We start from the raw sequence: 54,858 nt of genomic DNA on the forward strand, positions 1-54,858 counted from the left end.
TTTCAACTTTTCGGCAAGCGTGTGGCCAAGACGCGCGGGAGACGGCGACACTGTAATCCCTGCGGATTTCATCGCGTCGGTCTTGGAGCCGGCATCGCCCTTGCCACCGGAGATGATCGCGCCGGCATGGCCCATGCGGCGGCCGGGAGGTGCGGTCACGCCGGCGATGAAACCGACCATCGGCTTCTTGCGGCCGCGCTTGGCCTCGTCCTTGAGGAACTGGGCGGCGTCTTCCTCGGCGGAGCCGCCGATCTCGCCGATCATGATGATCGATTCGGTCTTGGGGTCGGCCAGCAGCATTTCCAGGACGTCGATGAACTCGGTGCCCTTGACCGGGTCGCCGCCAATGCCGACCGCAGTGGTCTGGCCGAGGCCTTCCTGGGAGGTCTGGAACACGGCTTCATAGGTCAGCGTACCCGAGCGGGAGACGATGCCGACCGAGCCGGTCTTGAAGATGTTGGCCGGCATGATGCCGATCTTGCATTCGCCGGCGGTCATGACGCCCGGGCAGTTCGGCCCGATCAGGCGCGACTTGGAGCCGGCCAGCGAGCGCTTCACCCGGACCATGTCAATGACCGGGATGCCCTCGGTGATGCAGACGATCAGCGGGATCTCGGCGTCGATGGCTTCGCAGATCGCGTCCGCGGCACCCGGCGGCGGCACGTAGATCACCGAGGCGTCGGCGCCTGTCTTCTCGCGCGCCTCGCGCACGGTGTCGAACACCGGCAGGCCCAGATGGGTCGCGCCGCCTTTGCCCGGCGAGGTGCCGCCGACCATCTTGGTGCCATAGGCAATCGCGGCCTCCGAGTGGAAGGTACCGTTCTTGCCGGTAAAGCCCTGGCAGATGACCTTGGTGTTCTTGTCGATCAGGATGGACATGAGGTGTGCTTTCGCGAAACTAACGAGTGAGAGGTCAGTGGATGCGGCGGTAGACGCCGGTGAGCACGTCAGCCCAGCCTTCCGCGTCCGGCGAGAACTGGATCTTCAACGAGTAGGAATTGTCGTCGATGATCTCGTAGACGTGGCGCGCATTGCCGCGGAGCGAGCCGCGCACCAGCGTCAGGGTCTTACCGACCCACCCGCCGGAGGCGGGCGAGGGCGGCGTGTAGCCGAGTGAATCGTACCAGAACAGCTTGTAGGTCCGGTCGTCGCGGTCCCAGGTGAAGAGGCCGTGAGTGGCGAAGCTCTGCTTGCCCTCACGCATCTGCACCGAGTCCTGGATCAGATAGAAGCCATTGAGATCCATGCGCGCCACGATGCGCGAGGTCGCCGGCCCGCCTTCCATCCAGCGCGACGGAAAGACCACCTCTTCGCCGTTCCATTCACCGGCGAACGCGGCGAGACGCGCATGCTCTGCAAGTGGGGCTGATGCGGAGAGATGGTCCTGGGTCATGGCCTTAGCCTCCCTTGACGGCCTTCACGATCTTCTGCGCGGCGTCGTCGAGATTGTCGGCCGGCACCACGTTCAGGCCGGATTCACGGATGATCTTCTTGCCGAGCTCGACATTGGTGCCTTCGAGGCGAACCACCAGCGGCACGCTGAGGCCGACCTCGCGCACGGCGGCGGTGACGCCCTCGGCGATCACGTCGCACTTCATGATACCACCGAAGATGTTGACCAGGATGCCCTTCACGTTGGGATCCGCGGTGATGATCTTGAACGCGGCCGCCACCTTCTCCTTGCTGGCGCTGCCGCCGACGTCGAGGAAGTTCGCCGGCGCCATGCCGTAGAGCTTGATGATGTCCATCGTCGCCATGGCGAGACCGGCGCCGTTGACCATGCAGCCGATATTGCCGTCGAGGGTGACGTAGTTGAGGTCGTACTTAGACGCCTCGATTTCCTTGGCGTCTTCCTCGGTCTCGTCGCGCAGCGCGAGCACATCGGGATGACGGAACAGCGAATTGTCGTCGAACGACACCTTGGCGTCGAGCACGCGGAGCTGGCCCTGCTTGGTCACGACGAGCGGGTTGATCTCCAGCATCGACATGTCCTTGGCGACGAAGGCCGCATAGAGCTGCGCGGTGAGCTTCTCGGCCTGCTTGGCGAGATCACCGGAAAGCTTCAGCGCGTTGGCAACGGTGCGGCCGTGATGGCCCATGATGCCGGTCGCGGGATCGACCGAGAAGGTCACGATCTTCTCAGGGCTATTGTGCGCGACGTCCTCGATGTTGACGCCGCCCTCGGTCGAGACCACGAACGAGACGCGGGAGGTCTCGCGGTCGACCAGGATCGAGAGATAGAATTCCTTCTCGATGTCGGAGCCGTCCTCGATGTAGAGGCGGTTGACCTGCTTGCCGGCGGCGCCGGTCTGGATCGTGACGAGGGTGGCGCCGAGCATCTGCTTGGCGAATTCGGTGACCTCGGCGGCCGACTTGGCGATGCGGACGCCGCCCTTGTCGCCGGCCGAGGCTTCCTTGAACTTGCCCTTGCCGCGGCCGCCGGCATGGATCTGGCTCTTCACCACCCAGACCGGGCCCGGAAGGGCCTTGGCGGCGGCTTCCGCGTCAGCGGCCTTCAGGACCGGAACGCCCTTCGAGATCGCTACGCCGAACTCGCTCAGCAGCGCTTTGGCCTGATATTCATGGATATTCATATGGTCGCTCCCTGAACCCGCGGGCGGAGACCCCTAGGGGCCCACCTCAGTCTTGTGGCTGGCATACCATATACCACAGGAACTGCAACCCGGATTCTATGACATCGAAATCGCGGAACCGGAACCCGCCAGCCTTCACCAAGAGTTGCAGCCGGGGCCCGGAAATGAAACCGCCGAAGACCGGGTTTCGATCTTCGGCGGGATTGGTTGGCCCTTAGCGGCCGAGAAGATCGGGTGCGATCTTCTTGCAGGCATCGACGAGGCCCTGCACCGCGCCGACTGACTTGTCGAAGGCCTCGCGGTCCTTGCCTGTGAGCTCGATTTCGACGACGCGCTCGACGCCCTTGGCGCCGATCACGACGGGGACGCCGACATACATGTCCTTCACGCCGTATTCGCCGTTCAGGTACGCCGCCGAGGCCAGCACGCGCTTCTTGTCGCGCAGATAGCTCTCGGCCATCGCGATTGCGGAGGCCGCCGGCGCGTAGAAGGCCGAGCCGGTCTTGAGCAAATTGACGATCTCGGCGCCGCCGTTGCGGGTGCGGTCGACGATCTCGTCGAGGCGCGCCTGCGAGGTCCAGCCCATCTTGACGAGGTCGGGCAGCGGGATGCCGGCGACGGTGGAGTACTTCACCAGCGGCACCATGGTGTCGCCATGACCGCCGAGCACGAAGGCGGTGACGTCTTCAACGGAGACGTTGAACTCGTCGGCCAGGAAGTAGCGGAAGCGCGACGAGTCGAGCACGCCGGCCATGCCGACGACCTTCTTGTGCGGCAGGCCCGAGGCCTTCTGCAGCGCCCAGACCATGGCGTCGAGCGGGTTGGTGATGCAGATGACGAACGCGTCGGGGGCGTACTTCTTGATGCCGGCACCGACCTGCTCCATGACCTTGAGGTTGATGGAGAGGAGGTCGTCGCGGCTCATGCCGGGCTTGCGCGGCACGCCGGCGGTGACGATGCAGACCTTGGCGTTATCAAGCGCTTCGTAGGAGTTGGCGCCGGTGTAGTGCGCGTCAAAACCGTCGACCGGCGAGGACTGCGCGATGTCCAGCGCCTTGCCCTGTGGCACGCCCTCGGCGATGTCGAACATCACGACGTCACCCAGTTCTTTCAGGCCGATGAGGTGAGCCAGCGTTCCGCCGATCTGGCCGGAGCCAATCAAAGCAATCTTGTCGCGCGCCATGTGAACCTGTCCTTTAGACACGTGAGGAGGAAAAACTGAATGGGTGGTTATCCCTTTCGCTTCCGCCGTTCAAGTCGCCGGATGCCCAATTGTCGGGCTTGCCGAGATTGCAGCCAGCATACCCCGTCCGTCATTCCGGGATGCGCCGACAGGCGCAGGCCCGGAATCCATTGGGCGGCAGAGTTGGTGGCACGATGGATTCTCGGGTGCGCGATTGCGCACCATAGCTCGCGACTTCGTCGCGCCCCGGAATGACATCGGCTGGAGGCGGCGGCGAGGATAGGACTTAAGTCTCCACCAGGCCCTTGGTCGAGCCGCTGGCGGCGGAATCCTTGCGGCCGTGAGGCAGCGCCAGATAGGATTCCGAGCTCATCTCGATCAGGCGCGACGCGGTCCGCTTGAACTCGTTGGCCTCATTGCCCTCATCGGCGAGGTAGAGCGAGATCGGGTTGGCATCGGCCGAGGCCATCAGCTTCACGGCATTGTCATAGAGCGTGTCGATCAGCGTGATGAAGCGCTTGGCCGCGTTGCGCTGGGAAAAGTCCATCACTGGAATATGGTCGACCAGGATGGTGTGATAGTCGTGCGCCAGTCTGAGGTAGTCGGATGCGCCCAGCGGCTTCTCGCAGAGATCGGCGAAGGCAAAGCGCGCCACGCCATGGGCCGAGCACGGCACGTGCAGGATGCGGCCCTTGATCGAAATGTCGCGCGACTTGCATTTGGCGTTGCCGGTCATCTTCGACCAGGCGCGGTCGAGCGCGGCGTTGGCGTCGCCGTCCGCCGGCGTCAGCCACATCGGCACGCCCTGAAGTTTCTCGAGCCGGAAATCGGTGCGCGCGTCGAGCCGCCGCACGTCCATGTGGTCGGTGATCTGCTTGATGAAGGGCAGGAACAGCGCGCGGTTCAGGCCGCCCTTGTAGAGATCGTCGGGCGCGACGTTGGAGGTCGCGACCACGACGGTGCCGAGCTCGAACAGCTTTGCGAACAGGCGGCCGAGGATCATCGCGTCCGCAATGTCGGTGACGTGGAACTCGTCGAAGCAGAGCAGCCAGCTCTCCTCGAAGATCGCATGCGCGGTCAGCGCGATGACGTCGCCGTCGGCGGTCTCGCCACGCGCGATGCTCTGGCGATAGTCGTAGATGCGCTCATGCACGTCCGCCATGAATTCGTGGAAATGCGCGCGCCGCTTGTGCTCGACGGTCGAGTGCTGGAAGAACAGATCCATCAGCATGGTCTTGCCGCGGCCGACCTCGCCATGGACGTAGAGCCCGCGCGGCGCCTCGTCCTTGTCGCCGCCGTTGAACAGGCGGGCGAGCAGCCCCTGCTTGCGCGGCGGCTTGTAGCTCGCGAGCCTGAGGTCGAGCGCCGCATAGGCCTCGGCCACCTCGGCCTGTGCAGCGTCGGGCTCGATCGCGCCGGAGGCAATCTGGGTTTGATAGACTTCGCTGAAGGAGGAACTGGGCGTGGAGAGCATCGCTCTTTACCGCCAGAGACCGGCGGAAATTGCAACTGCGTATTGGCGCAACGGCTTATGCGTCCCGTCCTTCGCGGGCAGATGGCGCGGAGGAGAAGGACCTACCTGCAGGTCTGTTGGGTCCGCCGAACGGATCTATTGTTGCGCTCAACTGGGCTAGAATATACCTATTGAGGAACCAAGGAACCTCACCATGGCACTTAGCATCAAGGACCCCGAAACGGAGCAATTGGCCCGGAGCCTGGCGCAATTGACCGGCGAGAACATCACGACAGCAACCAGGCGCGCCATTGAGGAGCGATTACGCCGGCTGGGCGGTCAAACTCACAAAGACGCGTTACTGCAGGACATGGCCGAGATCAGGCGACGCTGGAGCGAAATGCGAGTCGTGGATGACCGCACGCCCGAGGAAATTCTCGGATATGACGAGCATGGATTGCCGCGCTGATGGTGATTGATACGTCGGCGATCGTGGCAATCGCGCTCAACGAAGACGATGCAGCAGATATTGAGCGACTGATCGTGGATGATCCGATCCGCCTGATCTCCGCGGCAACCGTACTTGAAGCAACTATGGTGATCGAGACGCGACTGGGCGATGCGGGTGGCCGCGAGTTCGACCTTTGGCTCGTCAAGATCGGCGCCGAGATCGTGTCGGTCGATGCCGGACAAGCCGATGCAGCACGGCGCGCGTGGCGGCGCTACGGGAAGGGGCGTCACGCCGCGTCTCTCAACTACGGTGACTGCTTTTCGTACGCGCTGGCCATCACCCGCAGCGAACCATTGCTGTTCAAAGGCGAGGACTTTGCGAAGACCGACATCAACCGATCGGGCGTGGCGCCGCTGCGATAGCGCGCCGAGGTGAAGACCTTACTCGCACAGCTCGTAGGCGTCCTCGACCACATACGGGCCGCCGCCGGTCGACGCGCGCGACGAGAACAGCACGAACCGCTCGGCCGTGAACGCCTTGCTCGGGAAGTAGCCGCGCAGCGACAGATAGTCGGCGACGTCGCGGTCGGTGGCGTCATGCAGCCGGGCCAGCGTGACATGCGGAATGAATTTGCGCCCCTCCGGATCGAGGCCGATCCGCTGCATCAGGCGCTCGAGTTCGGCCTGCAATTCCATCAGCGGCTTGCTCGGCGTGATGGTGGCAACCACCGCGCGCGGCTTGCGGCCGCCGAAGCTTTGCAAGCCCTGCACTTTCACTTCGAAAGGCTTGCGGTCGACGCGAAACAGCATCGATGCGATCTCGTTGGCGGAGACGCCGTCGATGTCGCCGATGAAGCGCAGGGTGACGTGATAATCTTCGGGATCGATCCAGCGGGCGCCTGGAAGGCCACCTCGCAAATTGGAAAGCGTCTGGCAGACCTCGGCCGGGATTTCCAGACCAGTGAACAAACGCGGCATCGTTTCGCACTCCCGATGCTTGGGCATGATCCGAGGGTAAGGATCATATCCAAATTTTAGAGCCGGCGACGAATCATCTGTACTTCAATTCCTATCGCAGTTGTGTGACTCTGCGAAGAGTGCCCGAGGCTACACCGGGAAAACCCTGGTTGTCAGGGTTGGCGCTGCCTGCTTTTCAGCGGCGTTGCTCGCCGATCGTGCGCAGGAATGCCTCTACCGTGGGCAGCATGTTGTCGACGATGATGTCGACGCCTTCGGCAGTCGGGTGAATGCCGTCGGCCTGGTTGAGCTTGGCGTCGGCCGCGACACCGTCGAGGAAGAACGGATAGAGCGGCACGTCGAACTGTTTCGCCAGATCCGGATAAATCGAATTGAAGCGCGCGCCATAATCCGCGCCCAAATTCGGCGGCGCCTGCATCCCACACAGCAACACGGCGATCTTGCGCGCCTTGAGACGCCCGACGATGTCGGTCAGCGCCGCGCGCGTCAAGCCGGGGTCGATGCCGCGCAGCGCGTCATTGGCGCCGAGCTCGACGATGACGCCCTCGGTTCCGTCGGGCACCGACCAGTCGAGCCGGTCGCGGCCCCCCGACGAGGTGTCGCCGGACACGCCTGCGTTGGTCATGTCCACGGCTATACCTTTGGCTTGCAAGGCTTTTTGCAGCCTGGCCGGAAACGCGTCCTGGGCCGGAAGGCCGAGACCGGCACTCAAGGAATCGCCCAAAACAACAAGCTTGATCGGCTTGGTCGCTTCTGCCCAAGCCGGGTTCACGACCGTCATCAAAGCGAGCATCAACACGGCTATGTGCATGAAGAATCCGTAACGCCTCTCGACCGCGCGTGCGGAGTTGCCATATGACCGGACCATGGACAGTCGCATCGAATCCTCTTCGCTCGCCGGCACCGCGCCGGACACCATCGCCATCTCCAACGTCAATCTCTCATTGGGATCGGGGGCGGCACGCGTTCACATCCTCAAGGATATCAGCCTGCGCGTCGGCTCGGGGGAGACGATCGGCCTGATCGGCCCGTCAGGCTCGGGCAAATCCACGCTGCTGATGGTGATGGCGGGGCTGGAGCGTCCTGATAGCGGAGAGGTGGTGGTCAACGGCACGCCTTTCAATGCCCTCGACGAGGACGCGCTGGCCCGCTTCCGCGGCCGCCAGGTCGGCATCGTCTTCCAGTCCTTCCATCTGATCCCGACCATGACGGCGCTGGAGAACGTCGCCGTGCCGCTCGAGCTCGCCGGCAATCCCGATGCCAACAAGCGCGCAGCCGAGGAGCTGCAATCGGTCGGGCTCGGTGATCGCCTGCATCATTATCCAACGCAGCTCTCCGGCGGCGAGCAGCAACGCGTGGCGCTTGCGCGCGCGCTGGCACCCGATCCCGCCATCCTCGTCGCCGACGAGCCGACCGGCAATCTCGACGAGACCACGGGAAAGCAGATCATAGATCTGCTCTTCACCAAGCATGCCGAGCGCGGTATGACGCTGGTGCTGGTCACGCACGATTCCTCGCTCGCGCATCGCTGCGATCGCGTGATCCGCCTGCGCTCGGGCCGCATCGACACGCAGACGACCAAAGCATGAGCATTGCTGTCGAACCGTTTGCGAAGCCGAACGGCGTCGCACTGTCGCTGCGCTACGCGCTGCGCGAATTGCGCGGGGGCCTGCGCGGCTTCTACGTCTTCATCGCCTGCATCGCGCTCGGCGTGATGGCGATCGCCGGCGTCGGCTCGGTGTCGGCGAGCCTGAGCGACGGCCTCGCGCGCGAGGGGCGCACGCTGCTCGGCGGCGACGTCTCCTTTGTGCTGTTCCAGCGCGAAGCCAAGCCCGAGGAAGTTGCCTTCCTGCGCTCGCGCGGCACAGTCTCCGTGGCCTCCACCCTGCGCGGCATGGCGCGCTCGGCCGAGGGCAGGCTGGCGCTGGTCGAGATGAAGGCGGTCGACGACACCTACCCGATGCTCGGCCAACTCACGCTGGCGCCGCAACTGCCGCTGACCGATCTGCTCACGGAGCGCGACGGCGCGTTCGGCGCCGCCGCCGATCCGACGCTTCTTGCGCGTCTCTCCCTCAAGATCGGCGACCGCGTCACCATCGGCTCCGCGACCTTCCAGATCCGCAGCAGCGTCGAGGCCGAGCCCGATAAGCTCGCCGGCGGCATCGGTTTCGGCCCGCGCTTCCTGGTCAGCGAGGCCGCCCTGCGCGCCACCGGCCTGATCCAGCCCGGCAGCCTGGTGCGCTGGGTCTACCGGGTGAAGCTGCCGGATAGCGCCAACAGCGACCGTGCCACCGATGCCTTCATTGTGGACGCGCGCAACGCGGCGCCGCAGGCCGGCTGGGAAGTCCGCAGCCGCTCCAACGCCTCGCCGCAGCTCGAGCGCAATATCGGCCGCTTCACGCAATTCCTGACCCTGGTCGGGCTCGCTGCGCTTTTGGTGGGCGGCGTCGGCGTCGCCAACGCGGTGAAGAGCCATATCGACCGCCGGCTCGAGGTGATCGCGGCCCTCAAGGCCGTTGGCGCCACGGGGCGCGACGTGTTCGGCATCTATCTCGCGCAGGTCGTCCTGCTCGCCGGGATCGGTTCGGTGATTGGCCTGGCGCTCGGCGCGGCGATGCCGTTTGCCATCGTCGGCCTGTTCGGCAAGCTGTTGCCGCTGCCGGTGGTGCCGGCCGTGCATGCCGGCGAGCTCGCGCTGTCCTTTGTCTACGGCCTTTTGACCGCGCTCGCCTTCGGCCTGTGGCCGCTTGGACGCGTGCACGACGTGCCGGTCGCCGCGCTATTCCGCGACACCATCGCTGCCGAATGGCATCGGCCGCGGTGGAGCTACCTCGTTTTCATGGGCGTCGTCGTCGCGCTGCTGGTTGCGGTCGTGATCGGCCTGTCCTTCGACAAGCGCATCGCGGCGGTGTTCGTGGCCTCCTCCGTCGTCGTGTTCGCAGTGCTGCGCGGTGTCGCCGCCGTGCTGATGGCCATCGCGCGACGGCTGCCGCGCACGCGCTTCACCATGCTGCGGCTTGCGATCGCCAACATCCACCGGCCGGGCGCACTGACGCCCTCGGTCGTGCTCTCGCTCGGTCTCGGCCTCGCCGTGCTCGTCACCATCACCCAGATCGACGGCAATCTGCGCCGGCAGTTTTTGGCGGCGCTCCCGGACCATGCCCCGTCCTTCTACTTCATCGACATTCCGAGCACCCAGGCCGCACCGTTCGACGATTATCTGCGCCAGATCGCCCCTGGCGCGAAGGTCGAGGACGTGCCGATGCTGCGCGGGCGCATCGTCGGTGCGCGCGGCGTCCGCGCCGAGGACCTCAAGCCCACCACCGATTCCGAATGGGTGCTGCAGAGTGACCGTGGCCTGACCTACACCGGCGAGCTGCCGAAGGGCTCCAAGGTGGTCGAGGGCGAATGGTGGGGCAACGACTATTCCGGCCCGCCGCTGGTCTCGATGGAGAAGAAGATCGCCGACGGCCTCGGCCTCAAGCTCGGCGACGAGGTCGTGGTCAACGTGCTCGGCCGCGACATCCCGGCGAAAATCGGCAATCTCCGCACCATCGACTGGCAGGGGCTCGGCATCAATTTCGTGCTGGTGTTCTCGCCGAACGCCTTCAAGGGCGCGCCGCATACCCACATCGCGACGCTGACCGAAGCCGGCGGCGATGCGACCGGCGACGGCAAGATCATCAAGCAGGTGGCGGATGCCTATCCGATGGTGACGAGCGTGCGCGTGCGCGAGGTGATGGAGACGGTCGGCGCGGTCGTGACCAACCTCGCGCTCGCGATCCGCGGCGCCAGCGCCGTGACCCTGATCTCGGCGATCCTGGTGCTGGGCGGCGCGCTCGCCGCCGGTCACCGCCATCGGGTCTATGACGCGGTGATCCTGAAGACGCTGGGCGCCACGCGGCTGCGGCTGCTCGGCGCTTATGCGCTCGAATATCTCCTGATCGGGCTCGCCACCGCCGTATTCGGCGTGATTGCCGGCAGCATCGCGGCCTGGATGATCGTAACCCGGCTGATGACGCTGACCTTCGTCTGGCAGGCCGGCAGCGCGGCCGGCGTGGTGGCCGCCGCCCTGATCGTCACCGTCGGGCTCGGGCTCGCCGGCACGCTGCTGGCGTTGAACAAAAAGCCTGCCACGGTGTTGCGCAATTTGTGACAAAAGGTAGCGGGAGGCTGCGCCGGACCGGAATCGCGCGATTCCCCGCGCTTAACCACGTCTGCTCGTCAGGATTGCGCGCCAAGGGCGACATTCGGCCGCGCGTGGACGGTTGCACCGAATGTGTTAGTTTCCCACATATCGGATGGGTTCGGAGCCCCGATTGTTAGCCAAATTTAATGTCGGCAGACATCGGTATCCGAGATAGAGTTTGACGAACCGGCGGCATGGCGACCCTCATGCCGGACCGGGCCAACCAACGGGAATTCGACCATGTCGGACCTAGACCGCAATTACGCTTCTCCTTTCGGCAGGGCCGCCGGGCGTGTTGACGCCGCGACGGTCGATGCCGGTCTGCGCGCCTATATGCTGCGCATCTACAACTACATGAGCATTGGCCTCGCCATCACTGGCCTCGCCGCACTCGGCGTCTACATGGCTGCCGTGACCGACGTTCCGACCGCGGAAGCCGTCCGCGTCGGCAAGCTGTTCCTGACGCCGTTCGGCTACGCGATGTTCGTGAGCCCGCTGAAGTGGCTGTTCATGCTGGCGCCGCTCGCCATGGTGTTCGTGATCTCGGCTGGCATCAACCGTCTCGCCCCCTCGACCGCCCAGATCCTGTTCTGGGTGTTCTCGGCGCTGATGGGCATCTCGCTGTCCTCGATCTTCCTGGTGTACACGCACACCTCGATCGTGCGGGTGTTCTTCATCACCGCGGCGACCTTCGGCGCGCTGAGCCTCTACGGCTACACCACCAAGCGTGACATGAGCGGCATGGGCTCGTTCCTGTTCATGGGCCTGATCGGCATCATCATCGCGAGCCTGGTGAACCTGTTCCTGGCCAGCACGGCGCTGCAGTTCATCGTGTCGGTGGTCGGTGTGCTGGTGTTCGCGGGCCTCACCGCCTGGGATACGCAGCGGCTGAAGAACGACTACATCTACGGCTACGCTTCGGCCGGCGGCGACATCGCCGAGCGCGCGGCGATCTCCGGTGCGCTGTCGCTGTACCTGAACTTCATCAACCTGTTCACGCTGCTGCTGCAGCTCCTCGGCCAGCGCGACTAAGCGCCAGACCTGAGAGAACGGATCCGAACCCCGGCCGCGAGGCCGGGGTTTTTGTTTGGGGCCGAGCTGTCCCCACAAACACCGTCATTGCGAGCGAAGCGGAGCAATCCAGACTCCCCCCGCGGATGCATTTCTGGATTGCTTCGTCGCAAGGGCTCCTCGCAATGACGGAGTGCGTGGAAACGCCGTTGCCTCTTCCAGCCGCCGCGCGAACGCTCTAATGTTCCGCCATGTCCACACCCGATATCAGGCCCACGACCGAGGCCGACCTTCCCGCCATTACCGCCATCTATCAGCAGGCCGTCCGCGAGGGCACCGCGACGTTCGAGATCGAGCCGCCTGACCTCGCCGAGATGATGCGCCGCTATCGCACGCTGGTCGACGGCGGCTATCCCTATTTCGTCGCCGTCCTCGACGGCCGCGTTGCCGGCTACGCCTATGCCGGCGCCTACCGGCCCCGCCCGGCCTACCGCTTCACGGTCGAGAACTCGATCTATCTCGATCCCGCCTTCCACCGCCGCGGCATCGGCGCGCTGCTGCTGGAGCGGCTGATCATCGAATGCGAGGCGCGCGGCTTCCGCCAGATGATCGCGGTCATCGGCGATTCCGCCAATGCCGGCTCGATCGGCGTGCATACCAGAGGCGGCTTCAAGATGATCGGCACGCACCCGAATGTCGGCCTGAAGTTCGGCCGCTGGCTGGATACCGTGATGATGCAGCGCGACCTCGGCGAGGGCGCGAGCACCGTGCCGGCGAAATAACCCGGACTCGTAGGTGGGTAAAGCGAAGCGTGCCCACAATGCGCGGCGATTGAGGAGAGATGGTGGGCACGGCGCTTTGCGCCTTTGCCCACCCTACTGCAGCGTCGGTGTGGCTACACCACCGCCAGTTTCCGGTCGATCACCAGCAGCACGCGGTCGAGCTCGTGGCCGCGGCGCAGGATCAGGCCGGTCGCCGCGATCACGCTGTACATGCCCTGCTTGCGGGCCAGTCGCGGATCTTTCTCGATGCGGTAGATCGGCACTTCGGAGGCGCGGCGATAGACCGAGAACACCGCGCGGTCCTTCAGGAAGTCGATGGCATAGTCGCGCCACTCGCCGTCGGCGACCATGCGGCCGTAGAGATTGAGAATTCGGCTCAACTCGAGCCGGTTGAACGTCACCCGGCTCAGTTGGGCATTTGCAGCGGCGGGGCGCGCCACTGCACGCTGCTCGCTCGGATCGGCATCCTCCGGCGTCAAGCTCATGCAGCGCCTCCTGTCGCATCAGCACGACCCGCCTCCGCGAAGACCGTCCCCGGAGCCGCGGATCATGACAATGGCATGATTGCGCCAACTGTTCCCCGCCGCAAGAGGCTCTTGAAGGGCTCTTTTGGAGCGCTCTTGAAGGACCGTGGCTTATCTCGCGGACCGGTTGCGAATCATGACACATGCAACGGTGGAACTCCTCAGCGGCAAACCGTCACGGGATCGTTAGCAGGAATCACAGGATCGCCGCTTTTCCGCCCACCGCCCGCCGCCCTGCACTGCGAAAAGACCTCTGTGCGTTGACCCGGTCCTTTCGGTTCCGGATTCCTCAGCCCCCAGCCCCCCGGGGTCGAACAGGATCGGGTCTGTACGCGCGACAAGGAGGGCCAACGCAAGTTGGTCCTTTTTTGTTTGTGTCGGGGTGTCGCTGGCCGCAATTGCGCACCGTAGTTCGCGCTTCGCGCGCCCCGGAATGACGACAGACAAATTGTCTTGAGACGATCTTGAGCGCGCGTCGCTTCAGTGCAGTGACGTGTACGCCGCGCCCAGCATCGCGCCCGGCTTCTCGCGGTTGCCGTCCTGGACATAGACCACCGCACCATCGACGCCATCGCGCGAGGTGAGATTCTCAAGCGGCACCGTCCAGGTTTCCGGATGTCCGTTCCAGTCGCCGACCTTGAGCAGATTGCGCACCACGTTGTGGTAGGTGATCTGCTGTCCGCGATTCTCGCCGCGGCTGATCTCGATCGGCACCGATTTCGCAATCGAGCAGATCCAGACCTCGCCATGCGAGATCGCCGGCTCGTTGCCCGCGGCCACCGATACATTGATCTGCTTGCCTGCCAGCGACATCGTCACCGGCACGCTCATCACGCCAGTCCCCTTGTCAGTCTTGCCGATCGCGCTTTCGATGCCGGCCCGATCGCTGCCGATGACATGCACAGCGCCATTGACCACGACCTGCGGCGTGTAGACCTCGCGGTCACCGCGCATGCGTGAATAGGCGCGCTGCCGCGCCGAGAAACGCGAATCTGCTAGCGTGTCCTTCCAGCCCAAATAGTCCCAATAATCGATCGGCATGCTCAGCGCGATGATCGAGGGATCCTTGGCGAGGTCGCCGATGACCTTGTCGGCGGGCGGGCAGGAGGAGCAGCCCTGCGAGGTGAAGAGCTCGACCACGGCGCGGGGATCGGCCTGGGCGGGACGGATGACGGCGACGATTGCGCAGATGCCCAGTGCTCCCGACCAGAGTGCGCCGGACCATCGCGAAACCAAATGAGAAGCCATCATTCCAGTCATGTCGAACGTCACATCTCGTCTTCGTGGAGGGATATCCTATCGCCCGATGGTCACCGTAGTCTTACGGGCACGGCAGTCTTACGGGCACGGCGCACTCCGCCCGATGCGAAGTGTCCGCCGGGTGGGCCCATCTGAAGCATGCCGTAATGCACGAAGGCGGCCTTGTGATAGGCCGCCTTTGTTTAACCTTCTACTCACGTCGCAGTGAGCCACCGTTCACAAATTCGCGCTCAGGCCGCGAGCTTGCGCAGCACATAATGCAGAATGCCGCCGTTCCGGTAATAATCGAGCTCGTCCAGCGTATCGATGCGGCAAAGCAGCGAAACGCGCCGCAATGAACCGTCCCCGGACACAATCTCCGCGGTCAGCTTCTGGCGCGGCCTAAGGTCGCCGACGAGGCCACGCAGCGTGACCTTCTCGTCGCCCTTCAGGCCGAGCGACGACCAGGAGGTGCCGTCCTCGAAGGTCAGCGGCAGCACGCCCATGCCGACCAGGTTGGAGCGATGGATGCGCTCGAAGCTCTGGCAGATCACTGCGCGCACGCCGAGCAGACGCGTACCCTTCGCAGCCCAGTCGCGCGAGGAGCCGTTGCCGTATTCGGCGCCGGCGAACACCACCAGCGGCACCTGCTCCTGCTGGTACTTCATCGCGGCGTCGTAGATCGACATCTGCTCGCCGTCGGGCCAGTGCTTGGTGAGACCGCCCTCGGGGATGTTTCCATCGGCGCCCTTGAGCATGAAGTTCTTGATGCGGATGTTGGCGAAGGTGCCGCGCATCATCACCTCATGGTTGCCGCGACGCGTGCCGTACTGGTTGAAGTCGGCGGGCCGCACTTGGTGCTCGCTGAGATATTTGCCAGCGGGCGAGGTGAGCTTGATCGAACCGGCCGGCGAGATGTGGTCGGTGGTGATCTTGTCGCCGAACATGGCGAGGATGCGCGCCTCGACGATATCGGTGACCGGCTCCGGCTCCTTCTTCATGCCGTCGAAATAGGGCGGGTTCTGCACATAGGTCGAAGACATGTTCCAGCGATAGGTCTCGCTCTCGACCGTCTTGATCTTGCGCCAGTTGGCGTCGCCCTTGAACACGTCGGCATACTTCTTCTTGAAGATCGCCGCGGTCACGAACTTCTTCATGAAGGCGTTGATCTCCTTCGTCGTCGGCCAGATGTCCTTCAGATACACCGGCTTGCCGTCCTTGCCTTCGCCGAGCGGCTCGACGGCGAGGTTCTTGGTGACGCTGCCGGCGAGCGCATGCGCGACGACCAGCGGCGGCGAGGCCAGATAGTTCGCCTGCACGTCCGGCGAGACGCGGCCTTCGAAGTTGCGGTTACCGGAGAGCACCGCGGCGGCAACGATGCCGTTGTCGTTGATCGACTTCGAGATCTCATCCGGCAGCGGGCCGGAATTGCCGATGCAGGTGGTGCAGCCGAAGCCGACGAGGTTGAAGCCGACCTTGTCGAGATCGGCCTGCAGACCGGAATCGGCGAGATAGCCCGCGACCACCTGGCTGCCCGGAGCGAGCGAGGTCTTCACCCACGGCTTGGCCTTGAGGCCCTTGGCCGCAGCGTTACGCGCGAGCAGGCCGGCACCGATCAAGACGCTCGGGTTCGAGGTATTGGTGCAGGAGGTGATGGCGGCGATCACGACGTCGCCGTGGCCGATCTCGAAGTTCTTGCCTTCGACGGCGAAGCGCTTGTTGGGTTCTTCGGTCTTCTTGTACTCGGTGCCGAGCGCGAGCGAAAAGCCTTCGGCGACCGAAGGCAGCGCGATGCGGCCTTCGGGACGCTTCGGACCGGCCATCGACGGCACGACGTCAGCGAGATCGAGCGTCAGCGTTTCCGTGAACACCGGATCGGCCGACTTGGCGGTGCGGAACAGCCCTTGCGCCTTCGCATAGGCCTGCACCAGCGCGACGCGCGGTGCGGCGCGGCCAGAGGTCTTGAGGTAGTCGATCGCGGCGGCGTCGACCGGGAAGAAGCCGCAGGTCGCGCCATATTCCGGCGCCATGTTGGCGATGGTCGCCTTGTCGGCGACGGAGAGATTGTCGAGGCCGGGGCCGAAGAACTCGACGAACTTGCCGACCACGCCGAGCTTGCGCAGCATCTGCGTGACGGTCAGCACGAGGTCGGTCGCGGTGACGCCTTCCTTCATCGCGCCCTTCAGCTTGAAGCCGACGACGTTGGGCAGCAGCATCGACAGCGGCTGGCCGAGCATGCAGGCTTCAGCCTCGATGCCGCCGACGCCCCAGCCGAGCACGGCGAGACCGTTGACCATGGTGGTGTGGGAGTCAGTGCCGACGAGCGAGTCGGGATAGGCGACCTCGAAGGTGCCGGTCTTCTTGCCGACCGTCATCTTCTCCTTCTTGGTCCACACCGTCTGGGAGAGATATTCGAGATTGACCTGGTGGCAGATGCCGGTGCCGGGCGGCACGACGGAGAAGTTCGAGAACGCCTTCTGGCCCCACTTCAGGAACTCGTAGCGCTCCTGGTTCTGCTTGTATTCCTCGATGACGTTCTTGCCGAAAGCCTTGTTGTCACCGAAGAAGTTCACAATCACGGAGTGGTCGATGACGAGATCGACGGGGACCAGCGGGTTGATCTTCTCGGCATCGCCGCCGAGGCTCTGCATCGCGTTGCGCATCGCGGCGAGGTCGACCACCGCCGGCACGCCGGTAAAATCCTGCATCAGCACGCGCGCGGGACGGAACGCGATCTCATGCTCCAGCGACTTCTTGCGCAGCCACTTCGAGACCGCGACGATGTCCTCCTTCTTGACCGAGCGCCCGTCCTCGTTGCGGAGGAGATTCTCGAGCAGGACCTTCATCGAATAGGGGAGTTTCGAAATTCCCTTCAGACCATTCTTCTCGGCCGTGGGCAGACTGTAATAGACATAGGTCTTGGCGCCGACCTTGAGGGTCTTTTTGCATTTGAAGCTGTCGAGCGAGGTCATGTAGGAAATCCCAATTGTTAGTTATACCCGGCAAGGGGTATCGTAACACCGTCAGCGCAGCAGGTTAGGTCGCTTGCAGGGGCAGGTTGAGTTGCTGCATCAAGTAGTTCCGGGCTTATAGAAGCTTTCTAACCGCGCCGCCACAGCCACAATCGTACCGCAGCAATTCGCGAGCCAAAAATTCTGATGCGCTACCCCCAGTTTTCCTGAGGCCCGGCTTTGAGCGGGTTGAAACGAGGCGAGATGCGGCTCTCTGGACAGGGGCTCACCTGCGTGCGGGGCGGTCGCGAGGTATTTTCCGGGCTCGACTTCGAGGCGGCCTCCGGCGACGTCGTGGCGGTGGTGGGCCGCAACGGATCGGGCAAGACCTCGCTGCTGCGGCTGATTGCCGGCCTGCTCATTCCGGCTGGCGGCAGGATCGTACTCGACGGGGGCGACGCCGAAATGACGCTGCCGGAGCAATGCCACTATCTCGGCCATCGCGATGCCCTCAAGCCGGCGCTGAGCGTGGCGGAAAACCTGTCATTCTGGGCTGATTTTCTGGGAGGCGAGCGCTGCGGCGCCGCTGAAAGCCTCGCCACCGTCGGCCTCGACCACGCCGCCGATCTGCCCGCCGCCTTCCTGTCGGCAGGCCAGCGACGCCGGCTCTCGCTGGCCCGGCTGCTGACAGTCCGCCGCCCGGTCTGGCTGCTGGACGAGCCGACCAATGCGCTGGATGTCGCCGGCCAGGACTTGTTCGGCGGCCTGATGCGCGACCATCTGGCGCGCGGCGGCCTGATCATCGCGGCGACGCATACCGCGCTGGGTATCGCGGCGCGGGAGCTGCGGATCGGGGGAATGGTGTGAATCCGATGAACCCTCAGCTTTCCAAGTGGCCGCACCGGGCTCGTGACCTCAGTCCAGGGGGAGTCTTCGTTGTCGAGACACCCTCTCCCCAACCCTCCCCCGCAAGCGGGGGAGGGAGTGCAGTTTGCTTGGGGCGTGAGCCGGGCTCTCATGGCCGCCTCTCCGCCGGAGACCCCTCATGACCGCCCTCGCCGCCCTGATCCGCCGCGACATCCGGATCGCGCTCCGCGTTGGCGGCGGGGCGCTGATTGGCGTGCTGTTCTTCCTCACCGTGGTGGTGCTGATGCCATTTGCGGTGGGGCCGGACCTGGCGCTGTTGTCGCGGCTGGGGCCCGCCATCCTCTGGCTCGGCGCCCTGCTGGCCAGCCTGCTGACGCTGGACCGGCTGTTCATGGCTGACCATGAGGACGGCTCGCTCGATTTGATCACGATGAGCCGGACGCCGCTGGAACTGGCCTGCGCGGCCAAGGCGCTGGCGCATTGGCTGGCCGCGGGCCTGCCGCTGATTGTCGCAACCCCCGTGCTGGGCCTGTTGCTCAACCTCGACATGGCCGCGACCGGTGCCGTGGCGCTGACGCTGCTCGCCGGCACCCCGGCGCTGACATTTACCGGCATGATCGGTGCGGCACTGGCGGTGACGCTGCATCGTGGTGGCCTCTTGATGGCCGTCCTGGTGCTGCCGCTATCGATTCCCGTGCTGATCTTCGGCGTTGCGGCCTCGCAGGCCGCGATCACCGGGCCATTGTCATTCGGCGCGCCGTTCTCGATCCTCTGCGCGCTGTCGCTGGTCAGCCTCATCGTAGGCCCATTCGCGGCGGCGGCGAGCCTGAAGCATGGACTGGACTGACCTTGACCCCGATCAACTTTCGCTGCGCACTTTGATGCTGATTGCGTGAGCCCGGACCTGCGATTATCAGGATAGGATGACGCTGATCGATCTCGCCAACCCCACACGGTTCCTCGCGCTGAGTGCGCGGGTGGTGCCGTGGCTTGCGGCCGCGACCGTCATCCTGCTCGCGATCGGCCTTTATCAATCCGCTCTCGCGCCCGACGACTATCAGCAGGGCGCGACCGTGAAGATCATGTTCATCCACGTGCCCAATGCGTGGCTGTCGATGTTCGTCTGGGGCGTGATGAGCGTCGCCTCGCTCGGCACGCTGGTGTGGCGGCATCCGCTCGCCGACGTCGCCGCCAAGGCCGCGGCACCGATCGGCGCCAGCTTCACCTTCCTCGCGTTGCTCACGGGCTCGCTATGGGGCCGGCCGATGTGGGGCACCTATTGGGAATGGGATGCGCGGCTGACCTCGGTGCTGATCCTGTTCCTGATGTATCTCGGCCTGATGGCGCTGTGGCGCGCGGTTGAGGATCCCTCGCGCGCGGCACGCGCAGCGGCCGTGCTGACGCTGGTCGGTGCGATCAATCTGCCGATCATCAAATTCTCGGTCGACTGGTGGAACACGCTGCATCAACCGGCCTCGGTGATGCGCATGGGCGGCTCGACGCTCGACAAGTCGTTCCTGATCCCGCTCCTGGTGATGGCGGTCGCATTCACGCTGCTGTTCGTCACACTGCATCTGGCGGCGATGCGCAACGAGATCTTGCGCCGCCGCGTCCGCTCGCTGCAGATGATGCAGGCGAGCCAGAAAGCCGCATGACGATGTCGCTTGGTCCCTATGCGTCATTCATTGTGACCTCCTATGCTGCCGCCGCCATCGTCGTCGCGATCCTGATCGGCTGGGTCGTGCTCGATTATCGCAACCAGGCCCGACGTCTGCGCGAGCTCGATCGCAGCGGCGTCACGCGCCGCTCGGCCCGCAGTGCGGTGGATACACCATGAGCGAGCAATCGACCCCCGCGACGCCGCCGCGACGCACCTTCCTGATGGTGCTGCCGCTGCTCGCCTTCGTCGCCCTTGCCGTGCTGTTCTGGTTCCGGCTCGGCAGCGGCGATCCTTCGCGAATTCCCTCCGCGCTGATCGGCCGGCCCGCGCCGCAGACCACGCTGCCGCCACTTGAGGGATTGCAAGCCGACAGCGTGCAGGTGCCCGGGCTCGACCCCGCTGCGTTCAAGGGTAAGGTCAGCCTCGTCAACGTCTGGGCCTCCTGGTGCGTGCCCTGTCACGACGAGGCGCCGCTACTGACGGAGCTTGCCAAGGACAAGCGCTTCCAGCTCGTCGGCATCAACTACAAGGATGCACCCGACAACGCGCGGCGCTTCCTCGGCCGTTACGGCAACCCGTTCGGCCGTGTCGGCACTGACGCCAATGGTCGCGCCTCGATCGAATGGGGCGTCTATGGCGTGCCTGAGACCTTTGTCGTCGGCCGCGAAGGCACCATCGTCTACAAGCTGGTCGGCCCGATCACGCAGGAGAATTTGCGGACGGTGCTGCTGCCGGAGATGGAGAAGGCGTTGAAGGCGGGATCTTAGTACGATCTCGTGCCCCGGACACAGCGCTGCGCTTGTTCAGCGATGCGCTGCAGAGCCGGGGCCCATGCCGCCGCGACCGCGCTTCTAGAGAGAGCCTGGGTCCCGGCTCGCGCTTCGCGCGTCCGGGGCACGAGCATTACCCCTTCCGCACATCTCCCGCCTCGGCCTCGCTGGTCTCCAGCGACACCGGCTCGACGCCGTAGCGCTTGGTCAGCGGCATCTGGGCGATGGCGAAGATCATGGTGATGGGCGTGACGCCAAACACCTTGAAGTTCACCCAGAAATCCGTGCTCTGGGTGCGCCAGACGATCTCGTTCAGCACCGCCATGCCGGCGAAGAACAGCGCCCAGCGCAGCGTCAGGATGCGCCAGCCCTGCGGGGTCAGGTTGAACATCTGGTCGAACATCACGGCGATGAAGGAGCGGCCGAACAGCAGGCCGCCGCCGAGGATCGCGGCGAACAGGCCGTAGATGATGGTCGGCTTGACCTTGATGAAGGTCTCGTCGTGCAGGACCAGGGTCAGCGTGCCGAACACCAGCACGATCACGCCGGTCACGATTGCCATGATCGGGATATGGCGCGTCACCACATAGGAGGCGATCATCGCCACCACGATCGCGACCATGAAGGCGCCGGTCGCGGCGAACAAATTGAACTTCGCATTCACGAAGAAGAACACGAGCAGCGGACCGAGCTCGGTCGCAAGCTTGAACAGCGGATGCGGCTGGGTCTTATCCATTACCTGACCTTTGTTGTTGTCATGCCCCGCGAAGGCGGGGCATCCAGTACGCCGCGCCGCTGGTTGTAGACCACAGGCGGCTCGGAATACTGGATCCCCCGCTTTCGCGGGGGATGACGAAGGAAACCTACGATTCGATTCCGGCGATCGCACGGGCGAAATCGCGCGCGGTGAACGGCGCGAGATCGTCAACGCCTTCGCCGACGCCGATGAAATGCACCGGCAGCTTGAATTTCTCCGCGAGCGCCACCAGAATGCCGCCGCGCGCGGTGCCGTCGAGCTTGGTCATCACGAGGCCCGTCACCCCTGCGGTGCGATGAAAGGCCTCGACCTGCGACAGCGCGTTCTGGCCGACGGTGGCATCGAGCACGAGCAGCACCGCATGCGGCGCCGAAGCGTCGACCTTGCGGATGACGCGCACGACCTTCTCGAGCTCGTTCATCAGCTCGGCCTTGTTCTGCAAGCGGCCGGCGGTGTCGACCAGGAGCACATCGATGGCCTGCTCCTTCGCCGCCGTCAGCGCATTGAAGGCGAGACTTGCCGAATCCGAGCCCTGCGCACCCGCGATGACCGGCGTCCTGGTGCGCTCGCCCCAGACCTTGAGCTGCTCGATCGCTGCTGCGCGAAACGTGTCGCCGGCGGCCAGCATCACCTTGCGGCCTTCGGACGCGAATTTTTGCGAGAGCTTGCCGATGGTGGTGGTCTTGCCGGAGCCGTTGACGCCGACCACGAGGATCACGAACGGCTTCCTGCCCGCATCGATCTCGAGCGGCTTGGCCACCGGCGCCAGCACCTTCTCGACCTCGGTTGCGACCACGTCCTTGACCTCGTCGGCCGAGATCGCCTTGTCGTAGCGCCCGGTGCCGACCGCATCCGCGATCCGCACCGCGACCGAGGTGCCGAGGTCGGCGCGCAGCAGCACATCCTCGATGTCGTCGAGCATGGCGCGGTCGAGCTTGCGCTTGGTGACGAGATCGGCGACCGCGGTTCCGAGCGAGGACGAGGTGCGCTTCAGCCCGTTGGACAGGCGGCGCCACCAGCTCAGCTTGGAGGTCTCGGGGGTGGTATCGTTCATGGTGGCGGTGTGTTAGCCGTTCCCGCTGTTAAACGAAAGTCTTGCAATTGCTCGATGTTCCCGAATTGACCGCTGACGAGATTTTGGCGCGCGTGCTCCATCGCGACGGGCTGATGCTGGTCATCGACAAGCCGTCCGGTCTGCCGGTGCATCGCGGCCCCAAGGGCGGCGCCAATCTGGAAGCCTCCTTCAACGCGCTCTGTTTCGGCCTGCCGCGGCCGCCGGTGCTGGCCCATCGGCTGGACAAGGACACTTCCGGCTGCCTCGTGCTCGGCCGCCATCGCAAGGCGACCGCTTCGCTCGGCCTCCTGTTCAAGCATGGCAAGATCGGCAAGACCTACTGGACCGTGGTCGAGGGCGGCCCTGCCGAGGACGAAGGCACCATCGACATGCCGCTCGGCCGGCTCAATGCGGAGCGCGGCTGGTGGCAGAAGCCTGACCCGGAGGGGCAGAAGGCCGTCACGAACTGGAAGGTGATGGGCCGCGGCGAGGGCTTCACCTGGCTCGCCATGGAACCGGTGACGGGACGGACCCATCAATTGCGGGTGCATTCGGCTTCGACCGGCTGGCCGATCTTCGGCGATAACATATACGGCCGCGGCCCGCGCTTCGGCGAGCCGAAGCTGCACCTGCATTCCCGCGAGATCGTGGTGCCGATCTCCCGGAACAAGGAGCCGGTCCGCGTCGTCGCACCGGCCCCGCCCCACATGCATGAGAAGCTCCGCGCCTGCGGCTGGAACGGGGAATAACCCCTTCCCCGAGCCATGGTTTACGAAACGTTCAGTGCTCGTCTCTAGTGATAGCGGTTGCTTAGAACAAGCTTCCGTCATCCGCTCAGGACGAGCAGCACGTCATGTCCAATGCCGAACTATCGATCATCGACGAGGTTGAAGCCGCCATTCTTCTCGGTTCGGCGGAAAAGGGCCTCGAAACGGCCCGGCGCGTCACCGACCTGTTCCTGTCCTCCGCCGGAAGTTTTGACGACGAGCAGATCGCGCTGTTCGACGACGTGCTCGAGCGCCTGATCGGCACCATCGAGCTGCGCGCCATCGCCGACATGGGCGCGCGCGTTGCGCTCGCCGAAATCAGCGCCCAGCTTGCGCCGATCGCGCAGGCCCCGCCCTCCGTCATCCGCCGCCTCGCCAACAATGACGAGATCCGCATCGCCGGCCCCGTGCTGCAGGAATCCGCGCGCCTCGACGACGGCGAGCTGGTGAAGATCGCATCATCCAAGGGCGAGCCGCATCTGCTCGCGGTCGCCGGCCGCTGGTGGCTGAAGGAGATCGTCACCGACGCGCTGCTGGCGCGCCGCTATCCGAGCGTCAGCCGCCGTCTCGCCGCCAATCCCGGCGCGCGCGTTTCGGGCAACGGATTCACCGTTATTGTCGGCCAGGCCGAGTCCGATCCGGAGCTCGCCGTCAGCGTCGGCGTCCGCGTCGACCTGCCGTCGGAGCTGCGCCGCCAATTGCTGCGCTCGGCGACGGACACGGTTCGCACGCGATTGCTGTCGCGCGCGCCGCCCGATCTGTTCGATGAAATCCAGAGCGCGATCGCCGCCGTCACCGTCGGCGTCGCGCGCGAGATGTCGGGGGTCCGCGATTTCGAGGGCGCCAAGCGCGCGATCGCGAATCTCAAGGCATCCGGTCAGCTCAATGAGGCGACGCTGCTCGGCTTCGCCAGGCAGCGGCGCTACGAAGAGGCCGTGGCCGCGTTGGCAGTATTGTCAGGGTCGACGGTCGAGGTGATTCGCCCGCTGATGCAGAGCCTGCGCGAAGACGGCCTGCTGGTGCCGTGCAAGGCGGCGCAGCTGAGCTGGGAAACCACCGCCGCCGTGCTCGAAAGCCGCTTTGCGACAGGTGCAATGAAGCCAGCGGATGTTGCGAGGGCGCAGAGCAATTTTGCACGGATGTCGCCGGAGAATGCACGACGCACGCTGCGCTTCTGGCAGGTCCGGGCGTCGTAATTTTCCCTCTCCCCTTGTGGGAGAGGTTGGCTCGCCGCGCAGCGGCGAGACGGGTGAGCGGTCTCTCTCCGCGTGTGAGTCTCTCGCAACAGAGCTCGCTGAAGCAACCCCTCATCCGGCGCTTCGCGCCACCTTCTCCCACAAGGGGAGAAGGGAAGAGACAGCGGATTATGTCGTCAGCCGCTCGCCATCGCTGCCGGCAATCGTGAGCGGCACGACGCTCCCCACGCGCTTGCCCGCAATCGCCACCGGCAGATAGTGCTCGGTGCGCCCCTGGCCATCGCTCTCGATCAGCACCTCACGCGTCGCGCCGATCTCGGCTTGCAGCCGCTGCCGCAACGCTGCCTCGCCCACTGCGCGCAGCCGCTTCGCACGCGCCTTGATCGCTCCGCCGGCGACCTGCGGCATCCGCGCGGCCGGCGTGCCGGGGCGCGGTGAATACGGGAAGACGTGCAGGAACGTCAGGCCGCACTCCTCGACCAGATCAAGCGAGCGGGAAAACATCTCCTCGGTCTCGGTCGGAAAGCCCGCGATGATGTCGGCGCCGAAGACGATGTCCGGCCGCAGCCGACTCACCTGATCGCAGAAGAGGATCGCATCCTGCCGCGAATGCCGTCGCTTCATGCGCTTCAGGATCATGTCGTCGCCGGATTGCAGCGACAGGTGCAGATGCGGCATCAACCGCGCATCATCGGCGATGGCATCCAACAGATCGCGATCCGCCTCGATCGAATCGATCGAGGAGATGCGCAACCGCTTCAGCTCCGGCACGTGCCGCAGGATCTGCCTGGTCAGCAGGCCGAGCTTGGGTGCGCCCGGCAGATCGGCACCGTAGCTGGTGAGATCGACGCCGGTCAGCACGATCTCGGCATGGCCGCGCTCGACCAGCGCCCGCACCTGATCGACCACCGCGCCCATCGGCACCGAGCGCGAATTGCCGCGGCCGTAGGGAATGATGCAGAAGGTGCAGCGATGGTCGCAGCCGTTCTGCACCTGCACGAACACGCGCGGCAGGCCGCCCGCATAGCCGTCGACCAGATGCGGCGCCATCTCCTTCACCGCCATGATGTCGCTGACGGCGATCTTCTCGCTTGTGCCGAGATCGAAGGCGTCGCGCGCCTCGCGCCAGGCATCGCTGCGCATCTTGTCGTCATTGCCGACGACGCGATCGACCTCGGCCATGTCCGCGAACATGCTGCTTTGTGTCTGCGCCGCGCAGCCGGTGACGACGATGCGTGCACCGGGCCGTTCGCGCTTTAACTTGCGGATCGACTGGCGCGCCTGCGCCACCGCCTCGTTGGTGACGGCGCAGCTGTTGATGACGATGGTGTCTACGAGCCCCGCGCCCTCCGCCTCGCGGCGGATCACCTCTGCCTCGAAGGCATTGAGGCGGCAGCCGAAAGTGACGACCTCGACAGCCATTACCCGGCCGGCGCGAACAGCGCCGGATCGAAATTGCCTTCGTATTCGAAGGTCGCGGTGCCCGTCATCAGCACGTGGTCGTCGCGCTCGCGCCATTCGATGCCGAGCTTGCCGCCGGGCAGCGTCATCTCGACCTTGCGGTCGGTGCGCTTCAGGCGCGCAGCCGCAACCGCAGTCGCACAGGCCGCCGAGCCGCAAGCCCTGGTGAGACCCGCACCGCGCTCCCAGGTGCGCATCGTGATGTGCTCGCGATCGACAATGTGGGCGAGCGTGATGTTGGCACGCTCGGGGAAAATCGGATGATTCTCCAGCAGCGGACCAAAGCGCTCGAGATCATAGGCGTTGACGTCGTCGACCCAGAAGATCGCGTGCGGATTGCCCATGCTGACCACGGACGGCGAATGCAGGATCGGCTTGTCGATCGGCCCGATCTGCAATTCGATGTAGCGGGTGTCGCGAAACTCTTCCGCCAGCGGAATATCCTGCCACCCGAATTTTGGCGCGCCCATGTCGACGGTGTAGAGATCGGCTGCCGGGCCCTGCCAGGCATTGAGCAGGCCGGCCGCGGTCTCGAAGGTCGCCGTGGTCTGCCCGCTCTTCCCAAAAATCTGCCGCACCACGCAGCGCATGCCGTTGCCGCAGGCGCCGGCTTCCGAGCCGTCATTGTTGTAGATGCTGATGAAGGCTTCGGTGCCGTCGAGCCGCGGCTTCTGAAGCACCATGAGCTGGTCATAGGGCACGCCGCCGTGCGCGGAGGCCACCGCGCGGGCATCGTCCGACGTGACCTTCCCGGCGGAATCGCGCATGTCGACAACGACGATCTCGTTGCCGATGCCGTTCATCTTGGCAAAAGCGTGATTGGCCAGCGCGCTCATGAAAATTCCCGAATTTCGCCTGCCTTATATGGCGATCCTTGCCGGCTTGGCCAGTGTTTTGCCGTCGAGACCAGGACGCCCACCATGACGCCTGCCATGACGCATCTGTCATGGGACGAATTCGGCGCTCGCGTGTTAGAACGGCGCAGTTCGCGCGAACCGGGATGCGCGGCCGGGTTAAGGCCTTGGTGGGCAAGGTCTGGGGAGAATAAAATGAACACTTTTCGTCGTCTCGCTCTGGCCGCATTGATCCCGGCAGTCGCGCTGTCGCTTAGCCCGTCCGGCGCTCCGGCGCAGACCCCGAGCCCGGCGCCCGCCGCGTCGGCTAGTCCCTCGCCGGCCCCGTCAGCCGCGCCCGCCCCGGCTGCAAGTGCCTCGCCTGCGCCCGCGGCAACTCCCTCGCCGGCACCATCGCCAGCGGCCAGCGCCTCACCGTCGCCGGGCCCGGCGGCACCCCCGCCCGCCGCGTCCGTTACGCCCGCCCCGGTGCAGACCGCCGATCCCTTCGGACTGGAGACCACGCTCGAGGCCAAGAAGGTCGTGATGGTCAAGGGCACCGCCAATTGGGACTCGGCCTTCGACACGCTGGTCGACGCCTTCAAGGCGCTGAACGCGCTCTTGGACAAGCAGGGCATCAAGCACGCCGGCAATTCGATGATCGTCTACACCTCGACCGACGACACCGGCTTCACCTTCCTCGCCGAGATTCCGGTCGAGCAGGACCCGAAGAACCTGACCAAGGACATGAGCATCGGCAAATCGCCGGAGGGCAAGGCGCTGAAATTCGTCCATCGCGGCTCCTACGACAACATGGACAACACCTATGAGGCGATCACCAATCACCTCGACGACAAGAAGCTGGAGGCCAAGGACACGTTCATCGAGGAGTACCTCACCGATCCCTTGAAGACGGCCGAGGACAAGCTCGTGATCAATGTGTTCGTTCCGCTGAAGTGAGTCCGATGAAAAAGCCCGCCGCCCTTTTTACGTCCCTCGCCGCTATTTTCGCCGCCACGCTGCAGGCCGCGCCCGCGCTCGCCGACGATTTTCCGTCCGCCATCTCCGTGAGCGGCGAGGCGACCGTCTCGGCGGCACCCGATCTCGCGCACATCGATGCCGGCGTCGCCAATGATGCCAAGTCGGCGAAGGAAGCGTCCGACGCCAACAACGCCGCGATGGGCAAGGTGCTGCTGGCGCTGAAGGGCGCCGGCATCGACGAAAAGGATTACCAGACCTCGCGGCTGTCGCTGCAGCCACAATATGCGCCGAACCGCTCGAACGGCGCCTCGCCGGTGGTCAGCTTCCGCGCCTCCAACCGCGTCACCGTAAAAATCCGCGACGTGACCAAGGTCGCCGGCATCATAGACACGCTGGTCAGCGCCGGCGCAAACGATATCGGCAACATCTCGTTTGAAGTGACGCAAGCCTCGAAGCTGCTCGACGACGCCCGCGAGCGGGCGGTCGCCGACGCCCGCCGCAAGGCCGAGATCTATGCCAAGGCCACCGGCGTCACGCTGGGCGCGCCGCTCAGCGTCTCCGAAGGTGGTGCTCCCATGCCGCTGTTCAAGGGCCGCATGGCCGCAGCCCCGATGGCCGCGCCTGCTGCCGTTGCGCCGGGTGAGGAAACGCTGTCGGTGACGGTGAATGTGAGCTGGGGGATCAAGCCGAAAGAGCAATAACTCTCGTGTCCCGGACGCGCTGCAGCGTGAAACGCTGCTGCGCAGAGCCGGGACCCGGAAAAAGCGACACGATACAATACGTCGACATGTGCCCCGGCTCTGCAGCGCATCGTCGAAGAGACGCTGCGCTGCAGAGCCGGGGCACGAACTGTGTGCGTGGCGAGACCTAAATCTCCACCACCTGCCCGGGCTTCATCGCCACGAACCGCTCCTGCGGAATCTTGGCCGCATCGAGCGCTTCCACCAGCGCCTTCTCCGGCGCGTCGATCGCTTCATCGGTGAGCTGGAACGTGCCGTGATGATGCCCGAGCGCCTGTTGCGCGCCGCAATCATCGAGCGCTTTCACCGCATCTTCCGGGTTCATGTGCTGATCGCGCATGAACCAGCGCGGCTCGTAGGCGCCGATGGGAAGAATCGCCAGACGCAGCGGCCCGTGCTTCTCGGCAACCCGGCGAAAATGTCCGCCGTCGCCATAGCCGGAATCGCAGACGACGTAGATTTTCCCCGCAGGCGTCTCCAGCACAAAGCTCGCCCACAGCGCCTTGTTGCGGTCGAACATGCCGCGCGCCGACCAGTGCCGGGTCGGCACCAGAGTCACGGCGACACCGCTACCGAGCTCGACGCGCTCGTGCCAGTCGAACGCTTCCGCCTTGATCGAGGAATCGCTGCTGCGCATTGTGACGTCGTTGCCGAGCGGGGTGACCACGCGCGGCGCAAAATTTTTCGCGAGCCGCGACAGCGTCGCGATGTCGAGATGATCGTAGTGCCCGTGCGAGACCAGCACGACGTCGATCTTCGGCAGCTTCTCGAAGGCAATGCCGGGATCGTTGTGGCGTTTTGGTCCGGCCCACCCCACCGGCGACACCCGCATCGACCAGACGGGATCGACGAGGATGTTGAGGCCGCCGGTCTGGATCAGCCAGCTGGCGTGGCCGACGAAGGAGAACCGCGCCCTGTCGCCATCGACGCGCTCCGGCGGGGTGTCGGCATGGGGGCTCGGCGCCCAGTCCGGCCATTTCGCGCGCTTTTGGCCGCCGCCGAACTGCCAGCGGAACACCTCACCGAGCGATCTCGGCGGCGCGCCGTCCGGATCGAAGAAGTGCAAGCCGTCGAAATGATCGGAGACCGGGCCGTCATAGGTTTTCATGCGGGAGATCCAAAGGGGAACACCGACCAGCGCACTGGCCCCGGCAAGCAGTCCGAAGATGCGGCGGCGGGTGATCGGCACGGGGCGGGCTTCAGGGATGGTTGGGACGGTCGGACATCACCGCCTATATGGGCGGGACCGCCGAAAAAGGAACCCATCGCCGGAAACGCCCTGTTTTCAAGACCTTGCCCTGGCAAAGCCATCCCGCCACCCTAACTTTCCTTGACTTTTGGGCGTGAGCGGAGTTTAACCCCGCCACTTTCTCGGAAAGGCTTTCTTTTCGACCCGCCCACTGGTCCTAGAGACCAGAGGCCAACGCCCGACAGCGCGATGCGCCCTCGGGCGCAAAGGTGTTTGGACTTTCTTCTCCCTCGCCCCGCTCTTGCGGGGAGAGGGTCGGGGTGAGGGGCTCCCTCCGCGTGTGGCGCGCGTGGAGAGTCCCGTACCCCCTCACCCGCCGCGCAAGGGCGCGGCGACCTCTCCCTGCAGGCGGGGAGAGGTTAAACAGGACAACGGCATTGTTCGACAATCTGTCGGAACGGCTTGGCGGCATTCTCGATCGTCTGACGGGGCGCGGTGCGCTGACCGAAAAGGACGTCGACGCCGCCATGCGCGAGGTGCGCCGCGCGCTGCTCGAGGCCGACGTCGCGCTCGAGGTCGTGCGCAGCTTCACCGAACGCGTCCGCGAGCAGGCGATCGGCGCCACCGTCGTCAAGTCGGTCACGCCCGGCCAGATGGTTGTCAAGATCGTCCATGACGAGCTGATCAACATGCTCGGCGCCGAAAGCCAGACAATCGACGTCAATTCCGTGCCGCCGGTGCCGATCATGATGGTCGGTCTGCAAGGCTCGGGCAAGACGACCACCACCGCAAAGCTCGCCCGCCGCCTGGTCCAACGCGACAAGCGCAAGGTGCTGATGGCTTCGCTCGACATCTATCGCCCGGCGGCGATGGAGCAGCTGGCCGTGCTCGGTCGCGATCTCGACATTCCGACCCTGCCGATCGTTGCCGGCCAGCAGCCGGCTCAGATTGCGAAACGCGCGCTCGAAGCGGGCAAGCTCGGCGGCTACGACATCGTGCTGCTCGACACCGCCGGCCGCACCACGCTCGACGAAGAGATGATGGCGGAGGCAGCTAGCATCAAAGCGGCGGCGAACCCGCATGAAGTGCTGCTGGTCGCGGACTCCCTGACGGGCCAGGACGCCGTCAACCTCGCTCGCGCGTTCGACGAGCGCGTCGGCCTCACCGGCATCGTGCTCACGCGCGTCGACGGCGACGGCCGCGGCGGCGCTGCGCTGTCGATGCGCGCCGTCACCGGCAAGCCGATCAAGCTGATCGGCACCGGTGAAAAGACCGATGCGCTGGAAGATTTCCACCCCGATCGTATCGCCGGCCGCATCCTCGGCATGGGCGACGTGGTGTCGCTGGTCGAGCGCGCCGCCGCCAACATCGACGCGGAGAAGGCCGCGCGCACCGCCGAGCGTATGCGCAAGGGTCAGTTCGACCTCAACGACATGCGCGAGCAGCTCTCGCAGATGGCCAGCATGGGCGGCATCAGCGGCCTGATGGGCATGATGCCCGGCATCGCCAAGATGAAGAACCAGATCGCGGCCGCCGGCATCGACGACAAGATCCTGAAGCGCCAGGTCGCGGTGATCGATTCCATGACGCGCGACGAGCGCCGTCATCCCGACCTGCTCAAGGCCAGCCGCAAGAAGCGGATCGCCGCTGGCTCCGGCCAGAGCGTCGAGCAGGTCAACAAGCTGCTGAAGATGCACCGGAACATGGCCGACGTGATGAAGGCCATGGGCTCGGGCAAGCGCGGTCCGCTGGCCGGCATCGCTCAGGCCATGGGTTTTGGTGGCGGCATGAAGATGCCGTCTCCGGACGAGATGAAGGCGCTGCAGGAGAAAATGCAGGGCGGCGGCGGACAGGGTCTGCCCAGCCTGCCGAAGGATTTGCCGGCCGGTCTTCGCACCGGTCTGCCGAACGTTCCTGGACTGACCGGGCTGAGCGGCAAGCCGACGCTGCCGGGCCTCGGCGGTTTTCCGGGCAAGAAGAAATGAGGAATTCGTCGCGAGGGATCGCATCGGTCTCACGCAACGCGGAATACCAATCAACCGAACAAAACGTACTTTGCAAACCGTACTTCGAAGGAGAACTAAATGTCCGTCGTTATCCGCCTCGCCCGCGCAGGCACCAAGAAGCGTCCCGTCTATCACGTCGTCGTCGCCGACTCGCGCTTCCCCCGCGATGGCCGCTTCATCGAGCGGCTCGGTCACTTCAACCCGCTGCTGCCGAAGGACAACGAGACCCGGCTCAAGCTCGACATGGACAAGGTGAAGGCCTGGCTCGCCAAGGGCGCGCAGCCGTCGGACCGCGTGTCCCGCTTCCTCGACGCCGCCGGCGTCAAGAAGCGCGAAGCGCGCAACAACCCCGAGAAGGCCGTGCCGCGCAAGGAGCGCAAGGCGCAGGCCGAAGCCGCTGCGAAGGGCTAAGGCTCATCCATGTCGGCGCTGATCTGCGTCGCGCGGATCGGCGCCGCGCATGGTGTGCGCGGCGCGGTCAAATTGTGGACCTTCACCGAAGATCCCTTTGCCGTTAAGCGCTACGGTCCGCTTCTCTCCAAGGACGGCAAGCGCCAGTTCGAGCTGGCGCAGGCCCGCGAAGCCAAGGACCATCTGGTCGCGACCTTCAAGGGCGTCGCGACCCGCGATGAGGCCGAGCGCCTCAACGGAATCGAACTCTATGTCGCGCGCGAAAAACTGCCCGCGACCGATGAGGACGAATATTACCATGCCGATCTGATCGGGCTCGCTGCCGTCACCACAGATGGCGGTGCGCTCGGCCGCGTGCTCGCGATCCATAATTTCGGTGCCGGCGACATCATCGAGATCGCGCCCCTCAAGGGCGCGACGATGCTGCTGCCGTTCACCAATGCGATTGTGCCTGAGGTCGACATCGCCGGCGGCCGCGTCGTGATCGAGCTGCCGCAGGAAGTCGAAGGCGAGGATCCCTCTCCGGGTCGTCCCGGCGAAGGCCGGGACCCATAACCACGAGACGTGTTTTTTCGCTAAGCTGATGGCCCCGATCATCGCAAAACGGACTGCGGTGGTGATGAGTCCCGGCCTTCGCCGGGACGACGGAATTTTTAGAAGCACGATGACAAACCCCTCACCCTGGCGCGCGACGGTGCTGACGCTGTTTCCGGAGATGTTTCCGGGGCCGCTCGGCGTGAGCCTGGCCGGCCGGGCGCTGACCTCCGGCGTGTGGGAGATCGAGGCGCGGGACATCCGGGCTTCCGCCACGGACCGTCACCGCAGCGTCGACGACACTCCGGCCGGCGGCGGCCCGGGCATGGTGCTGCGGGCGGACGTTCTGGCGGCGGCCATCGACGCCGTGGAGGTCCGTCCCGACCGGCCGAAACTGCTGATGAGCCCGCGCGGTCGGCCATTGACCCAGGCCCGTGTCGCCGAGCTCGCCCAGGGCCCCGGCCCCCTGATCGTCTGCGGGCGGTTCGAGGGGGTCGACCAGCGGGTGATTGACGCCCGCGCCCTGGAGGAGGTCTCGATCGGCGATTACGTGCTCTCGGGGGGCGAAATCGCTGCGATGGCCCTGATCGACGCCTGCGTCCGGCTGCTGCCGGGGGTGATGGGCAAGGAAGCCTCGGGAACCGAAGAGAGTTTTTCCGACGGCCTCCTTGAGTACCCCCAGTACACCCGTCCGCAGTTGTTCGAGGGGGTTCCGATCCCAGAGATCCTGACCTCCGGAGACCACGCCAAGGTCGCGGCCTGGCGGCGGACGCAATCCGAGGCCCTGACGGCGGCACGGCGTCCCGATTTATGGGCCCAAATCCCCCCCAAGGCCCCGAATCGGCCCGGACGCCAAAAAACGGCAAAAAACAAGACGGACGGGTGACAAACGCTCCGGCTTGCCTTATAGGAGCGGCCACATCCGCAATGGCTGGATAGACGAATTTCGCGCAGCCCCCGTTTCCAAGGCTGGGCGCGCCGATGGAGATTTACCCATGAACCTGATTCAGCAGCTCGAAAAAGAGCAGTTCGACAAGCTCTCCGCCACCAAGGACATTCCGGAGTTCGGTCCCGGCGACACCGTGATCGTCAACGTGAAGGTGGTCGAAGGCGACCGCACCCGCGTGCAGGCCTATGAAGGCGTTTGCATCGGCCGTTCCGGCGGTGGCCTCAACGAGAGCTTCACCGTCCGCAAGATCTCCTACGGCGAGGGCGTGGAGCGCGTGTTCCCGGTGATGTCGCCGATGATCGACTCGATCAAGGTGGTGCGCCGCGGCAAGGTGCGCCGCGCCAAGCTCTATTACCTCCGCAATCTCCGCGGCAAGTCGGCCCGCATCGTCGAGAAGACTGAGCACAAGGCCGCCGTCAACGAGTAAGCTCCGCTACCAGACGAGTTTCGAAAAGCGCGGGGCTTGGCCCCGCGCTTTTTTGTTGCGTCAGCCGTGCGCGTCAAAGCCCTCGCGATTCCAGATCTCCCTGCTATATATTCCTGGAATGTTTCCAGATCTGACCTGCCTCGTAACCCCCCAGCGCATCGTCATCGACGATCGCTCGCGGCTGCCTGGCCGGTTCTTCGGACGCTTCGCGACCTCGGCAACGTCAGAGCTTAGTCCCGCAGCTTAAAGGCTGCGCTCAAGGCTGCCCTGTTGCCCCGCGCGAACCCGCGCATATCCACTGACATACATTGTTCGGAGCTTAAGCTCATGTCCAAGCCGACCACTTTATACGACAAGATCTGGAACGACCATCTGGTGCACGAAGCCGATGACGGCACCTGCCTGCTCTACATCGATCGCCATCTGGTGCATGAGGTCACCTCGCCGCAGGCGTTCGAAGGCCTGCGCGCCACCGGCCGCAAGGTGCACGCCCCCGAGAAGACGCTCGCTGTCGTTGACCACAACGTGCCGACCACCGACCGCACCAAGCCGAACCCGGATCCGGAGAGCATCGAGCAGATCAAGGCGCTCGCCGACAACGCCAAGGAATTCGGCATCGAATATTACAACGAGTTCGACAAGCGCCAGGGCATCGTCCACGTCATCGGCCCCGAGCAGGGTTTTACCCTGCCCGGCACCACGATCGTTTGCGGTGACAGCCACACCTCGACGCATGGTGCGTTCGGTGCGCTCGCCCACGGCATCGGCACCTCCGAGGTCGAGCACGTGCTGGCGACGCAGACGCTGATCCAAAAGAAGGCGAAGAACATGCGCGTCAGCGTCGACGGCAAATTGCCTGAAGGCGTGACGGGCAAGGACATCATCCTCGCCATCATCGGCGAGATCGGCACCGCGGGCGGCACCGGCTATGTGCTGGAATACGCCGGCGAGGCGATCCGCGCACTGTCGATGGAAGGCCGCATGACGGTCTGCAACATGTCGATCGAAGGCGGCGCGCGTGCCGGTCTCGTCGCGCCCGACCAGAAAGCCTACGACTTCCTGCGCGGCCGTCCGAAGGCGCCGAAGGGCGCGGACTGGGATGCGGCGATGCGCTACTGGGAGGGCTTGCGCTCCGACGAGGGCGCGCATTTCGATAGCGAGCTGCGGCTCGATGCAGCCAAGCTGCCGCCGATCGTGACCTGGGGCACGAGCCCTGAGGACGTGATCTCGGTGACCGGCATCGTGCCCGATCCCGACAAGATCGCGGACGAGGCCAAGCGTCTCTCCAAGCATCGCGCCTTGAAGTACATGGGCCTGACGGCGGGGACCAAGATCACGGACATCAAGCTCGATCGCATCTTCATCGGTTCCTGCACCAACGGCCGCATCGAGGATTTGCGCGCCGCCGCCAAGATCGCGGAAGGCAAGCACGTCTCTGGCCATGTCAACGCCATGGTCGTGCCGGGCTCCGGCATCGTGAAGGAGCAGGCCGAAGCTGAGGGTCTGGACAAGATCTTCATCAAGGCCGGCTTCGAATGGCGCGAGCCCGGCTGCTCGATGTGCCTCGCCATGAACCCGGACAAGCTGGCCCCGGAAGAGCGCTGCGCCTCGACCTCGAACCGCAACTTCGAGGGACGCCAGGGTTTCAAGGGCCGCACCCATCTGGTGTCGCCCGCGATGGCCGCAGCGGCTGCGATCGCGGGTCACTTCGTTGACGTCAGGGAGTGGCGCTGAGCCACTGCCTGCAATCGTGGGTCATCGAATAAACAAAGGGCGCCGCCGCGGCGCCCTTTCCATTTTGATCGTGGTAGCCGCCGTAGTGGATGCCGCCGTAGCGCAAGCCGCCGCCATGATGAACGACGCTGCTCGCGTCACCACCACGGCCCGTAGCCGAACACGAACGGCGCGGGCACGCCGTAGGGATAGGGACGGTAACCAACGGGCCGCGCATAATAGTGCGGATCGGGACGGCGAGAAGTAGGCGCGAACTCGTATCGCACATGCCGCCGCGCATCGAACACCGCGCGCCCGGCGGAGGCATCCGGCAGCTTCGTCACCCTCTGCGCCGCGAAAACGTGAGGCAGGCCGGCGGCGAGCGCAACAACAACGGCCAGTGCGATCCATCTCGTCATGACGACCTGGTGATGCCAAATTCAGCCGCGACGCCAGTAGCAACTCATATGCGGCACGATCACCGTGCCGCTCGGCCGGAATTCCTGCACATAGGTGGCGTTGCACTCGCGGACCGCATCCGGGCCCGGGTTGTAGCGCGGATAGACGCCGTCCGGGGTGTAATAGGGGGTGACGCGCAGGCGGGTCTGGGGGCGCTTGCGCGGCGGCGGGACGTCGTCGGGCGCGACCACCTGGGCCATGCGAACCACGGTGCCGGCAGGCTGCGCAAAGGTCTGGGCATGTGCACCAACGCAGACTTGCGAAAACAACCCCATGCACAGTAGCGTCAGCGCTGTTTTTCCTCGCATTTTTCCGCCCACCTGAACCATCCTCACCGAGGCCTCAAGCTCCCCGTTTTGGCGGCGCCCGTCAACCTCGCTGCCCTTATAAAGCCGGATGCATCGCTGCGGAACCCGCGCTAAGAACAACCCCATGTGGACGGACCTGAAAGCACCCTCGCTGGCCGAGATGGAGGTGACGGCGCACGACATTTTCGAGCGCCTGCCGGCGGGATTCCGCGGCCTTTGCGAAGGCCTGATCATCCGCGTCGATGACTTCCCCACCGAGGAGGTCCTGGACGAGATGCAATGCGACAGCGAGTTCGACCTGCTCGGCCTGTTCCAGGGCGTCGGCCTGCCCCAGCAGAGTTTTGGCGACGTGGCGCGGCTGCCCAACATGGTCTGGCTCTACCGCCGGCCGATCCTGGACTACTGGGCCGAGCACGACGAAAGCCTCGGCCATATCGTCCGTCACGTCCTGATTCACGAAATCGGCCACCATTTCGGCCTCTCGGACGACGATATGGCGGCGATCGAGGCTCGGGCAGACTAGGTCTGCCGAAATCGGTCTAGGATTCGACCCCCGATCGCGATAAATACGCGGTCCCTAACCACTCTCGGGAAGCGCAACCATGGACAAGTTCACTACGCTGGAAGGCGTCGCGGCGCCGCTGAAGATCATCAATGTCGACACCGACATGATTATTCCGAAGCAGTACCTCAAGACCATCAAGCGCACCGGGCTTGGCAAGGGGCTCTTCTCCGAGCAGCGCTACAAGGACGACGGCAGCGAGAACCCGGATTTCGTCCTCAACCAGCCCGCCTATCGCAACACGAAGGTGCTGGTGGCCGGCGACAATTTCGGCTGCGGCTCGAGCCGCGAGCACGCGCCCTGGGCGCTGCTCGATTTCGGAATCCGCTGCGTGATCTCGACCTCGTTCGGCGACATCTTCTACAACAACTGCTTCAAGAACGGCATTCTGCCGATCCGCGTTGCCCAGGAAGACCTCGACAAGCTGTTCGACGACGCCGAGCGCGGCGCCAACGCGACGCTGACGATCGACCTGCCGAACCAGGAGATCCGCGGCCCCGATGGCGGCAAGGTCAAGTTCGAGATCGACCCGTTCCGCAAGCACTGCCTGATCAACGGCCTCGACGACATCGGTCTCACCATGGAGAAGAAGGCCTCGATCGACACCTATGAAGACAAGCTCAAGCGCGAACGCGCCTGGGCCTGAGATCGACGTTCAGTTTTGAGCCCCGGTGCTGTCCGCGCCGGGGCTTTTTCTTTGCCCGCGATATCCGCTTCTGTTCGAGCATGATCTTATCGGAAAACCGCTGCACACTTTTCCGGATCATGCTCTAAGCTTCCCTCATGCTGCCCGAGATCGTCACCTTCTGGCATGGCCCGATGGACGCGCTGCGCCAGACCTGTCTGCGCTCGCAGCTGGCTGCCGGCCACAAGGTCACGGTCTATAGCTTCGACACCATTCCTGGTCTTCCGGCGGGCGTCGGCAATGCCGATGCCGAGGCAATCCTGCCGCATGCGTTCTCCGAGCGACTGCGGCCGCCGCAGCCGGACGGCAGCTGGCGCGACTGGACCACGCTGCAGTTCAGCGACTTCTTCCGCATGAAGCTGATGGCGAAGGGTCTCGGCCTCTGGCTCGATGCCGATGTGCTGCTGCTCAAGCCCGCCGAGATCGATCCGGCAAAGCCGTACTTCGCCTGGGAGCGGCCACGCCAGCTCGGCAATTCCGTGATCTATCTGCCGCCGCAGCACCGCATCGTCGCGGCCTTCGAAGAGCTGATGGAGCAGGAGGAGCTGACGCCGAACTGGCTGTCGGTTCGCCACCGCATCACCTTCCTGATGCGCCGCCTGCGCGGCGGCTCGAATCGCCTGTCGGACATTCGTGTCGCGATCTTCGGGCCGGCGGCACTGACCGCGCTCGCGCGCCGCACCGGCGAATTGAGATGCGCGCTGCCGAAGCAGTCGTTCTACGCCGTGCACGCCGAGCCAAAACTGTTCTTCGATCCCTCGAGCTATCTCGGCCTCGTCACCGACCCCGAGATCATCGGCCTGCACATCTCGCCTAAGGGCCGCGGCGGCGAGAAGCCGATCCCGGGCAGCCTGTATGCGTGGGCGACGGAGCGGTTTTCGTAGCTCTCCCTCGTGTCCCGGACGCGGTGCGGCGCGAAGTGCCGCTCCGCAGGGCCGGGACCCAGCAACACTGCGAGATGGGTCCCGGCTCTGCGCAGCAGCGTACCGGACGATGCTCCGCATCGCCGGGAACGCTGCAGCGCGTCCGGGACACGAGATCGATCGCTAACGCCACGAACTGCCGCAAATGCTCACTCGATCGCGCCGACGTCGCGCCGCGCTAACGCGGGTCCGATAAGCGTTGGAACTGAGTGAGCCGGATTGGTATGATGTCGAGTATCCTGGCTCGAACGATATCGCATGACTAATTTTGCCAAGAGCGAGACGAGGAAACGGCGATGGCCTTACCGCTTGGCTGTTATCCTGTTCGCCTATCTGGCCCTGGCTTACATTCTGGTCCCCACCTTGTGGATTCACCACGAGCACGAAGCTGGGCTCGCTTCGTTGCCGATGATCACCAGGACGTCGGACGATATCCCTGCTGATCCCCTGAACGTTGGACTTGTTGGCAACGACGAGGACGTCGTCCGCGCAATGAATGCGGCCGGATGGTTTGCGGCCGATGCTGTGACGCTGCGCTCGAGCATCGAGATCATCGGAAGCGTGGTGCTGGATCGGCCATATCGGAGCGCTCCGGTCAGCCCGCTCTACTATCTTGGAAAGAAGGAGCAATACGCTTTCGAGAAGCCGGCAGGGCGCAGCGCCGATCGGCGAAATCATGTTCGATTCTGGAAGGCCCTTGAGAAGGGCGATGATGGTCGCCCGGTTTGGCTCGGTTCGGCGACTTTCGATCGGGGCGTCGGCCTGAGCCACGACACGGGACAAGTCACCCATCACATCGCGGCCAGCATCGATGCCGAGCGAGATCTCTTGATGGCCGACTTGCGCGCGGCACGTGTCGTCGGCAGTTTCTTTCAGATCTCGGGCATAGGCCCAACTCTGTTCGGCCGAAACGGGGGTGGCGACCCCTACTACACGGATGGCGAGATACACGTTGCCGTCCTGGTGCCGGGAGCAGCAAATGGGCCTGCGGATCCGCCGACCATTCCACCGCCATCTCTCATCGCTCTGAAAGATGCCATATGGCACGGCATCGCTCAGAAAGCCGCAGGCACGCCCTAGCCCTTGCCCATCGCCGCGATCGCGTCCGCCATCTCGATCGTGCTGCGCGCCATGTCGGCGTGCAGGCGCTTCTGCTGCGCGACATAGAGCCGGTCTGCTCGCTGTGCCATCAGAAGGCACGCTGCAATCTGGAGCCGGTCACCGGCACGGCCGTTGAAAATTACCGCGGCTGTTGCAACAACGCTTCGACGCCGGAAACACTCGATCGCGCAGACGTCGCACCGCACTGAGGCGATGGCCTGACGGAGTTAGAGCGCCCCCCTTCGGGCGCACGCGTCGCGCTGGGCGAATCCCTTCACGAGCTTTCGACAGGCGCGATAGCGCTCTTCCATCGTCGTCCCGCTGACACCCGCCGGAGCACTTGATTCGGTCTTGTCTGCTCTCTTGGCGGCATGAGGCTGCGAGCTTCTCTCCTGCTTCGCTGCCGGCTCGGTATCCTTCGGCATCGACACAAGCTGCCAGATCGGTCGAAGCTCTATGTTTGCCGTCTCCGACGTAGAATTCTTATTCACCGAAGAGAGCGCAAGGACGTTCTTCTCCAGCTTGACCGACACTGGCGTTCCGTCGATCGAAAATTTATTGTCGGTGATATACTCCGCGAACGATCTGTAGCCCGGCTGGTCTTTCACCCACGACCCCTTCGTCGGCGGCCCCCACAGATAATATCCCTTGGCCAACCCCGTATCAGAGACATCCGTGATGATCAGCATCGCATAGCGCCCCTTGCCATTCGACCATCCAAGCTTGTTGGACCACACTCCAACGAATCGGGAAGCGGCTTTGAGCGGGACGTCCTGGCTGGACGCGATCGTGAAACTCGGCAAAATGAGTTGCTGAGCTGCTGCGACGGCCGCAACTTTCTGGCTATCCTCGGGCGTAAATAGATTTCGATCGGCGGTCCTGGAATCCGTCCCCTGACGTCCGCTCGCGTCCGATGCCGCAAGGGCGGTCGGAGCCGATACCGCAGCAACCTCGGTGGCCTTGAGATTCTTGATCCGCTGCCGCGCTTCCGCGGCATAATTGCTGCGGGGATACCTGATCAGAAAGTCCTCGTAGAGACCTGCCACGTTCGATGTCTGGATCGCCAGCCAGAACTGCTCGTCTTCCGCGGCAGTCGCAGATACAGGTGTCGGAGTTGACACGGCCGGCGCCTGAGCGCCCGCGACAGGCACTTTCAGGTAAATCTCTTCCTTCGACAGCGAGCCATACACGAAAGGCTGCTGTTCGCGCTTGGTCGCCGCCATCACGTCGTCGCGAACCCGGCGAAACAGAAACGATATCTCGAGGCCCGGTGTTTCGATGTGGCGCAGCAGCGACGCCGTGAAAGGGCTATTCCGGCCGTCGCCATCGCTTGCCGTGGTCCCGTCGCGAGCGGAATACGCGATCAGAACGTTGTCGGATGGTTCGGTCGGCGCGAGTCCGCGAGCCACGGCCCGGTTGCTGATCGAGCGCTTCATCTTCGCGGCAAAGGGGTTGTTGCGACACGCATCGAGTATCACGAGGCCCAATTTCCGTGCCTTCGAAACCTGCAGGCTCACCGAGCGCAGGCTGATGGCCTCGCTCTCGATGTCGGTATCGCTGCGCAACTCCGCGCTGACGGGGATCAGCCAGTTCTCGCCGGCGACCTCCATGCCGTGCCCGGCGTAAAACACGACGGCGAGATCGGCTCCTTCGGCAGAGCGGCCGAACTCGACGACGGCCTTCCTCATGTCTTGTGCGTTCGCATTCTTGATCTGAGTGACCTTGAAATCGAGCCGCTCCAGTGCGCGGCCGATGTCCACCGCATCGCGGGTCGGATTCGCCAACTCGGGCACCTTCTCATAGGCGCCGTTGCCGATGACAAGCGCAACTCGAGCCTGCTGCGCGAGCGCCGGCTGGCCGAACCAAAGTGATGTGACGAGAAGGATCGCCGCCCCAAAGAAACGCATCAAATGTTCGCCCGGATCAATATCGGTGAAGCGTAGCATCCCTTTTCACCACCGCAACGGGAAAAGACGGGATCATGAGATTCCAAGGAATCGCCGCACTCCGGCAACAGGCTCGATGTTCGCTCCGTTTGAGCGTGACTGCGTTTACTAGCCCTTCCCTATCGCCGCGATCGCGTCCGCGATCTCGATCGTGCGCTTCGCCATGTCGGCGTGCAGGCGCTCGACCATCGCACCATCCAGCCGGATCGCGCCGCGCGAGACGTTTTCCGGCAGCTCGAACGCCGCGATGATCTTTCGGGCGCGCGCGACTTCCTCCTCGGGCGGGGTGAAGATGGCGTTGCAGGCTTCGATCTGAGAGGGGTGGATCAGCGTCTTGCCGTCGAAGCCGAGATCGCGGCCTTGCGCACATTCGGTGGCAAAGCCGTCGGGATTGTTGATGTCGCTGTAGGGGCCGTCGAGAATCTCGAGGCCGTGGGCGCGCGTCGCCAGGATGCAATGGGTGATCATCGGGATCATCGCGGCGCGGCCGGGCAGCATCTTGATCCGCGTCTCGCGCGAGATGTCGTTCGGGCCGAACACGAAGCCGGAGAGGCGCGTCTTCGGATCGCGGCCGGCTTCGGCCAGCTCCTCGGCATGCAGCACCGCGCGCGCGGTCTCGATCATGGCCCAGACCTTCACCGTCGGCGCGGCGCCGAGCTCGGCGAGGTGGCGGCCGATGGTCTGGAGATCCTCGATACTTGAGACCTTCGGAACCAGGATGCCGTCGGGCGAGGCCTTGGCGGCCATCGCAACGTCATCGGCCCACCATTGCGTGTCGAGGCCGTTGGTCCGGATCAGGATCTCGCGCTTGCCGTACCCTTTTGCGGCGATCGCGGCAGCGATGCCGTCGCGCGCCACCGCCTTGGCATCGGGGGCGACGGAATCCTCGAGATCCAGGATGAGGCCGTCGGCGGGGACAATCCGCGCCTTTTCAAGGGCGCGGGGGTTGGAGCCGGGCATGAACAAATGGCTGCGGCGCGGGCGGGTCATGCGACGTTCCTTCCGGTTTGCTCGTCTCTATTATGGCCGAAGCCGATAGCACCTGGCCTGCCTATTCGAAAGGCTTGTTCGCGCTATCGGTATATGATTAGGCATAGGCCATGATCGCGTTCCCGAAGCATTTGCTGGAAGGCTACCACGCCTTCGCCACCCAGCGGCTGCCGGCCGAGCAGAACCGCTATCGCGAGCTGTCGGTGAAGGGACAGTTCCCGGAAGTGATGGTGATCGGCTGCTGCGACAGCCGTGTCGCGCCGGAAACCATCTTCGACGTCGGCCCGGGCGAATTGTTCGTGGTCCGCAACATCGCCAATCTGGTGCCGGTGTATCAGCCCGACGGCAACGCGCACGGCGTCTCGGCCGCGCTGGAATATGCCGTGAAGGTGCTCAAGGTGAAGCACATCGTCGTGCTCGGCCACGCGCAATGCGGCGGCATCCGCGCCTTCGTCGACAAGATTGAGCCGCTGACGCCCGGCGACTTCATCGGCAAATGGATGCAGATGTTCATCAAGCCGGGCGAAGTGGTCGAGCAGCGCGACCGCGAGACCATGGCGCAATTCGTCGAGCGCATCGAGAAGGCCGCGGTGTTCCGCAGCCTGGAGAACCTGATGACGTTCCCGTTCGTGCGCAAGGCGGCCGAGAGCGGCGAGATGCAGCTGCACGGCGCCTATTTCGGCGTCGCCGAGGGAACGTTGTTCGTGCTGGACCAGGCGGCGAAGGAATTCAGAAGCGTGCGCGACGCGGCGTAAGCCTTCCGCGGCTTGGCTCGAATTCGTAGGGTGGGCAAAGGCGCAACGCGCCGTGCCCACCATCTTTTCCGGTTGTTACGAAAGTGGTGGGCACGCTTCGCTTTGCCCACCCTACGGACTGCCGCCTCAAATGCGATCGTCGTCCCGGACAAGCGTAAGCGCAAATCCGGGACGACGAGAGGAGTGAGCGAAGCCTTACGCCGCCTTCTTCTTCGCGCTGATCAGCTTGCGGTTGATCAGGACTTCCGCGATCTGAATCGCATTGAGGGCTGCGCCCTTGCGTAAGTTGTCCGACACGCACCACAGCACGAGGCCGTTCTCCACCGTCGCGTCCTCGCGGATGCGGCTGATATAGGTCGCGTCCTCGCCGGCCGCTTCATACGGCGTGGCGTAGCCGCCAGCCTCCTGCTTGTCGATGACGAGGCAGCCCGGCGACTTGCGCAGGATGTCGCGCGCTTCGTCGGCGCTGATCGGGTTCTCGAACTCGATGTTGACGGCTTCGGAATGGCCGACGAACACCGGCACGCGCACGCAGGTGGCGGAGAGCTTGATCTTGGGATCAAGAATCTTCTTGGTCTCCGCCATCATCTTCCACTCTTCCTTGGTGTAGCCGTCCTCCATGAAGACGTCGATGTGGGGGATGACGTTGAAGGCGATGCGCGTGGGAAACTTCTTATTGACCAGCTCCTGGTTGGTGTAGACGGCCTTGGTCTGCGAGAACAGCTCGTCCATCGCGTCCTTGCCGGCGCCCGACACCGATTGATAGGTCGAGACCACGACGCGCTTGATCGTCGCCTTGTCGTGCAGCGGCTTCAGCGCGACCACGAGCTGCGCGGTCGAGCAATTCGGGTTGGCGATGATGTTCTTCTTGGCGAAGCCCTTGGTGGCGTCGGCGTTCACTTCCGGCACGATCAGCGGCACGTCCGGATCCATGCGCCAGGCCGAGGAATTGTCGATGACGACGGTGCCGGCGGCACCGATCTTCGGCGACCATTCCTTCGACACCTCGCCGCCCGCCGACATCAGGCAAATGTCGACGTCGGAGAAATCGTAATGCTCGAGCGCTTTGACCTTCAGGGTGCGGTCGCCATAGGAGACCTCGACGCCCATGCTGCGGCGTGACGCCAGGGCCACGACCTCGTCCGCAGGAAATTTGCGCTCATCGAGGATATTGAGCATTTCCCGTCCGACATTGCCGGTCGCGCCGACGACTGCGACTTTGTAACCCATCGTTCACTCTCCGATGAAAAAGCCCGTTCCTGAAGCTGACGCTTAAACAGGAAGAGCAGCGCTTCTATGCGAGAACCGGCCTCAAGACAACGTTGGACCATGCCTGAAGGCCGTGGATGCAGTCGCCTGAGGCCGGCACGGCCGCAACCCCCACCCAGATCCATCTGGCGCTCGCCAATTTCGCCGACGAGGTCGTCGGCACGCTGGCGCGCCTGCTTGCCTATGTGGGGACGCTCGCCCTGTTTGCCATCCTCGCGCTTGCGGGTCTCGGCCAGCTGCCGGATCTGCGCGACGATGGGCCCGGGGAAAAGCCCGGCTGGGCTGTCGCGGAGCGCTCGCACCCGGCCTTTGCCCTCAACCGGCTTGATTCATCCGAGAAAACAGCCTCTTACACCATCCTACGGCATCCTGAGGGCGGTCGCCGCGACGTGATGCGCTGGACCGGCGCTGCTGACAAGCCCGTGGCCGAGCTCGAGATCTACCGGGAAGGCAGCGAATTCGACGTGACGCGGCCGGCGACCGCGGGCCTCGCCGTCCAGATGGGCCTGGGTGCGGCGACCGCGCTCGAGCAGGCCGGCCTGATCGACACCAAATTCGGACCCGTCGCCCTGTTCCGGCCATCAGGCACAGCGGATGGGACGCCGGCGTGCCTCAGCTACCTCAAGCGCAACGAGGAGCCTGCGCTGCAGATCTCCGGCTTCTCCTGCCAGGGCGACACCATGCCGGCCCGGCGGGCGGCGATCGCCTGCACCCTGAACCGGCTGACGCAGCTCGCCTCGGGCAACGAGCCAAAGCTCGCGGAATTGTTCGCCCATGCGGAGCTGAAGCGCCGCGCCTGCGATTCCCAAGGCTCCTCCCAAGGCTCCGCCGACTGGCTGCTGGGCGCCGCCAACGCACAATTGCGCGGCGCGCTTTGACCGGCATCAAGCTCAAGTCACTGGTATCGATGCAACTTTTGCCGGCACGCACGATTATTCCGGGCTGGTGTGACTGAATTGACCTAGTTGCGACCGCCCCAGCCGGGCTAGTATGGGGTGAAATCGACTGGCGGCTTGCCGCCTGAAGGGGACGTGATGAGCTCGAATTTTTTTGCCGCGAACAGACTGGCGACGTTGCTTGCGGCGGGCGCCGTGGTTGCGATGGCCTTCGCGACACCGGCTTCGGCCGATACCAGGACCAAGCAGCGCTATGACGATCGCGGCCGGCCCGTTTACGGTCCGAGCGGCCCCAATGCGGTCTACCAGCAAGGCCGCACCCGTATCTATGTGAGCAAGCGCTCCTGGCTCGACGGCGGCACCGAGGTCAATCCGGGCGACCGCAAGTTCAGCGACTACGCCTTCCCGCCGGCCGTCGGCTATCCGACCTTCGCCCGCGAGAACAACAACCGCCCGATCGATCGCCAGCCGCTGCCCACGCCGGCCGATCTCGGCGGCTATCCGCAGAATTTCCCGCTCTACTGAGGCGGACGTCGCGACCGAATCAAAAGGCCGGGCTCACGCCCGGCCTTTTTGTTTTTGCGAGATCTTGTAGGGTGGGCAAAGGCGCCCTTGCGCCGTGCCCACCATCTCTGCGCAGTCTCAATAAGAATGGTGGGCACGCTTCCGCTTTGCCCACCCTACGATTGCGATGCAGCCTTACGCGTGCAGCTTCTGCAATTCCTTCAGGATCGCTTCGCCCATCTGCGTGGTCGAGGCGGCGGTGGTGCCTTCCGACTTGATGTCGGCGGTGCGCAGTCCGCTGGCGAGCACGGCGGCGATCGCGGCGTCGACCTTGTCGGCGAGCGCGCCCATGTCGAAGGAATAGCGCAGCGCCATGCCGAACGACGAGATCATCGCGATCGGATTGGCGAGGCCCTTGCCGGCAATGTCGGGCGCCGAGCCGTGCACGGGCTCGTACAGCGCCTTGCGCTTCTTGCTCTTGACGTCGACCTCGCCGAGCGAGGCCGAGGGCAGCATGCCGAGCGAGCCGGTCAGCATCGCCGCGATGTCGGACAGCATGTCGCCGAACAGATTGTCGGTGACGATGACGTCGAACTGCTTCGGCGCCTTCACCAGCATCATGCCGCCGGAGTCAGCAAGCTGGTGCTCGAGCGTGACGTCAGGGTATTCGCGCTTGTGGACCTGGGTCATGACCTCGTTCCAGAGCACGCCCGACTTCATGACGTTGCGCTTCTCCATCGACGTCACCTTGTTGTTGCGCTTCCTGGCAAGCTCGAAGGCGACGCGGCCGATGCGCTCGATCTCATAGGTGTCGTAGACCTGGGTATCGATGGCGCGCTTCTGGCCGTTGCCGAGATCGGTGATGGTCTTGGGCTCGCCGAAATAGACGCCGCCGGTGAGCTCGCGCACGATGACGATGTCGAGGCCTTCGACCGCCTCGCGCTTCAGGCTGGAGGCATCGGCCAGCGCCGGATAACACACGGCCGGGCGGAGGTTGGCGAACAAAGCGAGATCCTTGCGCAGGCGCAGCAGGCCGGCTTCGGGGCGCACCTCGTAGGGCACCGCATCCCATTTCGGGCCGCCGACCGCGCCGAAGATGATGGCGTCGGCGGCCAGCGCCTTGGCCATGTCGCCCTCGGAGATCGACACCTTGTGGGCGTCATAGGCCGAGCCGCCGACGAGGCCGGTAACGGTCTCGAATTTGGCGATCCCGGCCGAATTGAGCCAATCGATCAGCCGCTTCACCTCGCCCATCACCTCGGGGCCGATACCGTCGCCGGGGAGCAGCAGCAATTTGTGGGTCGCCATGGTCGTTTCCTTCTTGATCCTCTGTCATTCCGGGGCGCGAGCAAAGCGAGCGAGCTATGATGCGCAATTGCGCATCAGAGAATCCATCGGGCCACACAGCAAGTGGCGGAATGGATTCCGGGCTCGCGCCAAGAGGCGCGCCCCGGAATGACAGGTCGGCGGGAGTGCTAGAGCGGCGTTGCGCGCTTGGCAAGACACCATTGCCGCCGCGCCGCTGTGCAAGGCGGGCGGGGCCTGCCACACTGCGTCGGCCGGAGAACCCCTTGCACGCTCCTGACCGCCCTCCACCCGACGCACATCCCGCGCGGCTGATCCTGACCCTGTCGCTGGCCGCAACCGTCGGGCTCGGCATCGGCCGCTTTGCCTATGCGCTGGTGCTGCCTGACATGCGGGAGGACCTCGGCTGGTCCTACTCGGCGGCCGGTTTCATGAACACCATCAACGCCGTCGGCTACCTCGTGGGCGCGCTGGCAGCGTCCCGGCTGATCCAGCGCGTCGGCTGGTCGGCGGCGATCCGCGGCGGAACATTGGCCTGCCTCGCCGCGCTGGCGACCTGCGCGCTGACAGGGAATTTCATCGCGCTGAGCCTGGCGCGGCTGGTGCTCGGTGTCGGCGCCGCGGCGGGCTTCGTCGCCGGCGGCGCATTGGCTGCGACCATCGCGCAGTCGCGCCCCGAGCGGGCCAATTTCCTGCTGAGTCTCTTTTATGCCGGCCCCGGCATCGGCATTCTTTCCTCCGGGTTGATCGCGCCGTTCACCCTGCAGCATTTCGGGCCGGGCTCGTGGTGGATGGTGTGGTGGGCGCTGACATTACTGTCGGCCGCAATGACCGTGCCGCTGTTCCTGGTCCGGATCGAGAGCGGCGCGCGTTTCCACGAAGGCAGCCACGCCGCCTTCGCGATTCGTCCCGTGCTGATCTATCTCGCCGCCTACTTCCTGTTCGGCGCCGGCTACATCGCCTACATGACCTTCATGATCGCCTATGTGCGCGATGGCGGCGGCGGAGCCGCGGCGCAGGCGGGATTCTGGGGCCTGATCGGCATGAGTGCGTTCGTGACGCCCTGGGCCTGGCGTCGCGTGCTCGCGCTCGACCGCGGCGGTCTCGCCACCGCGATCATTCTCGGCACCAATGCGATCGGCGCCGGCCTGCCGATGCTCGGACACTCGACGGCGTGGCTCGCAACCTCGGCGGTGGTGTTCGGCGTCGCCTTCTTCGCCGTGGTCGGCTCGACGACGGCCTTTGTCCGCTTCAACTATCCGCCCGAGGTGTGGCCGCGCGCGATCGCGGCGATGACGATCTCGTTCGGCGTCGGCCAGACGCTCGGGCCGATCGTGGTCGGCGCGATCACGGATGCGCTGGGGAGCCTGAGTTACGCGCTGAATGTCTCGGCGGGGTTGCTGGCGTTGGGGGCGGTGGCGGCGTTGTGCCAGCGCAAGGTGGGGCCGACACCTAGCTCCCACTAAACGAATTATATCCCTGGTCTTCCCAGTAGCCGCCCTTGTAGTCGTTGGTGACTTCCATCGAGACCACGTATTTCGGGTTCTTGAAGCCGAGCTTGGTCGGCACGCGGATCTTCATCGGAAAGCCGTAGGCGCGCGGCAAGATTTCGTTGGCGTATCTGAACGTCATCTGCGTCTGTGGATGCAGCGCGGTGCGCATGTCCAAAGGCGAGTTGTAGCCGTCCTTGTCGGCGCACTGGAACCAGACGTATTTCGCGCGCGTGTCGGCGCCGATCAGCTTGAGGAAATCGCGCAACGGCGTGCCGGTCCAGCTGCCGATTGCGCTCCAGCCCTCGACGCAGATGTGACGGGTGATTTGCGTGACCTGCGGCAGCTTGTAGAGCTCCGGCAGCGTCCACGACTTCTTGTTGTCGACGAGACCGCGCACCTCGAGCTTCCAGGCGTCGCCATCGACGTCCGGAGCGTCGTCGAGATCGTAATAGGCGTTGAACGGGAACGGCTTTGTAATCGCGCTCTCGGGAAACGTCGGCGCCAGCGCGTCGGGATTGAAGATGAAATCCTGCACGGCGTCGTTGAACTTCGAGACCTTCGCCAGCAGTGCTTCGGCCGAAGAGGAATCGACCACGTCGCAGCCGGTGAGCAAGGTCAGCGCGCCGAGGCTGGCGCCGCCCGCGATGAAGCGGCGGCGGGTGACATCCGGCATGGTCTTGAGGGAGTCCTTGATCAGCAGCCGCTTGTCGACGCCGGGGATCAGGAATGAACGCTTGGCCATATCTGCTCTCCCTCTCTAGCGACCGATGATCATCGCGCGCAGGCTTTTCGGCACCAGCAGCGCGAGCAGCACGTGAATGACGATGAAGGCGCAGATCGCGGCCATGCAGAAGAAATGGACGTAGCGCGCGGTCGGATAATCGCCGAACAGCGTCACCAGCCAATGCAACTGCACCGGCTTCCACATCGACAGGCCGGACAGCACGATCAGCACGCCGACGACGATGATGCCGGCATAGAGCGCGCGCTGCACGTAATTGTAGACGCTGAGATCGTCATGGCTGAGCTTGAAGGTCAGGGCAGCCCGGACGTCGTGGAGCACGCCAGATGGCGTGATCGGCAGCAGCTTCTTGGCGAAGCGGCCGGTGGCAAAACCGGTAATGAGATAGGCGAGGCCATTGATCATCAGGAGCCACATCGCCGCAAAGTGCCAGAGCAGGCCGCCGCCGAGCCAGCCGCCCAGCGTGTACTCCCGCGGGAAGCTGAAGCCGAACAGTGGCGAGGCGTTGTAGATCTGCCAGCCCGACAGGATCATCAGGATCATCGCGACGGCGTTGGTCCAGTGCATCACCCGGACCCAGACCGGCTGGATCGTTTTGGCCGGGGTGGCCCCGACGTGCTCGTCGGTGACTGTGAGGCTTGCCATGATGGTTCCGTCCTGAACGTCGTCTGATGCCGATTATACGCCGATGCTTCCGCTTTCGTTACGCCCCTGCGGGCATCGAATCGATACCGCCGGACTCTGGTGGTCACAAAAAAGCGAGCCGGGCACCCCCGGCTCGCCGTTTCGTCGCATCCGGTTTGGGGGATGAAACCGGACCTCGCGGTGTTACGCCGCCGGCATCAGCACGGTGTCGACCACATGGATCACGCCGTTGGACTGGTTGACGTTGGAGATCGTCACCATCGAGGTGCCGCCCTTGGCGTCGACGATCCAGACCTTGCCGTCCTGCTTCTTGATCGTGAGCTCCTCACCCTCGACGGTCTTGAGCTTCTTGCCGTCGGTGAGGTCGGAAGCCTCGAGCTTGCCGGCCACCACATGATAGGTGAGGATCTTGGTCAGGGTCGCCTTGTTCTCGGGCTTGACCAGGGTGTCGACAGTGCCGGCCGGCAGCTTGCCGAAGGCGGCGTTGGTCGGCGCGAACACCGTGAACGGGCCCTTGCCTTCCAGCGTCGGCACCAGGCCGGCCGCCTTCACCGCCGCCACGAGCGTGGTGTGGTCCTTCGAGTTGACGGCATTCTGGACGATGTTCTTCGAGGGGAACATCGCGGCGCCGCCAACCATGACGGTCTTTTCCTCGGCGCGGGCCGGCGCGATGATTGTCGCGGTGATGGCCAGCGCGCTGAAGGCGGCGGCGGTGAGATAGGCAATGCGCTTCAACATGGAGAAACTCCCGATGATTGTGGCCAGCGGTGTGCCCGCCGGCGTTTGCGTTGGGGCAACAACGGCACCTGCGACAGTTTGACGTGAAGCAGTCACGCGTCGTTGGTCCGAACTACGGGAGCGTCTGCGAAACGGTTTCGAGCAATAATTTATCGTGATGCGTGAAACTATGGGCGGGGGAGTTCGTGTAGTGGCTCCGCCGTCATTGCGAGGAGCCCTTGCGACGAAGCAATCCAGACTACCTCCGCCGATACATTTCTGGATTGCTTCGCTTCGCTCGCAATGACGAACTCGGGGCTCCGACCGCGCCTCAATCCCTGCTCAACGGTGTCTGGATGAAGCCGCGATTATGCGTCGGGCTGATCAGGAGCTCGTTGATGCAGACGCGCGGCGGCATCGACGCGATGAAGGCGATGGTGCGGCCGAGATCTTCGGACTGCAGCATCATCGCCTGCTCCTCCGCGCTCGGCACCACCGGGCGCAGCTTCAGGATCGGCGTCGCCACCTCGCCCGGCATCAGGCAGCAGGCGCGCAGGCCATTGACGCATTCGTCCATGTTGAAGGAATGGGTCAGTGCCAGCACCGCATGCTTGGTCGTGGTGTAGGCCGGGCCCGGCATTTTCGAGACGTGGCGGCCGGCCCATGACGAGACGTTGATGATCGAGCCGTCCTGCTGCTTGCGCATCGTCGGCAGCACCGCGCGCATGCAATAGAGCACGCCGTTGAGATTGACCTGGACCAGCCTGTCCCAGCCGTCCAGCTCCATGTCCTTCCAGCTCCGCTTGGGGACATTGATGCCGGCATTGTTCACGAGCAGGTCGATCCGGCCGTGCCTGGCGACGATCTGATCGGCCGCCTTCTGGGCCTCAGTGGCGCTTGACACGTCCAGCGCCAGCGCCTCGGCCACCCCGCCCGCCTTGGTGATCTTCGCGGCCACGGTCTCCAGGGCATCCTTGCGGCGGCCGGAGACCACGACGATCCAGCCGTCGGCCGCGAGCGCCTCGGCGCCGGCCTCCCCGATCCCGCTGCCGCCGCCCGTCACCCAGGCCACGCGTTTCCCGTTTTTTGCCATGCCAACTGTCTCCGTTGCTTCTTCGGGGCGGTTTTTGCTAATCCAGCCCTCGGTTTTGACCGGCCTTGTCAGTCTTGCGGTCGAGGAAATCTTGCATGAACCAAGCAGCCAACGCCAACCTGTTTTCCCGCCTGTTTGACGGCCTGGACAATCCCCAGCGTCTCGCCATCGAAACGCAGGACGGCGCCCATATCAGCTATGGCGATCTGATCGCGCGGGCCGGGCAGATCGCGAATGTGCTGGTCGCGCGCGGCGTGAAGCCCGGCGACCGTGTCGCGGTGCAGGTGGAAAAATCCGTCGCCAATATCGTGCTGTATCTCGGCACGGTCAGGGCCGGCGCGGTCTACCTGCCGCTCAACAGCGCCTATACGCTCAACGAGCTCGACTATTTCATCGGCGACGCCGAGCCCTCGCTGGTGGTCTGCGATCCCTCCAAGGCCGACGGCCTCGCCCCGATCGCCGCCAAGGTGAAGGCCAAGGTCGAGACGCTTGGACCTGACGGCAAGGGCTCGCTGACGGATGCCGCAGCGACGGCGAGCAGCGAGTTTGCGACGGTCTCGCGTGCCAACGACGATCTCGCCGCGATCCTCTACACGTCGGGCACCACCGGCCGCTCCAAGGGCGCGATGCTCAGCCACGACAATCTCGCGTCGAACTCGCTCTCGCTGGTCGGCTATTGGCGCTTCACCGACAAGGACGTGCTGATCCACGCGCTGCCGATCTACCACACCCACGGCCTGTTCGTGGCGACCAACGTGACGCTGTTTGCGCGGGCGTCGATGATCTTCCTGCCGAAGCTCGATCCGGACCTTATCATCAAGCTGATGGCGCGCGCCACGGTGCTGATGGGCGTGCCGACGTTCTATACGCGGCTGCTGCAGAACCCCGCGCTGTCGCGCGAGACGACCAGACACATGCGGCTGTTCATTTCGGGCTCGGCGCCATTGCTGGCCGAAACCCATCGCGAATGGTCGGCGCGCACCGGCCATGCTGTGCTCGAGCGCTACGGCATGACCGAGACCAACATGAACACGTCGAACCCCTATGACGGCGAGCGCGTGCCCGGCGCAGTCGGCTTGCCGCTCCCCGGCGTCACCGTGCGCGTGACCGAGCCCGAGACCGGCAAGGAGCTGCCGCGCGACGAGATCGGCGTGATCGAGGTCAAGGGCCCGAACGTCTTCAAAGGTTATTGGCGCATGCCGGAGAAGACCAAGTCCGAATTCCGTCCCGACGGCTTCTTCATCACCGGCGACCTCGGCAAGATCGACGACAAGGGCTACGTCCACATTCTCGGCCGCGGCAAGGATCTCGTGATCTCCGGCGGCTTTAACGTCTATCCGAAGGAGATCGAGAGCGAGATCGACGCCATGCCCGGCGTGATCGAATCCGCCGTGATCGGCGTGCCGCACGCCGATTTCGGCGAGGGCGTCACCGCGGTGCTGGTCTGCAACAAGGGGGCTGACGTCAGCGAAGCCGCAGTGCTGAAGGCGCTCGACGGGCGCCTGGCAAAGTTCAAGATGCCCAAGCGCGTCTTCGTCGTCGACGAGCTGCCGCGCAACACCATGGGCAAGGTGCAGAAGAACGTGCTGCGGGATACGTACAAGGATATTTACGCGAAGAAATGAGGGGGCTTTTGCTCTCTCGCCGTCATTGCGAGGAGCTCGCGACAAAATTGCGAAGCAATTTTGCGCTGATGCGACGAAGCAATCCAGACTGCTGCCGCGGAGAAATTCTGGATTGCTTCGCTTCGCTCGGAATGACGGACTTTGTGGCGACTACTGTCCGCCCACGAGACTCATCACGAACCTGCTGCCGACGATAAACAGATAACAGCCGAATGCCATCTCCAGCGTGCGCTTCGACATAGCGTGCGCAGCTCTCACACCGAGCGGCGCGGTCACAAGACTCATCGGCATCACCAGCACGGCGCCGATCAGCGAGACATAGCCGAGCGCGAACGGGATTTGCAGGGCCGCAACGGCCGGATAGGTCGCCGCGGCCGGCCAGCCCGCATAGACGTAGCCAAGCGCGCCGGGGATCGAGATCAGCACTGCGAGCGCCGACGAGGTCGCGACCGCCTGATGAATCGGCCGGCCGTAAAACGTCATCAGCAGGTTCGAGAACAGGCCGCCGCCGATGCCCATCAGCGTCGATAAAATGCCGACGCAGAAGCCGTAGATGCGCATCAACGGCCCTTCTGGCAGATCGTTGCCGAGCTTCCAGGTCTCGCGCGCGAAGATCAGGCGCACGGCGGCCGACCAGGCGACGCCAACGAACACGATCTTGAACAGCCGCTCCGGCGCGTAACGCGCGACCACGCTGCCGGCGACGACGCCGATCAGGATCGGCAGCCACCACACGCGCAGGATCGACATATCGACCGCTCCGCGCTTGTAATGGGCCTGGAACGAACGGATCGATGTCGGGATGATCACGGCTAGCGAGGTGCCGACGCAGAGCGGCATGCGCACCTCGAGCGGCACGCCGGCGAGGCGGAAGCATTCGTAGAACACCGGCACGAGAATCGCGCCGCCGCCGATGCCGAACACACCGGCGAGAAATCCGGAGAGCGCGCCGACTGCGATCAGCAGCAGCGCGAGCTCCACGATTTCCGCGATATCGAGACCTGCAATCACCCGGACCTGCCCCGCAGCTTCTCCGGTTCGTCCGTTCGGAATGAGCTGCGCAACAATCTGTAGGCGATCCGATTTGCATGGTCGACACGCCACGCCTCCCGGCTGGGGTGGAATGCAGGGTGCGCATATCCGCCGCCTGACGGAAAATCGATGCGCAAGG

Annotated in this window: 56 protein-coding genes (1 of these 56 cut by a window edge); 30 read left to right on the forward strand and 26 right to left on the reverse strand. The window is 64.6% G+C overall.

What is annotated here, in order from left to right; genetic code table 11:
- The 5 genes from sucD to zapE form a co-directional block, all read right to left on the reverse strand.
- Positions 1-879 carry the 5' portion of a succinate--CoA ligase subunit alpha gene (gene sucD / locus ABIC09_RS29520; protein WP_148755124.1) on the reverse strand. It extends 6 nt beyond the left edge of the window, so 879 of the gene's 885 nt are visible here — the first part of the coding sequence; its start codon is at positions 877-879; its stop codon lies off the left edge, out of view.
- Between the two features lie 34 nt (positions 880-913).
- Positions 914-1,393 carry a DUF1579 family protein gene (locus tag ABIC09_RS29525; RefSeq protein ID WP_148755123.1) on the reverse strand — a complete coding sequence of 160 codons (480 nt, stop codon included), beginning with the start codon at positions 1,391-1,393 and terminating at the stop codon, positions 914-916.
- 4 nt (positions 1,394-1,397) lie between these two features.
- The gene (sucC, locus tag ABIC09_RS29530) at positions 1,398-2,594 is read right to left on the reverse strand and encodes an ADP-forming succinate--CoA ligase subunit beta (protein ID WP_148755122.1); all 1,197 of its coding nucleotides are present in this window, start codon (positions 2,592-2,594) and stop codon (positions 1,398-1,400) included.
- Between the two features lie 214 nt (positions 2,595-2,808).
- Complete coding sequence (gene mdh / locus ABIC09_RS29535; RefSeq protein WP_063980412.1) at positions 2,809-3,777, reverse strand: malate dehydrogenase; 969 nt, start codon at positions 3,775-3,777, stop codon at positions 2,809-2,811.
- Between the two features lie 286 nt (positions 3,778-4,063).
- Positions 4,064-5,251 (reverse strand): cell division protein ZapE, encoded by a 1,188-nt coding sequence (gene zapE / locus ABIC09_RS29540; protein WP_354111457.1) that lies wholly within the window; start codon positions 5,249-5,251, stop codon positions 4,064-4,066.
- A 193-nt stretch (positions 5,252-5,444) separates the two neighbouring features.
- Here zapE and ABIC09_RS29545 point away from each other — a divergent pair, with 193 nt between their 5' ends.
- Both ABIC09_RS29545 and ABIC09_RS29550 read left to right on the forward strand, forming a co-directional pair.
- On the forward strand, positions 5,445-5,699 hold the full coding sequence (locus ABIC09_RS29545) for a type II toxin-antitoxin system VapB family antitoxin (protein ID WP_148755119.1): 255 nt from the start codon (positions 5,445-5,447) through the stop codon (positions 5,697-5,699).
- The gene (locus ABIC09_RS29550) at positions 5,699-6,103 is read left to right on the forward strand and encodes a type II toxin-antitoxin system VapC family toxin (protein WP_148755118.1); all 405 of its coding nucleotides are present in this window, start codon (positions 5,699-5,701) and stop codon (positions 6,101-6,103) included. Before ABIC09_RS29545 ends, ABIC09_RS29550 begins: the two co-directional genes overlap by 1 nt.
- A gap of 18 nt (positions 6,104-6,121) precedes the next feature.
- Here the strand turns inward: ABIC09_RS29550 and thpR are convergent, their stop codons facing one another.
- Entirely contained in the window at positions 6,122-6,658 is a 537-nt protein-coding gene (gene thpR / locus ABIC09_RS29555) for an RNA 2',3'-cyclic phosphodiesterase (RefSeq protein ID WP_354111458.1), read from the reverse strand.
- Between the two features lie 175 nt (positions 6,659-6,833).
- On the reverse strand, positions 6,834-7,469 hold the full coding sequence (locus ABIC09_RS29560; protein ID WP_187435309.1) for an arylesterase: 636 nt from the start codon (positions 7,467-7,469) through the stop codon (positions 6,834-6,836).
- 55 nt (positions 7,470-7,524) lie between these two features.
- On the opposite strand from ABIC09_RS29560, the gene ABIC09_RS29565 reads away from it, so the two are divergent.
- From ABIC09_RS29565 to ABIC09_RS29580, 4 genes are all read left to right on the forward strand, one after another.
- The gene (locus ABIC09_RS29565) at positions 7,525-8,247 is read left to right on the forward strand and encodes an ABC transporter ATP-binding protein (protein ID WP_148755116.1); all 723 of its coding nucleotides are present in this window, start codon (positions 7,525-7,527) and stop codon (positions 8,245-8,247) included.
- Entirely contained in the window at positions 8,244-10,814 is a 2,571-nt protein-coding gene (locus ABIC09_RS29570; RefSeq protein ID WP_354111459.1) for an ABC transporter permease, read from the forward strand. Before ABIC09_RS29565 ends, ABIC09_RS29570 begins: the two co-directional genes overlap by 4 nt.
- A gap of 273 nt (positions 10,815-11,087) precedes the next feature.
- A complete protein-coding gene (locus ABIC09_RS29575; RefSeq protein ID WP_148755114.1) occupies positions 11,088-11,879 on the forward strand; it encodes a Bax inhibitor-1/YccA family protein in 792 nt (263 codons plus the stop codon).
- A 230-nt stretch (positions 11,880-12,109) separates the two neighbouring features.
- Positions 12,110-12,640 carry a GNAT family N-acetyltransferase gene (locus ABIC09_RS29580; RefSeq protein ID WP_354031124.1) on the forward strand — a complete coding sequence of 177 codons (531 nt, stop codon included), beginning with the start codon at positions 12,110-12,112 and terminating at the stop codon, positions 12,638-12,640.
- A 113-nt stretch (positions 12,641-12,753) separates the two neighbouring features.
- On the opposite strand, the gene ABIC09_RS29585 is transcribed toward ABIC09_RS29580, so the two are convergent.
- The 3 genes from ABIC09_RS29585 to acnA form a co-directional block, all read right to left on the reverse strand.
- Positions 12,754-13,125 carry a DUF2794 domain-containing protein gene (locus ABIC09_RS29585; RefSeq protein ID WP_148755112.1) on the reverse strand — a complete coding sequence of 124 codons (372 nt, stop codon included), beginning with the start codon at positions 13,123-13,125 and terminating at the stop codon, positions 12,754-12,756.
- Between the two features lie 519 nt (positions 13,126-13,644).
- Positions 13,645-14,424: a DUF1223 domain-containing protein gene (locus ABIC09_RS29590; protein WP_354111460.1), complete on the reverse strand. Its 780-nt coding sequence runs from the start codon at positions 14,422-14,424 to the stop codon at positions 13,645-13,647.
- 230 nt (positions 14,425-14,654) lie between these two features.
- Positions 14,655-17,375, reverse strand: a complete 2,721-nt coding sequence (gene acnA / locus ABIC09_RS29595; protein ID WP_354031125.1) for an aconitate hydratase AcnA — start codon at positions 17,373-17,375, stop codon at positions 14,655-14,657.
- Between the two features lie 243 nt (positions 17,376-17,618).
- On the opposite strand from acnA, the gene ccmA reads away from it, so the two are divergent.
- The 5 genes from ccmA (at position 17,619) to ABIC09_RS29620 (ending at position 20,648) form a co-directional block, all read left to right on the forward strand.
- Entirely contained in the window at positions 17,619-18,221 is a 603-nt protein-coding gene (gene ccmA / locus ABIC09_RS29600) for a heme ABC exporter ATP-binding protein CcmA (RefSeq protein ID WP_354111461.1), read from the forward strand.
- A gap of 178 nt (positions 18,222-18,399) precedes the next feature.
- On the forward strand, positions 18,400-19,068 hold the full coding sequence (gene ccmB, locus ABIC09_RS29605) for a heme exporter protein CcmB (protein ID WP_148755108.1): 669 nt from the start codon (positions 18,400-18,402) through the stop codon (positions 19,066-19,068).
- 76 nt (positions 19,069-19,144) lie between these two features.
- Positions 19,145-19,876: a heme ABC transporter permease gene (locus ABIC09_RS29610; protein ID WP_354111462.1), complete on the forward strand. Its 732-nt coding sequence runs from the start codon at positions 19,145-19,147 to the stop codon at positions 19,874-19,876.
- Positions 19,873-20,058: a heme exporter protein CcmD gene (gene ccmD, locus ABIC09_RS29615; protein WP_354111463.1), complete on the forward strand. Its 186-nt coding sequence runs from the start codon at positions 19,873-19,875 to the stop codon at positions 20,056-20,058. The genes ABIC09_RS29610 and ccmD overlap by 4 nt, the downstream gene beginning before the upstream one ends.
- Positions 20,055-20,648, forward strand: a complete 594-nt coding sequence (locus ABIC09_RS29620; protein ID WP_354111464.1) for a DsbE family thiol:disulfide interchange protein — start codon at positions 20,055-20,057, stop codon at positions 20,646-20,648. The genes ccmD and ABIC09_RS29620 overlap by 4 nt, the downstream gene beginning before the upstream one ends.
- Positions 20,649-20,784: 136 nt before the next feature.
- Here ABIC09_RS29620 and ABIC09_RS29625 read toward each other — a convergent pair whose 3' ends face one another.
- Together ABIC09_RS29625 and ftsY are read right to left on the reverse strand one after the other, a co-directional pair.
- Complete coding sequence (locus ABIC09_RS29625) at positions 20,785-21,387, reverse strand: septation protein A (protein ID WP_148755104.1); 603 nt, start codon at positions 21,385-21,387, stop codon at positions 20,785-20,787.
- A 127-nt stretch (positions 21,388-21,514) separates the two neighbouring features.
- Positions 21,515-22,462, reverse strand: coding sequence for a signal recognition particle-docking protein FtsY (ftsY, locus tag ABIC09_RS29630; protein WP_354111465.1), 948 nt, complete (start codon positions 22,460-22,462; stop codon positions 21,515-21,517).
- A gap of 47 nt (positions 22,463-22,509) precedes the next feature.
- Here ftsY and ABIC09_RS29635 point away from each other — a divergent pair, with 47 nt between their 5' ends.
- The gene (locus tag ABIC09_RS29635; protein ID WP_187435308.1) at positions 22,510-23,211 is read left to right on the forward strand and encodes an RluA family pseudouridine synthase; all 702 of its coding nucleotides are present in this window, start codon (positions 22,510-22,512) and stop codon (positions 23,209-23,211) included.
- A gap of 104 nt (positions 23,212-23,315) precedes the next feature.
- Entirely contained in the window at positions 23,316-24,425 is a 1,110-nt protein-coding gene (locus ABIC09_RS29640; protein WP_354086597.1) for a DUF2336 domain-containing protein, read from the forward strand.
- 168 nt (positions 24,426-24,593) lie between these two features.
- On the opposite strand, the gene mtaB is transcribed toward ABIC09_RS29640, so the two are convergent.
- Both mtaB and dapF read right to left on the reverse strand, forming a co-directional pair.
- On the reverse strand, positions 24,594-25,847 hold the full coding sequence (gene mtaB, locus ABIC09_RS29645) for a tRNA (N(6)-L-threonylcarbamoyladenosine(37)-C(2))-methylthiotransferase MtaB (protein WP_354111466.1): 1,254 nt from the start codon (positions 25,845-25,847) through the stop codon (positions 24,594-24,596).
- On the reverse strand, positions 25,847-26,722 hold the full coding sequence (gene dapF, locus ABIC09_RS29650) for a diaminopimelate epimerase (RefSeq protein WP_354111467.1): 876 nt from the start codon (positions 26,720-26,722) through the stop codon (positions 25,847-25,849). The genes mtaB and dapF overlap by 1 nt, the downstream gene beginning before the upstream one ends.
- 213 nt (positions 26,723-26,935) lie before the next feature.
- Between dapF and ABIC09_RS29655 the strand changes: the two genes are divergently transcribed.
- On the forward strand, positions 26,936-27,679 hold the full coding sequence (locus ABIC09_RS29655) for a GyrI-like domain-containing protein (RefSeq protein ID WP_148756087.1): 744 nt from the start codon (positions 26,936-26,938) through the stop codon (positions 27,677-27,679).
- A gap of 5 nt (positions 27,680-27,684) precedes the next feature.
- Complete coding sequence (locus ABIC09_RS29660) at positions 27,685-28,401, forward strand: SIMPL domain-containing protein (protein ID WP_187435437.1); 717 nt, start codon at positions 27,685-27,687, stop codon at positions 28,399-28,401.
- A 166-nt stretch (positions 28,402-28,567) separates the two neighbouring features.
- Here the strand turns inward: ABIC09_RS29660 and ABIC09_RS29665 are convergent, their stop codons facing one another.
- Complete coding sequence (locus ABIC09_RS29665) at positions 28,568-29,629, reverse strand: MBL fold metallo-hydrolase (protein WP_187435436.1); 1,062 nt, start codon at positions 29,627-29,629, stop codon at positions 28,568-28,570.
- Positions 29,630-30,066: 437 nt separating this feature from the next.
- On the opposite strand from ABIC09_RS29665, the gene ffh reads away from it, so the two are divergent.
- The 6 genes from ffh (at position 30,067) to leuC (ending at position 35,690) form a co-directional block, all read left to right on the forward strand.
- On the forward strand, positions 30,067-31,614 hold the full coding sequence (ffh, locus tag ABIC09_RS29670; RefSeq protein ID WP_148756085.1) for a signal recognition particle protein: 1,548 nt from the start codon (positions 30,067-30,069) through the stop codon (positions 31,612-31,614).
- Positions 31,615-31,713: 99 nt separating this feature from the next.
- A complete protein-coding gene (gene rpsP, locus ABIC09_RS29675; protein WP_100181398.1) occupies positions 31,714-32,046 on the forward strand; it encodes a 30S ribosomal protein S16 in 333 nt (110 codons plus the stop codon).
- A 9-nt stretch (positions 32,047-32,055) separates the two neighbouring features.
- A complete protein-coding gene (gene rimM / locus ABIC09_RS29680; protein ID WP_148756084.1) occupies positions 32,056-32,601 on the forward strand; it encodes a ribosome maturation factor RimM in 546 nt (181 codons plus the stop codon).
- A gap of 109 nt (positions 32,602-32,710) precedes the next feature.
- On the forward strand, positions 32,711-33,466 hold the full coding sequence (gene trmD, locus ABIC09_RS29685; protein ID WP_354111493.1) for a tRNA (guanosine(37)-N1)-methyltransferase TrmD: 756 nt from the start codon (positions 32,711-32,713) through the stop codon (positions 33,464-33,466).
- A gap of 109 nt (positions 33,467-33,575) precedes the next feature.
- Complete coding sequence (rplS, locus tag ABIC09_RS29690) at positions 33,576-33,956, forward strand: 50S ribosomal protein L19 (protein ID WP_148756083.1); 381 nt, start codon at positions 33,576-33,578, stop codon at positions 33,954-33,956.
- A gap of 327 nt (positions 33,957-34,283) precedes the next feature.
- Positions 34,284-35,690 (forward strand): 3-isopropylmalate dehydratase large subunit, encoded by a 1,407-nt coding sequence (leuC, locus tag ABIC09_RS29695; RefSeq protein WP_354111468.1) that lies wholly within the window; start codon positions 34,284-34,286, stop codon positions 35,688-35,690.
- Positions 35,691-35,827: 137 nt separating this feature from the next.
- On the opposite strand, the gene ABIC09_RS29700 is transcribed toward leuC, so the two are convergent.
- Both ABIC09_RS29700 and ABIC09_RS29705 read right to left on the reverse strand, forming a co-directional pair.
- Entirely contained in the window at positions 35,828-36,088 is a 261-nt protein-coding gene (locus tag ABIC09_RS29700; RefSeq protein ID WP_354031138.1) for a hypothetical protein, read from the reverse strand.
- A gap of 21 nt (positions 36,089-36,109) precedes the next feature.
- Entirely contained in the window at positions 36,110-36,403 is a 294-nt protein-coding gene (locus ABIC09_RS29705; RefSeq protein ID WP_354111494.1) for a hypothetical protein, read from the reverse strand.
- 157 nt (positions 36,404-36,560) lie between these two features.
- Between ABIC09_RS29705 and ABIC09_RS29710 the strand changes: the two genes are divergently transcribed.
- The 4 genes from ABIC09_RS29710 (at position 36,561) to ABIC09_RS29725 (ending at position 39,686) form a co-directional block, all read left to right on the forward strand.
- A complete protein-coding gene (locus tag ABIC09_RS29710; RefSeq protein WP_148756079.1) occupies positions 36,561-36,959 on the forward strand; it encodes a metallopeptidase family protein in 399 nt (132 codons plus the stop codon).
- A 79-nt stretch (positions 36,960-37,038) separates the two neighbouring features.
- Entirely contained in the window at positions 37,039-37,644 is a 606-nt protein-coding gene (gene leuD, locus ABIC09_RS29715; protein ID WP_027543922.1) for a 3-isopropylmalate dehydratase small subunit, read from the forward strand.
- 137 nt (positions 37,645-37,781) lie between these two features.
- Entirely contained in the window at positions 37,782-38,567 is a 786-nt protein-coding gene (locus ABIC09_RS29720; protein WP_354111469.1) for a glycosyltransferase family 32 protein, read from the forward strand.
- A gap of 297 nt (positions 38,568-38,864) precedes the next feature.
- Positions 38,865-39,686, forward strand: a complete 822-nt coding sequence (locus tag ABIC09_RS29725) for an LssY C-terminal domain-containing protein (protein ID WP_354111470.1) — start codon at positions 38,865-38,867, stop codon at positions 39,684-39,686.
- A 248-nt stretch (positions 39,687-39,934) separates the two neighbouring features.
- Here the strand turns inward: ABIC09_RS29725 and ABIC09_RS29730 are convergent, their stop codons facing one another.
- Together ABIC09_RS29730 and ABIC09_RS29735 are read right to left on the reverse strand one after the other, a co-directional pair.
- On the reverse strand, positions 39,935-41,653 hold the full coding sequence (locus tag ABIC09_RS29730; protein ID WP_354111471.1) for a caspase family protein: 1,719 nt from the start codon (positions 41,651-41,653) through the stop codon (positions 39,935-39,937).
- A 108-nt stretch (positions 41,654-41,761) separates the two neighbouring features.
- On the reverse strand, positions 41,762-42,643 hold the full coding sequence (locus tag ABIC09_RS29735; protein WP_354111472.1) for an HpcH/HpaI aldolase/citrate lyase family protein: 882 nt from the start codon (positions 42,641-42,643) through the stop codon (positions 41,762-41,764).
- Positions 42,644-42,753: 110 nt separating this feature from the next.
- Here ABIC09_RS29735 and ABIC09_RS29740 point away from each other — a divergent pair, with 110 nt between their 5' ends.
- Entirely contained in the window at positions 42,754-43,398 is a 645-nt protein-coding gene (locus ABIC09_RS29740; RefSeq protein ID WP_354111473.1) for a carbonic anhydrase, read from the forward strand.
- A gap of 195 nt (positions 43,399-43,593) precedes the next feature.
- Here the strand turns inward: ABIC09_RS29740 and ABIC09_RS29745 are convergent, their stop codons facing one another.
- Entirely contained in the window at positions 43,594-44,628 is a 1,035-nt protein-coding gene (locus tag ABIC09_RS29745; RefSeq protein WP_354031145.1) for an aspartate-semialdehyde dehydrogenase, read from the reverse strand.
- A 116-nt stretch (positions 44,629-44,744) separates the two neighbouring features.
- Here ABIC09_RS29745 and ABIC09_RS29750 point away from each other — a divergent pair, with 116 nt between their 5' ends.
- Both ABIC09_RS29750 and ABIC09_RS29755 read left to right on the forward strand, forming a co-directional pair.
- The gene (locus ABIC09_RS29750) at positions 44,745-45,545 is read left to right on the forward strand and encodes a hypothetical protein (RefSeq protein ID WP_354085975.1); all 801 of its coding nucleotides are present in this window, start codon (positions 44,745-44,747) and stop codon (positions 45,543-45,545) included.
- Between the two features lie 156 nt (positions 45,546-45,701).
- Positions 45,702-46,088 carry a hypothetical protein gene (locus ABIC09_RS29755; RefSeq protein ID WP_148756069.1) on the forward strand — a complete coding sequence of 129 codons (387 nt, stop codon included), beginning with the start codon at positions 45,702-45,704 and terminating at the stop codon, positions 46,086-46,088.
- Positions 46,089-46,262: 174 nt separating this feature from the next.
- Here the strand turns inward: ABIC09_RS29755 and leuB are convergent, their stop codons facing one another.
- On the reverse strand, positions 46,263-47,375 hold the full coding sequence (gene leuB, locus ABIC09_RS29760; protein WP_354111474.1) for a 3-isopropylmalate dehydrogenase: 1,113 nt from the start codon (positions 47,373-47,375) through the stop codon (positions 46,263-46,265).
- A gap of 263 nt (positions 47,376-47,638) precedes the next feature.
- Here leuB and ABIC09_RS29765 point away from each other — a divergent pair, with 263 nt between their 5' ends.
- The gene (locus ABIC09_RS29765) at positions 47,639-48,838 is read left to right on the forward strand and encodes a YbfB/YjiJ family MFS transporter (RefSeq protein ID WP_354111475.1); all 1,200 of its coding nucleotides are present in this window, start codon (positions 47,639-47,641) and stop codon (positions 48,836-48,838) included.
- Here the strand turns inward: ABIC09_RS29765 and ABIC09_RS29770 are convergent.
- The 4 genes from ABIC09_RS29770 to ABIC09_RS29785 form a co-directional block, all read right to left on the reverse strand.
- Entirely contained in the window at positions 48,825-49,607 is a 783-nt protein-coding gene (locus ABIC09_RS29770; protein WP_354111476.1) for a molybdopterin-binding protein, read from the reverse strand. The genes ABIC09_RS29765 and ABIC09_RS29770 overlap by 14 nt on opposite strands.
- A 15-nt stretch (positions 49,608-49,622) precedes the next feature.
- The gene (locus tag ABIC09_RS29775; protein ID WP_354111477.1) at positions 49,623-50,252 is read right to left on the reverse strand and encodes a cytochrome b/b6 domain-containing protein; all 630 of its coding nucleotides are present in this window, start codon (positions 50,250-50,252) and stop codon (positions 49,623-49,625) included.
- Between the two features lie 183 nt (positions 50,253-50,435).
- Entirely contained in the window at positions 50,436-50,990 is a 555-nt protein-coding gene (locus ABIC09_RS29780; RefSeq protein WP_354111478.1) for a fasciclin domain-containing protein, read from the reverse strand.
- 310 nt (positions 50,991-51,300) lie between these two features.
- Entirely contained in the window at positions 51,301-52,062 is a 762-nt protein-coding gene (locus ABIC09_RS29785) for an SDR family oxidoreductase (RefSeq protein ID WP_354111479.1), read from the reverse strand.
- Positions 52,063-52,157: 95 nt separating this feature from the next.
- Between ABIC09_RS29785 and ABIC09_RS29790 the strand changes: the two genes are divergently transcribed.
- A complete protein-coding gene (locus ABIC09_RS29790; RefSeq protein ID WP_354111480.1) occupies positions 52,158-53,687 on the forward strand; it encodes a malonate--CoA ligase in 1,530 nt (509 codons plus the stop codon).
- A 150-nt stretch (positions 53,688-53,837) separates the two neighbouring features.
- Here ABIC09_RS29790 and ABIC09_RS29795 read toward each other — a convergent pair whose 3' ends face one another.
- A complete protein-coding gene (locus ABIC09_RS29795; protein ID WP_354111481.1) occupies positions 53,838-54,698 on the reverse strand; it encodes a sulfite exporter TauE/SafE family protein in 861 nt (286 codons plus the stop codon).
- Between the last annotated feature and the right edge of the window lie 160 nt (positions 54,699-54,858).

This window comes from Bradyrhizobium sp. S3.12.5 (assembly GCF_040548225.1).
GTDB classification, from domain to species: Bacteria; Pseudomonadota; Alphaproteobacteria; order Rhizobiales; family Xanthobacteraceae; genus Bradyrhizobium; species Bradyrhizobium cytisi.

Excerpts from the sequence above, each read along its gene's own strand:
- ABIC09_RS29755 (WP_148756069.1), top strand. The coding sequence starts at position 45,702 with ATGAGCTCGAATTTTTTTGCCGCGAACAGACTGGCGACGTTGCTTGCG.
- ABIC09_RS29655 (WP_148756087.1), top strand. The coding sequence starts at position 26,936 with ATGAACACTTTTCGTCGTCTCGCTCTGGCCGCATTGATCCCGGCAGTC.
- ABIC09_RS29640 (WP_354086597.1), top strand. The coding sequence starts at position 23,316 with ATGTCCAATGCCGAACTATCGATCATCGACGAGGTTGAAGCCGCCATT.
- ABIC09_RS29575 (WP_148755114.1), top strand. The coding sequence starts at position 11,088 with ATGTCGGACCTAGACCGCAATTACGCTTCTCCTTTCGGCAGGGCCGCC.
- ABIC09_RS29565 (WP_148755116.1), top strand. The coding sequence starts at position 7,525 with ATGGACAGTCGCATCGAATCCTCTTCGCTCGCCGGCACCGCGCCGGAC.
- rplS (WP_148756083.1), top strand. The coding sequence starts at position 33,576 with ATGAACCTGATTCAGCAGCTCGAAAAAGAGCAGTTCGACAAGCTCTCC.
- leuC (WP_354111468.1), top strand. The coding sequence starts at position 34,284 with ATGTCCAAGCCGACCACTTTATACGACAAGATCTGGAACGACCATCTG.
- ABIC09_RS29705 (WP_354111494.1), bottom strand. The coding sequence starts at position 36,403 with ATGGGGTTGTTTTCGCAAGTCTGCGTTGGTGCACATGCCCAGACCTTT.
- ABIC09_RS29620 (WP_354111464.1), top strand. The coding sequence starts at position 20,055 with ATGAGCGAGCAATCGACCCCCGCGACGCCGCCGCGACGCACCTTCCTG.
- ABIC09_RS29710 (WP_148756079.1), top strand. The coding sequence starts at position 36,561 with ATGTGGACGGACCTGAAAGCACCCTCGCTGGCCGAGATGGAGGTGACG.
- ABIC09_RS29590 (WP_354111460.1), bottom strand. The coding sequence starts at position 14,424 with ATGACTGGAATGATGGCTTCTCATTTGGTTTCGCGATGGTCCGGCGCA.
- ABIC09_RS29570 (WP_354111459.1), top strand. The coding sequence starts at position 8,244 with ATGAGCATTGCTGTCGAACCGTTTGCGAAGCCGAACGGCGTCGCACTG.
- ccmD (WP_354111463.1), top strand. The coding sequence starts at position 19,873 with ATGACGATGTCGCTTGGTCCCTATGCGTCATTCATTGTGACCTCCTAT.
- dapF (WP_354111467.1), bottom strand. The coding sequence starts at position 26,722 with ATGAGCGCGCTGGCCAATCACGCTTTTGCCAAGATGAACGGCATCGGC.
- ABIC09_RS29780 (WP_354111478.1), bottom strand. The coding sequence starts at position 50,990 with ATGTTGAAGCGCATTGCCTATCTCACCGCCGCCGCCTTCAGCGCGCTG.
- trmD (WP_354111493.1), top strand. The coding sequence starts at position 32,711 with ATGACAAACCCCTCACCCTGGCGCGCGACGGTGCTGACGCTGTTTCCG.
- leuB (WP_354111474.1), bottom strand. The coding sequence starts at position 47,375 with ATGGCGACCCACAAATTGCTGCTGCTCCCCGGCGACGGTATCGGCCCC.
- ABIC09_RS29560 (WP_187435309.1), bottom strand. The coding sequence starts at position 7,469 with ATGCACATAGCCGTGTTGATGCTCGCTTTGATGACGGTCGTGAACCCG.
- ABIC09_RS29545 (WP_148755119.1), top strand. The coding sequence starts at position 5,445 with ATGGCACTTAGCATCAAGGACCCCGAAACGGAGCAATTGGCCCGGAGC.
- ABIC09_RS29660 (WP_187435437.1), top strand. The coding sequence starts at position 27,685 with ATGAAAAAGCCCGCCGCCCTTTTTACGTCCCTCGCCGCTATTTTCGCC.
- sucC (WP_148755122.1), bottom strand. The coding sequence starts at position 2,594 with ATGAATATCCATGAATATCAGGCCAAAGCGCTGCTGAGCGAGTTCGGC.
- ABIC09_RS29725 (WP_354111470.1), top strand. The coding sequence starts at position 38,865 with ATGACTAATTTTGCCAAGAGCGAGACGAGGAAACGGCGATGGCCTTAC.
- ftsY (WP_354111465.1), bottom strand. The coding sequence starts at position 22,462 with ATGAACGATACCACCCCCGAGACCTCCAAGCTGAGCTGGTGGCGCCGC.
- ABIC09_RS29745 (WP_354031145.1), bottom strand. The coding sequence starts at position 44,628 with ATGGGTTACAAAGTCGCAGTCGTCGGCGCGACCGGCAATGTCGGACGG.
- mtaB (WP_354111466.1), bottom strand. The coding sequence starts at position 25,847 with ATGGCTGTCGAGGTCGTCACTTTCGGCTGCCGCCTCAATGCCTTCGAG.
- zapE (WP_354111457.1), bottom strand. The coding sequence starts at position 5,251 with ATGCTCTCCACGCCCAGTTCCTCCTTCAGCGAAGTCTATCAAACCCAG.
- ABIC09_RS29750 (WP_354085975.1), top strand. The coding sequence starts at position 44,745 with ATGCAGTCGCCTGAGGCCGGCACGGCCGCAACCCCCACCCAGATCCAT.
- ccmA (WP_354111461.1), top strand. The coding sequence starts at position 17,619 with ATGCGGCTCTCTGGACAGGGGCTCACCTGCGTGCGGGGCGGTCGCGAG.
- acnA (WP_354031125.1), bottom strand. The coding sequence starts at position 17,375 with ATGACCTCGCTCGACAGCTTCAAATGCAAAAAGACCCTCAAGGTCGGC.
- rimM (WP_148756084.1), top strand. The coding sequence starts at position 32,056 with ATGTCGGCGCTGATCTGCGTCGCGCGGATCGGCGCCGCGCATGGTGTG.
- ABIC09_RS29580 (WP_354031124.1), top strand. The coding sequence starts at position 12,110 with ATGTCCACACCCGATATCAGGCCCACGACCGAGGCCGACCTTCCCGCC.
- ABIC09_RS29610 (WP_354111462.1), top strand. The coding sequence starts at position 19,145 with ATGACGCTGATCGATCTCGCCAACCCCACACGGTTCCTCGCGCTGAGT.
- rpsP (WP_100181398.1), top strand. The coding sequence starts at position 31,714 with ATGTCCGTCGTTATCCGCCTCGCCCGCGCAGGCACCAAGAAGCGTCCC.
- ABIC09_RS29730 (WP_354111471.1), bottom strand. The coding sequence starts at position 41,653 with ATGCTACGCTTCACCGATATTGATCCGGGCGAACATTTGATGCGTTTC.
- ABIC09_RS29525 (WP_148755123.1), bottom strand. The coding sequence starts at position 1,393 with ATGACCCAGGACCATCTCTCCGCATCAGCCCCACTTGCAGAGCATGCG.
- ABIC09_RS29585 (WP_148755112.1), bottom strand. The coding sequence starts at position 13,125 with ATGAGCTTGACGCCGGAGGATGCCGATCCGAGCGAGCAGCGTGCAGTG.
- thpR (WP_354111458.1), bottom strand. The coding sequence starts at position 6,658 with ATGCCGCGTTTGTTCACTGGTCTGGAAATCCCGGCCGAGGTCTGCCAG.
- ABIC09_RS29550 (WP_148755118.1), top strand. The coding sequence starts at position 5,699 with ATGGTGATTGATACGTCGGCGATCGTGGCAATCGCGCTCAACGAAGAC.
- ABIC09_RS29625 (WP_148755104.1), bottom strand. The coding sequence starts at position 21,387 with ATGGATAAGACCCAGCCGCATCCGCTGTTCAAGCTTGCGACCGAGCTC.
- ABIC09_RS29740 (WP_354111473.1), top strand. The coding sequence starts at position 42,754 with ATGATCGCGTTCCCGAAGCATTTGCTGGAAGGCTACCACGCCTTCGCC.
- ccmB (WP_148755108.1), top strand. The coding sequence starts at position 18,400 with ATGACCGCCCTCGCCGCCCTGATCCGCCGCGACATCCGGATCGCGCTC.
- mdh (WP_063980412.1), bottom strand. The coding sequence starts at position 3,777 with ATGGCGCGCGACAAGATTGCTTTGATTGGCTCCGGCCAGATCGGCGGA.
- ABIC09_RS29735 (WP_354111472.1), bottom strand. The coding sequence starts at position 42,643 with ATGACCCGCCCGCGCCGCAGCCATTTGTTCATGCCCGGCTCCAACCCC.
- leuD (WP_027543922.1), top strand. The coding sequence starts at position 37,039 with ATGGACAAGTTCACTACGCTGGAAGGCGTCGCGGCGCCGCTGAAGATC.
- ABIC09_RS29770 (WP_354111476.1), bottom strand. The coding sequence starts at position 49,607 with ATGGCCAAGCGTTCATTCCTGATCCCCGGCGTCGACAAGCGGCTGCTG.
- ABIC09_RS29790 (WP_354111480.1), top strand. The coding sequence starts at position 52,158 with ATGAACCAAGCAGCCAACGCCAACCTGTTTTCCCGCCTGTTTGACGGC.
- ABIC09_RS29720 (WP_354111469.1), top strand. The coding sequence starts at position 37,782 with ATGCTGCCCGAGATCGTCACCTTCTGGCATGGCCCGATGGACGCGCTG.
- ABIC09_RS29700 (WP_354031138.1), bottom strand. The coding sequence starts at position 36,088 with ATGACGAGATGGATCGCACTGGCCGTTGTTGTTGCGCTCGCCGCCGGC.
- ABIC09_RS29775 (WP_354111477.1), bottom strand. The coding sequence starts at position 50,252 with ATGGCAAGCCTCACAGTCACCGACGAGCACGTCGGGGCCACCCCGGCC.
- ABIC09_RS29785 (WP_354111479.1), bottom strand. The coding sequence starts at position 52,062 with ATGGCAAAAAACGGGAAACGCGTGGCCTGGGTGACGGGCGGCGGCAGC.